This is a genomic window from Desulfovibrio aminophilus DSM 12254 (assembly GCF_000422565.1).
Classification (GTDB): domain Bacteria; phylum Desulfobacterota; class Desulfovibrionia; order Desulfovibrionales; family Desulfovibrionaceae; genus Aminidesulfovibrio; species Aminidesulfovibrio aminophilus.
The window spans coordinates 111,805-166,770 of sequence record NZ_AUMA01000011.1; the positions used below are offsets into that span (position 1 = coordinate 111,805).

Annotated in this window: 55 protein-coding genes, 1 pseudogene and 1 riboswitch (2 of these 57 cut by a window edge); of the genes and pseudogenes, 28 read left to right on the forward strand and 28 right to left on the reverse strand. The window is 67.1% G+C overall.

The window, feature by feature from the left end; translation table 11 throughout:
• Window positions 1-529, forward strand: the final stretch of a protein-coding gene (locus tag H587_RS0109500; protein WP_027176076.1) for an anaerobic nitric oxide reductase flavorubredoxin. Its footprint begins 692 nt before the window's first position; 529 of the gene's 1,221 nt are visible here — the last part of the coding sequence; the start codon falls outside the window, past its left edge; its stop codon occupies window positions 527-529.
• A gap of 273 nt (window positions 530-802) precedes the next feature.
• Here the strand turns inward: H587_RS0109500 and H587_RS0109505 are convergent, their stop codons facing one another.
• The 9 genes and pseudogenes from H587_RS0109505 to H587_RS18020 all read right to left on the reverse strand — a co-directional run bounded on the left by H587_RS0109505 (window position 803) and on the right by H587_RS18020 (window position 9,022).
• The gene (locus H587_RS0109505; protein WP_027176077.1) at window positions 803-1,066 is read right to left on the reverse strand and encodes a Txe/YoeB family addiction module toxin; all 264 of its coding nucleotides are present in this window, start codon (window positions 1,064-1,066) and stop codon (window positions 803-805) included.
• Entirely contained in the window at window positions 1,066-1,323 is a 258-nt protein-coding gene (locus tag H587_RS0109510) for a type II toxin-antitoxin system Phd/YefM family antitoxin (protein WP_027176078.1), read from the reverse strand. Before H587_RS0109510 ends, H587_RS0109505 begins: the two co-directional genes overlap by 1 nt.
• Before the next feature lie 38 nt (window positions 1,324-1,361).
• On the reverse strand, window positions 1,362-1,616 hold the full coding sequence (locus tag H587_RS0109515; RefSeq protein ID WP_027176079.1) for a hypothetical protein: 255 nt from the start codon (window positions 1,614-1,616) through the stop codon (window positions 1,362-1,364).
• Window positions 1,613-3,502, reverse strand: a complete 1,890-nt coding sequence (locus H587_RS18010; protein WP_051202615.1) for a terminase gpA endonuclease subunit — start codon at window positions 3,500-3,502, stop codon at window positions 1,613-1,615. The genes H587_RS0109515 and H587_RS18010 overlap by 4 nt, the downstream gene beginning before the upstream one ends.
• Entirely contained in the window at window positions 3,499-4,245 is a 747-nt protein-coding gene (locus H587_RS0109525) for a F0F1 ATP synthase subunit epsilon (RefSeq protein WP_027176080.1), read from the reverse strand. Before H587_RS0109525 ends, H587_RS18010 begins: the two co-directional genes overlap by 4 nt.
• The gene (locus H587_RS0109530) at window positions 4,238-5,602 is read right to left on the reverse strand and encodes a DNA modification methylase (RefSeq protein WP_027176081.1); all 1,365 of its coding nucleotides are present in this window, start codon (window positions 5,600-5,602) and stop codon (window positions 4,238-4,240) included. The genes H587_RS0109525 and H587_RS0109530 overlap by 8 nt, the downstream gene beginning before the upstream one ends.
• A gap of 124 nt (window positions 5,603-5,726) precedes the next feature.
• Window positions 5,727-6,461, reverse strand: a complete 735-nt coding sequence (locus H587_RS20570; protein ID WP_156904505.1) for a toprim domain-containing protein — start codon at window positions 6,459-6,461, stop codon at window positions 5,727-5,729.
• Window positions 6,462-6,978: 517 nt separating this feature from the next.
• Window positions 6,979-7,143 (reverse strand): annotated as a pseudogene (locus H587_RS21385) (primase-helicase zinc-binding domain-containing protein); the annotation flags it as partial.
• A 247-nt stretch (window positions 7,144-7,390) separates the two neighbouring features.
• Entirely contained in the window at window positions 7,391-9,022 is a 1,632-nt protein-coding gene (locus tag H587_RS18020; RefSeq protein ID WP_034609024.1) for a DNA primase family protein, read from the reverse strand.
• Between the two features lie 594 nt (window positions 9,023-9,616).
• Here H587_RS18020 and H587_RS20240 point away from each other — a divergent pair.
• Window positions 9,617-10,396, forward strand: coding sequence for a nucleotidyltransferase domain-containing protein (locus H587_RS20240; RefSeq protein WP_211219498.1), 780 nt, complete (start codon window positions 9,617-9,619; stop codon window positions 10,394-10,396).
• Window positions 10,397-10,555: 159 nt separating this feature from the next.
• Here the strand turns inward: H587_RS20240 and H587_RS0109550 are convergent, their stop codons facing one another.
• Genes H587_RS0109550 through H587_RS0109560 form a run of 3 tightly spaced genes read right to left on the reverse strand, consistent with a single transcriptional unit; the run spans window position 10,556 to window position 12,204 of the window.
• The gene (locus tag H587_RS0109550) at window positions 10,556-10,978 is read right to left on the reverse strand and encodes a hypothetical protein (RefSeq protein WP_027176083.1); all 423 of its coding nucleotides are present in this window, start codon (window positions 10,976-10,978) and stop codon (window positions 10,556-10,558) included.
• Window positions 10,975-11,736, reverse strand: coding sequence for a hypothetical protein (locus H587_RS19670; protein ID WP_051202618.1), 762 nt, complete (start codon window positions 11,734-11,736; stop codon window positions 10,975-10,977). The genes H587_RS0109550 and H587_RS19670 overlap by 4 nt, the downstream gene beginning before the upstream one ends.
• Window positions 11,737-11,745: 9 nt before the next feature.
• Window positions 11,746-12,204 (reverse strand): hypothetical protein, encoded by a 459-nt coding sequence (locus tag H587_RS0109560; protein ID WP_027176084.1) that lies wholly within the window; start codon window positions 12,202-12,204, stop codon window positions 11,746-11,748.
• Between the two features lie 219 nt (window positions 12,205-12,423).
• Here H587_RS0109560 and H587_RS0109565 point away from each other — a divergent pair, with 219 nt between their 5' ends.
• The 8 genes from H587_RS0109565 to H587_RS19675 all read left to right on the forward strand — a co-directional run bounded on the left by H587_RS0109565 (window position 12,424) and on the right by H587_RS19675 (window position 20,280).
• Window positions 12,424-13,089: a tetratricopeptide repeat protein gene (locus H587_RS0109565; RefSeq protein WP_027176085.1), complete on the forward strand. Its 666-nt coding sequence runs from the start codon at window positions 12,424-12,426 to the stop codon at window positions 13,087-13,089.
• Window positions 13,090-13,091: 2 nt separating this feature from the next.
• Window positions 13,092-14,303, forward strand: a complete 1,212-nt coding sequence (locus tag H587_RS18030) for a M20 metallopeptidase family protein (protein ID WP_051202619.1) — start codon at window positions 13,092-13,094, stop codon at window positions 14,301-14,303.
• Window positions 14,304-14,597: 294 nt separating this feature from the next.
• Window positions 14,598-14,915 carry a c-type cytochrome gene (locus H587_RS0109575; RefSeq protein WP_027176086.1) on the forward strand — a complete coding sequence of 106 codons (318 nt, stop codon included), beginning with the start codon at window positions 14,598-14,600 and terminating at the stop codon, window positions 14,913-14,915.
• 64 nt (window positions 14,916-14,979) lie between these two features.
• Window positions 14,980-17,169, forward strand: coding sequence for a molybdopterin-containing oxidoreductase family protein (locus tag H587_RS0109580; RefSeq protein WP_027176087.1), 2,190 nt, complete (start codon window positions 14,980-14,982; stop codon window positions 17,167-17,169).
• Window positions 17,169-17,915, forward strand: coding sequence for a 4Fe-4S dicluster domain-containing protein (locus H587_RS0109585; protein WP_027176088.1), 747 nt, complete (start codon window positions 17,169-17,171; stop codon window positions 17,913-17,915). Before H587_RS0109580 ends, H587_RS0109585 begins: the two co-directional genes overlap by 1 nt.
• Before the next feature lie 4 nt (window positions 17,916-17,919).
• Window positions 17,920-18,669, forward strand: a complete 750-nt coding sequence (locus tag H587_RS0109590) for a formate dehydrogenase subunit gamma (RefSeq protein WP_027176089.1) — start codon at window positions 17,920-17,922, stop codon at window positions 18,667-18,669.
• A gap of 11 nt (window positions 18,670-18,680) precedes the next feature.
• Complete coding sequence (locus H587_RS0109595) at window positions 18,681-19,775, forward strand: rhodanese-like domain-containing protein (protein WP_027176090.1); 1,095 nt, start codon at window positions 18,681-18,683, stop codon at window positions 19,773-19,775.
• A gap of 49 nt (window positions 19,776-19,824) precedes the next feature.
• The gene (locus tag H587_RS19675; RefSeq protein WP_051202620.1) at window positions 19,825-20,280 is read left to right on the forward strand and encodes a rhodanese-like domain-containing protein; all 456 of its coding nucleotides are present in this window, start codon (window positions 19,825-19,827) and stop codon (window positions 20,278-20,280) included.
• Here the strand turns inward: H587_RS19675 and H587_RS19680 are convergent.
• On the reverse strand, window positions 20,277-20,852 hold the full coding sequence (locus H587_RS19680; protein ID WP_027176091.1) for a TorD/DmsD family molecular chaperone: 576 nt from the start codon (window positions 20,850-20,852) through the stop codon (window positions 20,277-20,279). The two genes, H587_RS19675 and H587_RS19680, sit on opposite strands and share 4 nt — an antisense overlap.
• A 33-nt stretch (window positions 20,853-20,885) precedes the next feature.
• Here H587_RS19680 and H587_RS18045 point away from each other — a divergent pair, with 33 nt between their 5' ends.
• The 4 genes from H587_RS18045 (at window position 20,886) to H587_RS0109625 (ending at window position 25,321) form a co-directional block, all read left to right on the forward strand.
• Complete coding sequence (locus H587_RS18045; RefSeq protein ID WP_051202621.1) at window positions 20,886-21,158, forward strand: metal-sensitive transcriptional regulator; 273 nt, start codon at window positions 20,886-20,888, stop codon at window positions 21,156-21,158.
• A gap of 162 nt (window positions 21,159-21,320) precedes the next feature.
• The gene (locus H587_RS18050) at window positions 21,321-22,571 is read left to right on the forward strand and encodes an ABC transporter substrate-binding protein (protein WP_051202622.1); all 1,251 of its coding nucleotides are present in this window, start codon (window positions 21,321-21,323) and stop codon (window positions 22,569-22,571) included.
• A complete protein-coding gene (locus H587_RS0109620) occupies window positions 22,568-24,562 on the forward strand; it encodes an ATP-binding protein (protein ID WP_027176093.1) in 1,995 nt (664 codons plus the stop codon). Before H587_RS18050 ends, H587_RS0109620 begins: the two co-directional genes overlap by 4 nt.
• 18 nt (window positions 24,563-24,580) lie before the next feature.
• Window positions 24,581-25,321 (forward strand): response regulator, encoded by a 741-nt coding sequence (locus H587_RS0109625; protein WP_027176094.1) that lies wholly within the window; start codon window positions 24,581-24,583, stop codon window positions 25,319-25,321.
• Here H587_RS0109625 and H587_RS18055 read toward each other — a convergent pair.
• The 11 genes from H587_RS18055 to H587_RS19685 all read right to left on the reverse strand — a co-directional run bounded on the left by H587_RS18055 (window position 25,225) and on the right by H587_RS19685 (window position 39,162).
• The gene (locus H587_RS18055) at window positions 25,225-26,208 is read right to left on the reverse strand and encodes a transposase (protein WP_245560857.1); all 984 of its coding nucleotides are present in this window, start codon (window positions 26,206-26,208) and stop codon (window positions 25,225-25,227) included. The two genes, H587_RS0109625 and H587_RS18055, sit on opposite strands and share 97 nt — an antisense overlap.
• A 9-nt stretch (window positions 26,209-26,217) precedes the next feature.
• Entirely contained in the window at window positions 26,218-27,105 is an 888-nt protein-coding gene (locus H587_RS0109635; RefSeq protein ID WP_027176095.1) for a formate dehydrogenase accessory protein FdhE, read from the reverse strand.
• Window positions 27,106-27,219: 114 nt separating this feature from the next.
• A complete protein-coding gene (fdhD, locus tag H587_RS0109640) occupies window positions 27,220-28,005 on the reverse strand; it encodes a formate dehydrogenase accessory sulfurtransferase FdhD (RefSeq protein WP_027176096.1) in 786 nt (261 codons plus the stop codon).
• A gap of 66 nt (window positions 28,006-28,071) precedes the next feature.
• Entirely contained in the window at window positions 28,072-30,717 is a 2,646-nt protein-coding gene (locus H587_RS20245) for an ATP-binding protein (RefSeq protein WP_169432765.1), read from the reverse strand.
• 285 nt (window positions 30,718-31,002) lie between these two features.
• Entirely contained in the window at window positions 31,003-31,728 is a 726-nt protein-coding gene (locus H587_RS0109650; RefSeq protein ID WP_034609030.1) for a hypothetical protein, read from the reverse strand.
• A 2-nt stretch (window positions 31,729-31,730) separates the two neighbouring features.
• On the reverse strand, window positions 31,731-32,987 hold the full coding sequence (locus H587_RS0109655) for a sulfite exporter TauE/SafE family protein (protein WP_027176097.1): 1,257 nt from the start codon (window positions 32,985-32,987) through the stop codon (window positions 31,731-31,733).
• Between the two features lie 179 nt (window positions 32,988-33,166).
• Complete coding sequence (locus tag H587_RS0109660; protein WP_027176098.1) at window positions 33,167-33,622, reverse strand: response regulator; 456 nt, start codon at window positions 33,620-33,622, stop codon at window positions 33,167-33,169.
• Between the two features lie 176 nt (window positions 33,623-33,798).
• Window positions 33,799-35,223, reverse strand: a complete 1,425-nt coding sequence (locus tag H587_RS0109665; RefSeq protein WP_027176099.1) for a sigma-54-dependent transcriptional regulator — start codon at window positions 35,221-35,223, stop codon at window positions 33,799-33,801.
• The gene (locus tag H587_RS0109670; protein ID WP_245560858.1) at window positions 35,208-36,713 is read right to left on the reverse strand and encodes an ATP-binding protein; all 1,506 of its coding nucleotides are present in this window, start codon (window positions 36,711-36,713) and stop codon (window positions 35,208-35,210) included. The genes H587_RS0109665 and H587_RS0109670 overlap by 16 nt, the downstream gene beginning before the upstream one ends.
• A gap of 56 nt (window positions 36,714-36,769) precedes the next feature.
• Window positions 36,770-38,308 carry a glycosyltransferase family 2 protein gene (locus tag H587_RS0109675; RefSeq protein WP_034609032.1) on the reverse strand — a complete coding sequence of 513 codons (1,539 nt, stop codon included), beginning with the start codon at window positions 38,306-38,308 and terminating at the stop codon, window positions 36,770-36,772.
• Between the two features lie 5 nt (window positions 38,309-38,313).
• Window positions 38,314-39,162 carry an ankyrin repeat domain-containing protein gene (locus H587_RS19685; protein WP_051202623.1) on the reverse strand — a complete coding sequence of 283 codons (849 nt, stop codon included), beginning with the start codon at window positions 39,160-39,162 and terminating at the stop codon, window positions 38,314-38,316.
• A gap of 20 nt (window positions 39,163-39,182) precedes the next feature.
• Here H587_RS19685 and H587_RS0109685 point away from each other — a divergent pair, with 20 nt between their 5' ends.
• Window positions 39,183-39,743 carry a YIP1 family protein gene (locus H587_RS0109685; RefSeq protein ID WP_027176102.1) on the forward strand — a complete coding sequence of 187 codons (561 nt, stop codon included), beginning with the start codon at window positions 39,183-39,185 and terminating at the stop codon, window positions 39,741-39,743.
• A 15-nt stretch (window positions 39,744-39,758) separates the two neighbouring features.
• Here the strand turns inward: H587_RS0109685 and H587_RS0109690 are convergent, their stop codons facing one another.
• From H587_RS0109690 to H587_RS0109705, 4 genes are all read right to left on the reverse strand, one after another.
• On the reverse strand, window positions 39,759-41,132 hold the full coding sequence (locus H587_RS0109690) for a sigma-54-dependent transcriptional regulator (RefSeq protein WP_027176103.1): 1,374 nt from the start codon (window positions 41,130-41,132) through the stop codon (window positions 39,759-39,761).
• Window positions 41,133-41,151: 19 nt separating this feature from the next.
• Entirely contained in the window at window positions 41,152-41,715 is a 564-nt protein-coding gene (locus tag H587_RS0109695; protein WP_027176104.1) for a hypothetical protein, read from the reverse strand.
• Between the two features lie 9 nt (window positions 41,716-41,724).
• Window positions 41,725-43,158, reverse strand: a complete 1,434-nt coding sequence (locus tag H587_RS0109700; protein ID WP_027176105.1) for a sensor histidine kinase — start codon at window positions 43,156-43,158, stop codon at window positions 41,725-41,727.
• 97 nt (window positions 43,159-43,255) lie between these two features.
• Window positions 43,256-43,753 (reverse strand): hypothetical protein, encoded by a 498-nt coding sequence (locus tag H587_RS0109705; protein WP_027176106.1) that lies wholly within the window; start codon window positions 43,751-43,753, stop codon window positions 43,256-43,258.
• Between the two features lie 379 nt (window positions 43,754-44,132).
• On the opposite strand from H587_RS0109705, the gene H587_RS0109715 reads away from it, so the two are divergent.
• The 13 genes from H587_RS0109715 to H587_RS0109775 form a co-directional block, all read left to right on the forward strand.
• Window positions 44,133-44,402: an FmdB family zinc ribbon protein gene (locus H587_RS0109715; protein WP_027176107.1), complete on the forward strand. Its 270-nt coding sequence runs from the start codon at window positions 44,133-44,135 to the stop codon at window positions 44,400-44,402.
• 68 nt (window positions 44,403-44,470) lie between these two features.
• Window positions 44,471-45,766, forward strand: a complete 1,296-nt coding sequence (gene purB, locus H587_RS0109720; protein ID WP_027176108.1) for an adenylosuccinate lyase — start codon at window positions 44,471-44,473, stop codon at window positions 45,764-45,766.
• A gap of 18 nt (window positions 45,767-45,784) precedes the next feature.
• The gene (gene pyrE, locus H587_RS0109725; RefSeq protein WP_027176109.1) at window positions 45,785-46,345 is read left to right on the forward strand and encodes an orotate phosphoribosyltransferase; all 561 of its coding nucleotides are present in this window, start codon (window positions 45,785-45,787) and stop codon (window positions 46,343-46,345) included.
• Window positions 46,346-46,383: 38 nt separating this feature from the next.
• The gene (locus H587_RS0109730; protein ID WP_027176110.1) at window positions 46,384-47,655 is read left to right on the forward strand and encodes a L,D-transpeptidase family protein; all 1,272 of its coding nucleotides are present in this window, start codon (window positions 46,384-46,386) and stop codon (window positions 47,653-47,655) included.
• On the forward strand, window positions 47,652-48,362 hold the full coding sequence (locus tag H587_RS0109735; protein ID WP_027176111.1) for a hypothetical protein: 711 nt from the start codon (window positions 47,652-47,654) through the stop codon (window positions 48,360-48,362). The genes H587_RS0109730 and H587_RS0109735 overlap by 4 nt, the downstream gene beginning before the upstream one ends.
• Window positions 48,363-48,408: 46 nt before the next feature.
• Window positions 48,409-50,094 carry a M99 family carboxypeptidase catalytic domain-containing protein gene (locus H587_RS18070; protein WP_245560859.1) on the forward strand — a complete coding sequence of 562 codons (1,686 nt, stop codon included), beginning with the start codon at window positions 48,409-48,411 and terminating at the stop codon, window positions 50,092-50,094.
• Window positions 50,095-50,179: 85 nt separating this feature from the next.
• Window positions 50,180-50,282, forward strand: a riboswitch (TPP riboswitch).
• A gap of 61 nt (window positions 50,283-50,343) precedes the next feature.
• Complete coding sequence (gene cytX, locus H587_RS18075) at window positions 50,344-51,573, forward strand: putative hydroxymethylpyrimidine transporter CytX (protein WP_084630567.1); 1,230 nt, start codon at window positions 50,344-50,346, stop codon at window positions 51,571-51,573.
• Window positions 51,570-52,373 (forward strand): hydroxyethylthiazole kinase, encoded by an 804-nt coding sequence (gene thiM / locus H587_RS0109750; protein ID WP_027176112.1) that lies wholly within the window; start codon window positions 51,570-51,572, stop codon window positions 52,371-52,373. The genes cytX and thiM overlap by 4 nt, the downstream gene beginning before the upstream one ends.
• Complete coding sequence (gene thiE / locus H587_RS0109755) at window positions 52,370-53,017, forward strand: thiamine phosphate synthase (RefSeq protein ID WP_027176113.1); 648 nt, start codon at window positions 52,370-52,372, stop codon at window positions 53,015-53,017. Before thiM ends, thiE begins: the two co-directional genes overlap by 4 nt.
• A gap of 10 nt (window positions 53,018-53,027) precedes the next feature.
• On the forward strand, window positions 53,028-53,825 hold the full coding sequence (locus H587_RS0109760; protein ID WP_034609038.1) for a sulfide-dependent adenosine diphosphate thiazole synthase: 798 nt from the start codon (window positions 53,028-53,030) through the stop codon (window positions 53,823-53,825).
• A gap of 78 nt (window positions 53,826-53,903) precedes the next feature.
• Window positions 53,904-54,215 carry an HdeA/HdeB family chaperone gene (locus H587_RS0109765; protein WP_027176115.1) on the forward strand — a complete coding sequence of 104 codons (312 nt, stop codon included), beginning with the start codon at window positions 53,904-53,906 and terminating at the stop codon, window positions 54,213-54,215.
• Complete coding sequence (locus tag H587_RS18080; protein ID WP_051202624.1) at window positions 54,202-54,750, forward strand: alpha/beta hydrolase fold domain-containing protein; 549 nt, start codon at window positions 54,202-54,204, stop codon at window positions 54,748-54,750. The genes H587_RS0109765 and H587_RS18080 overlap by 14 nt, the downstream gene beginning before the upstream one ends.
• Window positions 54,747-54,966, forward strand: the 5' portion of a protein-coding gene (locus tag H587_RS0109775; RefSeq protein WP_027176116.1) for a GNAT family N-acetyltransferase. 278 nt of this gene lie beyond the right edge of the window; 220 of the gene's 498 nt are visible here — the first part of the coding sequence; its start codon is at window positions 54,747-54,749; its stop codon lies beyond the right edge, outside the window. The genes H587_RS18080 and H587_RS0109775 overlap by 4 nt, the downstream gene beginning before the upstream one ends.

Below are 54,966 nucleotides of genomic sequence, written 5' to 3' on the forward strand. Positions count from 1 at the left end.
CGACCCCATGAGCATCGTGTCCAGGTACCTGGAGTGGGCGGCGGACTACCAGGAGAACCAGGTGACCATTGCCTACGACACCATGTGGAACAACACCCGGCGCATGGCCGAGGCCATCGCCGAGGGCCTGGGCGAGGCTGCGCCCGCCACCACGGTGAAGCTCTTCAACGCCGCCCGCACGGACAAGAACGACATCATCACCGAGGTCTTCCGTTCCAGGGCCGTGCTTCTGGGTTCTCCGACCATCAATCGGGGCTATCTGTCCTCCCTGGGCGGCCTGCTGGAAATGATGCGCGGCCTGGGCTTCAAGAAAAAGAAGGCTGCGGCCTTCGGCTCCTACGGCTGGAGCGGCGAGAGCGTGAAGATGCTGAACGAGCACCTGCGGGGATGCGGATTCGAGGTGCCCGACGAGGGGCTGCGCGAACTGTGGGCGCCGGACGGGGAGGGACTGCACCGCTGCCGTGAGTTCGGGAGGCGGTTTGCCTTGGTCCTTGCCCCCGACACGACGCGGGAACCTCTCAAAAAGTAGTGCATGCCGGTCACAGTCTGCAAGAGGCTCAATTTCAACAATCGAACGGGGAGGGAACAGGGGTTTCCTCCCCGTTTCTTTTCTGTCTCCGCTGCCGCTTCCATCCTTCCCGCCTGGCTTCCACGATCACGCCCAAGCCTGTCCAACTGTCAGGCAGGGCGGGACGGTTGCGGCAGTGTGGGCATTCCCAGGCGGGGGGTGATCAGGGGCGGCCTGGGCCGAGGTGTTTCCCGGGCCAGTTGAAGGGACCGTGTCCGCGGCGGCCGGCAGCGATCAGTAATGGTAGCGGCACTGCACGATGACCAGGGCGTCGGCCTCGCCATCAAAGGCGTAGACGAGCCGGTGTTCCTGGTTGATGCGGCGGGACCAGTAGCCGGAGAGGTCGAAGCGCAGCGGTTCGGGCTTGCCCAGGCCCTCGAAGGGCGTGCGCAGGGCGTCCCGGATCAGGGCGTTCAGACGCTTGAGCACGGCCTTGTCGGTCTTCTGCCAGTAGAGGTAGTCCTCCCAGGCCTGCTCGGTCCAGGTGAGCCGGGGCATCACTCGTCCCGCAGGTCGTGTTCGAAGCTCTTGCCGCTCTCGGCCGCGCGGATGCTCTCGCGCAGCCGGGCCGCGTTGGCCGGGCTCTTGAGCAGGTAGGCCGTCTCGGCGATGCTGTTGTAGTCCGCCAGGGACATCATGACCACGGCCGGGGACTTGCGGCGGGTGATGATCACCGGTTCGTGGGAGTCGCAGACCGCCTCCATGGTGGCCGCGAGGTTCTTCCGGGCGTCGGTGTAGGTGATGGCTTCGGGCATGTTCGCGCCTCCTGTTCTGTACAGTAAATAGTACAGGATCAGGAGGAGGTCAAGTGAAGCGTCTCATGCTCCACCTCGATCGACTTCACGCTCCGTCCCAGCTTTCCCAGCAGGCAGGCCGGGTTGGGGCATTTGTGGTAGCGCACGCGCGCGTTCCCGCTCCAGGGCATGGTCTTGTACACCGGCAGATGCTCGGTCCCGCACACCGGGCACACGGCCCCGAGCCGGGGCGAGTAGTCCACGCCGTTCTGCGCCCGGGCCAGGGCGGCCACCACGGCTTCCTCCGCGCTCATCGCTCCTCTCCGGTGTAAGGGTTGATCCCGCCTGTCCGCTCGGGCTGGGGCCGGGCCTGCCGGGTCTCCAGCTCCCTGTCCCGCCGGATCACGTACTGCAGGCTCGGGGACCAGGAGCCGTCGGCGCAGGCGTGGGCCAGCACCGTGGCGTCCAGGTAGTGGTTGTCCTTGTGCAGCCGCTCCCAGCGCATTTTGCCGTCGCGGCCGCGCACCAGGCGTTCGGCGGTCATCTGGCGGATGAACTCCTCGTGTTCGTCCGGCTCCCAGACCCCGTCCCGCTCGGTGAGCTCGTAGAGCCGGGCGGGCTGGCGCGCGTCCTGGCTCAGGCGGCCGAAGACCAGGGCCTTGAGGTAGGAGACGTCCAGGAGGTAGAGCGTCAGGCCGCCCGGGATGGGCCGCTTGGACTTGGGCATCTTGTCGACCACGGTGAAGCGCACCGGCGTCTGGCTCGGCCTGGACAGGCCCTTGGTTCCGAAAAGACGGGGCCCGCCGCTCGCGCGCAGGAAGGCGTAGGCCTCCTCCGTGCGGGTGAGCAGACCCGGGTCCGTGCGGCCGCCGCCGGTGTCCAGGGCCGCGCGCCAGATGGAGAGCTCCCCCCCGCCCTCGCGGGGATAGGCGGTCTCGTGGACCAGGGCCAGGACGTCCTCGAAGTCCCGCAGCCTGCCGTAGTCGATGAGCCAGGAGCGCAGGCCCTCGGCCCAGGCCCAGACCGTGAAGAAGAAGCTCCGCTTCTGCATGTCGATGCCGCAGGTGAGCGCCACGGCCTCGCGCGGCGCGATGCGGGCCTTCAGGTCCGGCTCGCGCAGCTCCAGCAGGGCGTTTTTCTCGGGTGCGATCTCGGCGGCCAGATAGGGTTCGGCCCAGTAGCCGTTGGCGTAGGCCTGCTTCATGTCCGGAGAGTCGGTGGCCTCGGCCCGCAGCTTGGCGGCCAGGATCTGCGACAGGCTCACGTTGCGGGAGAGGATGGCCGGGAGGTGGAAGGCGATCTTGCGCGGCCGCTCCACGGGCTCCTCGGCGGCCCAGCGTCCGGCGGACACGGCCACGTCGCGGGCATGGTCGGTCCAGAGATAGCCGCAGAGGCCGCACTTGTAGCGCGCCAGCCGCTTGCGCTCGATCTCGGCCGGGTCCTTGGACTCCCGGCAGACGAGCCCGGACTCGTTCAGGACCTGGAAGCGCATGCACGAGGGACAGCGGGCCTCGAAGCGCCGCAGCTCGTCCACGTACTCGTAGCCGCCGTCCTCGCGCCGGGCCATGGCGAAGCAGATCGAGCTGCCCTCGTCGCCCACGGGCTTGCTGACCCGCAGGACCTTGCTCTTGTGCGAATAGGAACGGGTGCGTTCGAGGAAGTCCAGGACCGGCACGCCCTGGCCCGCCACCTGCCGGTAGAGGTCCTCCTCGTCCAGGAAGAGATCCTGCACCGAGATCGAGGCCCGCTGGGCTGGGCTCTGGGCGCTGGAGAGATAGAGGGCCGAGCCGTCGCGGAAACGCACCTGGCCGCCGGAGATCTTGCCCAGGAGTTCGCGCACCGGGCGGCAGGCCCGGAACATGGGCTTGAGCTTGGCGTCCGTGACCTTGCGCAGGGTCTCGTCGTCGGGCATGCCGAGCATGCGCGGCCCGGGGCGCATGTCCACGGCGTAGGACAGGCAGGCGTACATGGCCAGGGTCTTGCCGGTCTGGGGCGCGCCGCGAACGAGCACCTCCTCCACCCCGGGTTCGCCCCAGGTGTCCATGATGCCCGGCAGATAGGGGTTCACGTCCAGGCGGAAGCGGCCGCCGCGAAAGGGGCCGTCCGGGATCACGAGGTGCGCGGCGGCCCAGCGCGAAACCGGGATGCGCGGCCTGCGCCGGAACACGTGGCGCTCGCCCGGGGTGAAGCTGAAGATCACGGCCGCGTCTCCTCCTCCGCCGGGGCGGGCTCTTCCTGGTCCGGCGCCGTGAACTCGCGGTCCTGGCTCCAGGCGTCCATCCAGTCGGCGGTCCGCTCGTTCCACCACTGGACCAGCTCGGGCAGGCGGCCCTCATCGCCGGCCACCAGGGCGATGATCTCGCCGCCCAGGCGGTGGATGAAGCCCTCCACCTCGGACTTGAAGAACATGGCCCGGGCCGCCAGCTCCTGTTCGTGCTCCGCGCGGGGCATGAGCAGGCCTTGTTCGCGTTGGAGCTTGAGGCGCTGGCGCTCGGCCTGCACGACCTTGAGGTCCGCGTCGGCGGCCAGCTTCTGGGCCGCGGCCTGGTTCCCGGCGCGGTCCCCGGCACGGGCCAGGGGGGTGAGGTGCGTGGCCGCGTAGGCCAGCAAAACCCCGGCCTCGAACACGCCCTCGGTGTTGGGCGTGACCCGGCCCGCGCGCGCGTCCTTGTTGAACTTGGACTTGCCGATCTTGAAGCCCTGGGCCGTGAGGAAATCCACGGCGTCGAGCTGGGTCTTGAACACGCGGCCGGAATTCGTGGGGGCCTGCAGGCGCGCGGTCTCGGTCTCCACCGCCGCCCGCGCCCGGTTGAAGGCGCTGATGTTCTCCTGCGAGGGGTCTTCCTTCATGCGGCGCTTGGCCTCCTCCTTGGCCCTGAGCAGAAAGGCCAGGTCGTTTTCCGCGCTCTTCTCGGCCAGGGCCAGGAGATTCTGCTCAGGCATGGGCCACCTCCCCGAGGCGCTCGGCCCCGATCTCGTCGAAGGCCGCCCCGCCCTCAAGCGCGGCGGTTCCTCCCGAGTATTCCTGCCAGCGCCGCACGATGACGTCGGCGAAGCGCGGATCCAGTTCCATGGTGTCGCACCTGCGGCCTAGCCGCTCGCAGGCCATGAGCGTGGTCCCCGAACCGCCGCAGGGGTCCAGCACGAGCCCGCCGCGCGGGCTGCTGTTGGCCACCTGGCGTTCCACCAGGGCCACGGGTTTCATGGTCGGGTGCAGCTCGGACCGGGCGGGCTTGGGCACGCTCAGCACGGTTCCGGGGATCTCCTCGACCACCACGTCCCGGCCCCGGATGAGCAGCACGGCGTCGCCGGTGGCCACCTGCCAGACTCCGTCCCCGGCCGGGAGCACGGTGTCCCCCGCGAAGCGCTCCAGAAGCGTGGTCTGCTTGCGGTCCCCGTACCAGCGGTGCCGGGCCGTGGGTTTCCAGCCGTAGAGAATGGGCTCGTGCTGCCAATGGTAGTCGCCCCGGCCAAGAACCATCTGGTGCTTGCGCCAGATGAGGCAGGCGGACAGACGGAACCCGGCCCGCTCGAAGGCCCGCCGGAAGGCCAGCCCGCCCCCGGCCTCTGAATGCGCGACGTAGACGGCCCCGCCGTCCGCGAGGGCCTCCCAGGCGCGAGAGAAGAGCGCGTCGAGAAAGGCCTCGAAGGCCGGCTCGCCCATGCTGTCGTTCCTGATCTTCCCGGCCTTGCCCGTGTAGTCCACGTTGTAGGGCGGATCGGTCCAGACCATGTCCGCGCGCTCGCCGTCCAGCAGGCGGGCCAGGTCCACGGTTCGGGTGGAGTCGCCGCAGAGCAGCCGGTGCCGTCCGAGGATCCAGAGGTCGCCAGGGCGGCTCACCGGATCCACTGGAACCTCGGGAGCGGCGTCCGGGTCAGCGCCGTCTTCCGGGGCCAGGCCCAGGAGGAAGGCGTCCAGCTCGCGGTCCTCGAAGCCGGTGAGCCGCAGATCGGCCCCCAGGTCGCGCAGCCCGGCCAGCTCCACCCGCAGGCCGTCCTCGTCCCATTCGGCCCAGGTGGCGGAGCGGTTGACCAGGATCCGGAAGGTGCGCACCTGGGTCGGCGTGAGATCGTCGGCAGGAATCACCGGCACCTGGGACAGGCCCAGGGCCAGGGCGGCCTTGAGCCGCAGGTGGCCGTCCACGATCTCGCCGTCGCCCCGGATCAGGAGCGGCACGCGGAAGCCGAAGGTCCGCAGGGTCTCGGCCATGCGCGGCACGGCCGCATCGTTGCGGCGCAGTTCTCGATCCACGGGGCGCAGTCGTTCCACGGGCCAGTACTCGATCTTGAGGTTTTCCATCCGCCAGCTTCCTGTTATTCCTCGGCTCTCTCATGCGAGGGTTGGGATTCGTCCTGGTCGGATGCGCATTCATCCGGTCGCCCTCGGGAGCGGCAACTCCCGGGGGCAGCCCTCACCCCTGCCGCTAGAAATTCCACCAGTGCAGCACCGCGTCCGGGTGGCTCGCGATGTATTCCCGGATTTCGGTGCAGATGTAGGTCAGCTCCCAGGCGCGCCGGTACGGCTCGGCGTTGGCCCGCTGCCATTCCTCCGGGGCCCGCAGCCGGGTCTGGCGGCCGCGCTTGTCGATGCGCAGGGAACCGGCGCGCAGCAGGCCCCGCAGTTCGTCCACCAGGCTCCGCAGCGCCAGGATTTCCGGCGCGATCTCGACCCTGGGCTCCGGCTCCCGGGCCGCCTGGGGCGGCTCCTTCGAAATCCTCGGCCCAGATTCGGAGGTTCCCAGGGTCAGGGCCGGAGGCAGACCCGCCCGGACCCACTGGCGCAGGTCGCAGCCGAGCTTGACCGCGTCGCCGGGGTCCTTGCCCTCGGGCACGGGCCAGCGCCGGGCCTGGGGGTACGTCTCCCGCCACCAGGACCAGCCCCGAGCCCCGGCCTCGTCGAAGTCCAGGGCCACCAGGATGCGCAGGGCCCGGGACAGGACCGCGTGCGCCGCGGCGTCCGGCCGCCCGGCATTGGTCAGCACGGCGCAGGCCGTGACCAGGTCGCCGGCGGCAAAGGCCACGGCCAGGGCGTCCAGTTCGGCCTCCACCACGACCACGGCCCGGGGATCGTCTCCGGCCAGGAGCGCGGGCATGGCCGAGCCCTCCACGACCATGTACTTGTCGCCCCAGGCGGCCGCGTCCTCGTCGGAGCGCCGCACCCGCAGGCGCAGGGGCGCGCCCTGGGCGTCGAAGGCCGGAATGAGGATCCCGCGCGGCAGGAACAGGGTGCGCTTGAGCGTGACGGTCCCGTCCTGGGCGGTCTTTTTCCGGGGTTCCAGGGCCCCAGGCCGAGCGGGCTCGGATCAGGCCCATGCGTCCCGGCTCGCCCTCCAGGAAGCCCAGGGAGAAGCGCGCGGCGGCCTCCGGCGGCAGGCCCCGGGCCGTGAGCCAGGCCTGGGCCTCGGGATGGGCCGGTAGCGCGGCCGCGGCCTTTTCCACCAGGGCGGCGGCACGCCGCCGCCAGAGGTCCGCCGGGCCCTCCGTGGCGCGGGGCTCGAAGGCCGGACGCCGGGGGGCTCGGGGCGGCGTCGGCAAGCCGCCGGAGCGCCGGGCGGGCGGTTCCAGCCGCAGGGCCTTGCAGGCCTCGGCGAAGCCCAGACCCTCCACGTCCTGCAGGTACTGGAGCGCGTCCCCTCCCTGGCCGCAGCGGCGGCAGTACCAGGTGCCGGGGATCCCGGCCTTGGCGCAGGCCGGGCCGCCCTCCTGGACAGGCCAGACCAGGAAGCGGTCCCGGCCGCCGCACAAGGGGCAGGGACCGGCGTATTCGCCGCCGTGGGTGGCCGCCCTGTAGCGGGGCTCCAGTCCACGGGAACGGAGACGCTCGATCAGCCCGAATGACATGCCGAACCTCCCAAAAGCTCCCTTTTCATTTTTTCTTATTTATTTGTTTTTATTATTAAAATATTAATATTGGGATAATGGACAATCGCATGTCGTTATGACGTACAGGGTAAAATGCTCTCAACGCGTCCGCGAAAAGAACTACCGCGAAAGGTCCCACCGTCCCATTTTGACGCGAAACGCAACTTTTCCAGGATGTTGAACCATCCGCAGGGCGGCAAAACATGGGAACTTCCGGGACCTTCGCCTAGTCAAAGAGCTTCCTCCGCTTCTTGCCCTCGGGCTTGGACTCCTTTTCCTTCTCCGCGTCCTCGGCCATCTCGGCCTCCACCGACTCCAGAAGGCGGACGCCCAGATAGACCATGGAACCGGACTTCTTCCTGGGGACGCCCTTCCTGGTCATCACGTCCCCGAAGCGCCTGGGGCTGTAGGAGTAGGAGGAGTCCACGTTCTTGTGCAGCCACCAGTTGAAGGCCTGCAGCAGCGCGCTGGCCCCGATCCGCAGCTCCGACTCCTCGCCCTCGGGAACCCGCTCCACCTCGCAGCACTCGCGCAGGAACCGGCCCACGTCGTCGAAGGCGTCGCGCCGCTCCCGGGTGCAGGCCAGCACGGATTCCGGCGGGTTGAGGCCCTCGCGCTGGTAGGCCAGACAGCCGCGCACGAGCCAGGCCAGGATGCCCGGCAGCTCGGCCAGGAGCTTGTATTCCATCTGCGGGTCGCGTTTCCGCTCGTCCGGGGTCGTGGGCTCGTCCACGAAGCGGATCTTCCAGGGCACGGCCAGAAGCCGGGACCAGAAGGCGTCGTCGTCGGCCTTGGCGCGCGGAATCTCGTTGGTCATCAAAAAGAGAAGATGCGTCTGCTTCCAGGTCGTGTAGAGCTTGTCCTGGAGCCCACGGGCCTGCAGATAGCCGCCGCCGGTCAGGGTCTTGATCTTCGACATGGCGAAGCGTTGGCCGTCCTCGGACTCGTTGGCGAAGGCGATGCGCTTGCCGCGCAGGGAGAGCACGTCCGGAGTCGGAGCCGAGCTGTTGCGCGGCACCCTGGAATCCAGGAGCAACTCCGTGGGAATGATGTTGGCCAGGTCCCCGCCCAGCACGGCCATGAGGGTCTTGAGCAGGGTGTCCTTCCCATTGCGGCCGCGCGTCCCATAGAACACAAACCAGACGTGATCGTCCCGCGCTCCCAGAACCGCATAGCCGAAGACCCGCTGCAGGAAGGCCACCATGTCCCGATCCCCGTCGTGGCAGGAGAGGAGGAATTGCTCCCACTGCGGACAGGGCACGTCGATTCCCTGCCAGTCGATGGGGCTGGCGTTGAGGATGTAGTCCTCGGGCCTGCCGGGCCGGGAATCACCGGTGCGCAGGTCAACCACGCAGTTGTTCGTGGCCAGCAGATAGGGCTGCTGGTCCAGTTCCTCACCGGTGATCGCGAGGGGGTTGCGATTGGTGTGCGCGCAGTTGAGGAGGTTCTCGCGGCCGGAGGTGTCGCGCAGAAGCGCCACCCGTCCCAGAAGGGCCTTGCGCAACCCTTCGTTGGCCTTCTTCTCGGCGTCGGTCAGCTCCTCGGCCTGCTTGGCGAGCTTGGCCACCAGGCGGAGATACTCCTCGCAGACCGTCTCGATCTCGGCCAGGACCGTTTTCTGTTGCAGGTCTTCAGCCCAATGGTGTCCTGCCCACTTCAGATACCTCCCCCAGATGTCGACGTAGATGAAGCTGCCCCGATTGAGCGTGTTGAAGAGCAGAGCGTCGCCCACGCGGTTGGCGCGGAAACACTGGAGGATGAACTCGTCGGACAGCGGCTCCGGAGCCTTCGCGGGCTCCTTTTCCGCCTCTTCCTTCACCCGGGCCTCGACTTTCTTTTTGATCTCGTCAGACGACATGGGTCACTCCCTGGGCTTCCGTTTTTCCACTGAATAATTTCCGCAAAAATCCGCGACCCCTCGCGGTGTTGTCGACCCCTGCGCCAAAGGCCCCGGGAAGGACCCGTCGCCAGGCGTCGGGCCGTGGGACCTTCTGGATAGATTCCGAGAGGAAGGGGGGACGGGGAACGCGGAGGCGCCACCCCTGGGGCACCGCGCCTCTGCGCGGCGCATCGGATGCGGGCGCTGGTGCGCCCGCTCGTTGAAGACAGGATGCAGTCCAGGGTCTGGGAGGCGGCCCTCTGGCGTTGGACCGATGTTGGACCTTCTGGTCCAAATGCCCCCGGAAAAGGGAGAGGGCAGAAGGGAAAAAGTCAATGAGACGGCGGGGTCAGAGCTGTCCCAGTGTTCTGTCACGTCGGAGGTCGCGAGTTCGAGTCTCGTCGGCTCCGCCAGCCAGAAATGAGCCCTTGCAATTCACTGCAAGGGCTCTTTTCTTTGGTTTCCGGTTCTGGTCATTTCCCAATATATCGCATAATAATTAGAAAAAATGAGATTCATGCCGCCAAATGATTTATCTCGATTGGTGATGCCGGCGGTTGCGCGGGCGGTGAGATGGTGCTCGAAATAAAAGAAGAAATACGACGGCGCTTGGCCGAAATCGAAGCGGAAGAAGATGTTAGGATTCTTTATGCTTGCGAATCCGGGAGTCGCGCCTGGGGATTCGCCTCGCGCGACAGCGACTGGGATGTTCGTTTCATCTATGCGCACAGGAACGATTGGTATTTGAGTATTGATGTGGAGAAAAAGCGCGATGTGATTGAACTGCCTATTTCCGATGACCTGGATGTCAACGGATGGGATGTCCGCAAAGCGCTTTGGCTCTACAGAAAGTCAAACCCTCCGTTGCTCGAGTGGATCGATTCTCCGATCGTCTACCAGAAACGCACGAATTTCATCGATCGATTGCGAATGCTTCTGGCAGATTATTATACGCCTAAAACATGCCATTATCATTATATAAGCATGGCAAAAAAGAACTATCGCGAATACCTGCGCGGTGAAAATGTGAGGCTTAAGAAATATCTTTACGTATTGCGGCCATTACTCGCTGTGAGATGGATGGAGCAAGAAAGATGTCCAGCTCCTGTCGAGTTTTCAAAGCTGTTGAAGTGTATTGAACTGTATGATGCAAAGAAAGAAATTGAAAAGCTTGTCGAACGGAAAATCAATGGCGATGAGCTGGATCATGGAAAGAGGATTGATATTATAAATCAATTTATTGAAAGTGAATTAGTCCGAATGGATTCTCTTGTTCCAAATGGACCGTTACACGCGGATGTCGGTCCGCTTAATAGATTGTTCCGCGAGACGCTTGTGGAAGTCTGGAGTTGACCGCGTTTTTAACACAATTGCAAACAGCGTCGTTTTAAAGAATAACAATCAGAATTTTTTATTATTTTGTGTTGATATGCCAACGTGTGCGGCCGTTGCCGTGCAAAAGAAGAGGCCCGGCTTACGCCGGGCCTCTTTTGCTTTCGGCCGTATGCCGGGCTAGTCATCCAGGTTGGCGGTCAGGAACATGGCCTTTTCCAGGGACTGGAAGAACTGCTGGTAGGGCAGGGGGGCTTCCACTGCCTGGAGGCCGAGCTGGGCGTTGGCCCGCACCCGGGTCTGGGTCGTGCCCTTGGGCTGCACCGTGACGGTCATGCGCATCTGGTAGCCGCTGAGCTTGGTGGCGCTCACCGTGCCCAGGGTGCCGTCGGCCTTGTCGATGACGAAGCCGAGATCCTGCAGGGTGGCGATGACCGTGCGCAGAGTCTTCTCCTTGTCCGTGGTGTCGAAGGCCCGGGACTGGATGCTGCGCAACTGGACTTGCGACTCGGAGGTGGCCAGGGCCTGCTTGTTCGGGTTCACGCAGGCGGACGCGAGCAGGGCGGCGGCGAGAACGAGGAAGAGGGCGCGCGTGGATTTCATATCTCTTGAGCCTCCAGGAAGACGGACTTGGAGAGTTTTTCGAAGAACTCCTGATACATCAGCGGATCGGTCAGGGCCTCCAGGCGTGTGGCCTGTCCGTGGGTGTTGACGACCACGCGCTGGAAGGTCACGCGCACGCTGGTGGCCCCGAAGTCCACGCTGTTCATGCGCAAGGTCAGATCCTTGCGCAGTTCCGCCAGATTGTCGGCCGTCAGCTCCGCGCTCATGACCTTGGCGGTCTTCGGGTCGAAGAGCGGCGACAGCTCCTCGTAATAGCTCCGGTCCAGCTTCGCTTGCAGCTTGGCGCAGGCGAGGTCGATGTTCCCCTTGGTCAGAACGTGCGGCTTCCCGCCGGACGCGGCGTCCTCGGCCTTGCGGGCCACCGGTCGGGTCACCAGGGAGACGCGGATGGTCTGGGCCGAGTCCACGGGCATGGCTCCGCCGCCCAGGGCGGCGACGACGATGGCCGCGGCCACCTGACCCGCGTTGGTGGCGTCGCGCTGCTTGGAGCAGACCAGCACCCCCAATTCGTGGTTCGACTCGTCGATGGTGAAGCCGAGATCCTGCAGCACGGCGGCGGAGGCCGACAGCATGGCGGGTTCGTCGCTCGTGTCGAAGCGGCGGGTCTGCAACTGGCGCATCTGCATGCTTTCCGGAGCCAGGGTCAGGGCCTCGGTTGCGACCTTGGTGTGGTTGGCGCAGCCGCAAAGGGCCAGGACGGCGAAGGCCGCGAGGCACGGGAAGGGTCTGATTTTCATGACGCCCTCCTAGAAGCTGGACTGGCGATAGGCGAAGTCCCGGACCTTGCCCGCCGTGTCGAACTTGACGATGATGGTCAGGGTGCGCTGGGTCGTGGACGCGGCTCCGGCCGAGCGGTTGCCGCTCGCGCCGCCAAGGCCGCCGCCGATGCCGTCGCCGATGCCCGCGCCGCCGAGGATCAAAGCCGAAACTCCGCCTGAACTGGTGGAGTAGGCCGTCTCGGTGGAGACCTTGTCGTAGGCCCAGACCTCCCGGCGTTGCTCGTCGGTGGTCACGACGTTGGGCGATCCGAGCACCTCGATGACCTGGGCGTTGCTCATGCCCACGCGGATTTCGCGTTGCACCTTGCCGACCGTGAGTCGGTCGCCGGAGTCGTCCCGGAGTTCGGCCCTGTGTTGCGAGACGGACATGCACCCGGAGACGGCGAGAACGAGAAAGAACAGGAGTGTCGCGAGCAGGCGGTTCATTTTTCCTCCCCGAATGGTGGTTTGTTGCGATGGCTTATATAGAATATTCGCCTAATGCAAGCAGTCTATATTTTATTTTTTATGCACGCGTGTCTGTTGTCGAGGCTTGTTTCTCGGCCTTTCCCGAGCCCCTCGGTGGGGCTTGACTTGCGGGGCGTTGCGCGAAAGACTGCGACCGTGACGGTTTCCGTCGTCGGCACCAATCGGAGGCGTCGTCTCATGAAGCGTTGGCTTGCGTGCACCTTGTGCCTGATCGTCTGCGCGACCTTCGCGGCCGAGGCCCTGGCCGCGCCGGTGTCCACCGTGGGCCGGAGGAATTTCGAAAGGGCCCGCCGGGCCGAGCAGCGCGGCGCGTTCGACGAGGCCCGTGCGGCCTACGCCTCGGCCGCGGACGCGCTCGGGGAGTATGTCGCGGCCATCGACGGCCATGACGGCGTCCCCTTTTCCTCGGACCTGATCATGCTCGGCATGTCGCTTTACAAGGCGGGCCGATATGAGCAGGCCGCCCGGGTCTGCGACCGCGTCGCCGAAAAGGATCCCGACGTCTTCGAGGCCTTCGTCTACGGCGGCTTGGCTTGGCTGCGGCTGGGCCGGACCGGCAAGGCGCTGGACATGTGGAAGCGCTTTCCCCTGACCCGGCGGCAGATGTTCCTCACCGACGCCATGCATGCCCAGTCTCGGGCGCTGGAACAGGGCGCCGGCGACGTGGCGACCGCCATCCGCGAGGTGGAGGATGCGCTGCTTCGCCAGGACGCCTGGAACCTCTCCCACGCCAAGGGCGTGAATCTTCCCTGGCCGGACATGTGCAGCGGCGCGTTCTGGTGGCGCTCCTCTGATTCCCCCTGCGACGCTTCGCCGGACCCCGCGGGCGCGGCCGCGTGGTAGTCATGCCGGAACGGAAGGCCCTGCTTCGTGACGCGGCCGCTCTCGGGCTCATGCTTTCGGCCTGGCGGCGCGATCTGCACCGGCGGCCGGAATTGGGCTTGAGCTGCCCGCGCGCGGCGGCCCTGGTGGCGGGCGAACTGCGCGGCCTGGGCCTGGAGGTGCGCGAGGGGCTGGCCCACAGCGGAGTGCTCGGCATCCTGCGTGGCGGCTCCGGCCCCACGGCGGCTCTGCGCGTGGACATGGACGCCCTGCCGCTGGAGGAACAGACCGGCCTGGACTTCGCCTCGGAGATCCCTGACCGGATGCACGCCTGCGGCCATGACGGGCACACGGCCCTGGGCCTGGGCGCGGCCCGGCTTTTGGCCGCCCGGCGCGACGCGCTTCCGGGCACACTGTTGTTCCTCTTCCAACCCGGCGAGGAGTATCCGGGCGGAGCCCGGCTCATGATCGCCGACGGCGCGTTGGACGACCCGAACCCGGACGTGATCCTCGGCTGCCACCTCTTTCCGGCGCTGGAGCGTGGCCGGGTGGGAGTCTGCTCGGGCCCGGCCACGGCGGGCAACGAGGAGTTCACCCTGATCGTCACGGGCCGGGGCGGACACGCGGCCCGGCCGCATGAATGCGCCAATCCGATCCAGGCCGCGTCCCGTCTCGTACTTGATCTTCAGGGCATCGCGGCCGGACGGGTGGACGCGCGGGAGCCCTTGGTGCTCACTGTGGCCGAATTCCAGGCCGGTTCGGGCCACAACGTCATTCCCGAGGGCGCGGTGCTCCGGGGGACGCTCCGCTTTCTGAGCGAAACGGCCCGGGAGGCTGCCATGCGCGAGGTTCGCCGCCTCATCCGGGGCGTGGAGGCCGCCTGGGGCGTGCACGTGGCCCTGGAGAGCCGGGTGGACGGGCCGCCCATGCGCCTGCCCGAGGATCTGGCCGGACTGGTGCGCGGCTGGTGCGCCGATCTCCTGAGCCCGGAACGGGTGGAGCTGCTGACCCGGCCCTCCATGGGCGCGGAGGACTTCGCCTACTTCGCGGAGGCCCGCCCGGCGGCCTATCTGCGCCTGGGCTGCCGCGACGCGGCCCGATCCGCCGGACTGCACACGCCGTTCTTCGATTTCGACGAAGCCCTTTTGCCCGACGCCTGCGCCACGCTGGCTTGGTGCCTGTGGCGTTTCCTGACTGACTGGCCACGTATTTCCACTTTCTCCCCCGTCCGCTGATACGGTTTTATACACCTGCATAGGCCGTGGCCTATGCAGGTGTATAAAAATCTGCACACATCCATGCTCTCCGGCCGTGGTCCTCCGTGCGGTTGCAATTCTCCGACCACATAATATCCTTATTTTATTTATTTTATAGTTCTACGATCTCGGACTGTTCCAATGCCCACCTGATTGGCACGTTTTTTCCTATATGCGAGCGAAACCCATACCCCGTTGGGGTATATTGCAAGGTAGGGCCGGAGTCGGCCCTGAACGGCACAACCCATTGGCGCACAACGAAGGAGAACGATGATGACCCGCAAGCTGGCGACCCTGATCGTGATCGCGGCCCTCACCCTGGCCGCGGTGAGCATGGCCTTCGCCGAAGGCAACGCCCGGAAGGGCAAGTATCTTTACCGCAAGAACTGTCGGAGCTGCCACGGCGTGAACGCCTCGGACCTGAGCCCCAGCTCCAAGACCCAGGCCGAGTGGAAGAAGGTCATGGGCTCCTGGCAGTCCCTGCCCTGCGTGAAGCAGTGGCCCGCCGTCACCGACGAGGACCGGACCGACATCTTCACCTACCTCCACGATTACGCCAAGGATTCCCCGACTCCGGCCAAGTGCAGCTAGGTGGCCAGGCCCGCCCCGGATGTCCAGGGCGGGCCGCGTTTCCCCATCAGCAAAGGGAGAGATCATGACGGCGGACAGGGGCAAGCAACTGAGCAGGCGCGACTTCCTGCGCGCGGCGGCGGCCACGGCGGCCACGGCCTTCGGCGCTCCGGCCCTGCTGCGGCCGGCCCGGGCGGCGGGCTCCGGGCCCAAGGCGGCCTGGGAGTCCAGGTTCTCGGCCTGCGACATGTGCTTCAACCGCTGTGGGCTCATCGCCCGGGTGGAGAACGGGACGGTGGTCAAGCTCGACCCCAACCCCAAGTTCACCAAGTCGCGGGGCATGCTCTGCGCCCGTGGCAACGCGGGCATCGCCCAACTCTACGACCCCGACCGGCTGAAGTACCCGCTGTTGCGGGTCGGGGCGCGCGGCGAGGGCCGGTTCAAGCGCATTTCTTGGGACGAGGCCCTGGATCTGGCCGCGTCCAAGCTCAAGGAGCTGGGTGAAAAGTACACCCGCTGCGGCACGCTCTTCACGGCCGGGGCGGACCTGCAATCCCAGTTCGTGAACCGCTTCGCCGAGGCGTACGGCTCCTTCAACGTCACCTCGCACGAGTCGCTCTGTCTGCTGAGCGGCACCCGCGCCTTCCTGGACACCTTCGGCGAGGTGCCGTTCCCGGATGTGCTCAATTCCCGCTACATCGTCATGGCCGGGGCCAATCGCCTGGAGGCGTTGGTCACGCCGGACAGCATGGACCTGGTCACGGCCATGCGGCGGGGCTGCAAGCTCGTGTACCTGGACCCGCGCTTCACCAAGACCGCGGCCCTGGCCACCGAGTGGCACGCCATCCGTCCGGGCTCGGACATGGCCTTCATGCTGGCCCTGGCCCACGTGATCATCCGGGAGAAGCTCTACGACGAGGCCTGGATTTCCGAGAAGGTGTACGGCCTGGAACAGTTGGCCGAGCATGTCCGGCCGCACACCCCGGAATGGGCCGAGGCCGAGACCGGCATCCCGGCGGCCGACATCGCCCGCATCGCCCGCGAACTGGCCGCCGCCGCGCCCGAGGCCATGGTCTACCCGGGGCGGCGCACCTCGGACTACACGGACTCCACCCAGATCCGCCGCAGCTTCGCCATCGTCAACGCCCTGCTGGGCAACTGGGACCGGCCGGGCGGCCTGCTGGGAGCCCGCGCGGTGGGATTGCGGCCCGTGCCCCTGGAAGCCCCCTGGTACGACGACAATCCGTCCGAGCGCGTGGACGGCGGCATGGCCCCGATGCTCTTCGAGCACGACGGCTCCTTCGTCCTGACCCGCGAGGCCGTGCTCTCGGGCAAGCCCTATCCCATCAAGGGCTGGTTCGTGTTCAAGACCAACCCCATGGCCACGGCCCCGGATCGCGAACGCACCCGGGCCATGATCGAGAAGCTGGATTTCATGGTCGTGGTGGACATCACCATGAGCGACACGGCCTATATGGCCGACCTCGTGCTGCCCGCGCCGAGCTACTTGGAGCGGCTCGACCCGGCCTCCGGACTGCAGGGCTCCAGCGCCTGCGCCTGCGTGGTCTGGCGCGATCCCGTGGTTCCGGCCCTCTACGAGTCCCGTCCGGTCTTCGACATCGTCAAGGGCCTGGCCGCGCGCCTGGACCTGGCCGAGCATTTCGACTTCACCATCGAGGAATACCGCAAGCGACAGCTCGGCGGACTGCCCGGCGCGGAACAGGCCCTGGTCAAGGACGGGGTCTACTACAACCCGAGCAAGGTCTACGGGCTCTATGACCGCCAGGCTCACAAGACGCTTTCGACCAAGATCGAGATATTCAACCAGCGCTACGCCCAGCTCGGCCTGGACCCGCTGCCGGTCTACACGCCGCCCAGGAATCCGCCCGCCGGGCGTTTCCGCCTGGTGGTCGGCCGCGACGCCACCGTGACCCAGAGCAGCACCCAGAACAACGCCCTGCTGCACGAGTTCACCCCCGAGAACACTCTCTGGCTGCACCCCGACGCGGCGCGGGGCCTCGGCGTCAAGAACGGCGACATGGTCCTGGTCGAGAGCGCGGTGGGCAAGGGAGAACTGCGGGCCGAGGTCACGGCCGGAATCCGGCCCGACACGGTCTACATGCTCTCCGGCTTCGGCGTGCTCTCGGACGGCCTGTCCCTGATCAAGGGCCGGGGCGCGAGCATCAACGCCCTGCTGGAGAGCGGCCACGACCGGATCACCGGCAACGCGGCCATGCATGAAACCTTCGTCACGGTCAGCAGGAGGGCCGCCTGATGCCCAGCCGTTTCGCCATGGTCGTGGACTCCTCGCGCTGCATCGACTGCAAGGGCTGCATGGCCTCCTGCAAGGTGGCCAACCGCGTGCCCGACGGGCACTGGCGCAACTGGATCAAGCGCACGGTCCCGGACTTCTCCCAAGGGCCGCGCACCCGTATGCACTTTCAGCCCGGCGGCTGCATGCACTGCGACAATCCCACCTGCGTGGCCGCCTGTCCCACCGGGGCCACCTTCAAGGACAAGGCCACCGGCGAGGTGATCATCGACCGGAGCCTGTGCATTGGCTGCGGCAACTGCATCCCGGCCTGTCCCTATGGCGCGCGCTATCGCCATCCCGAACTCAAGGTGGCCGACAAGTGCGACTTCTGCCGTGAGCGCCGGGAGCACGGCCTGGAGCCCGCCTGCGTGGACACCTGCCCGACCAAGGCCCGGGTCTTCGGCGACCTCGACGATCCGGATTCCGAGGTCTCGCGTCTGCTGCGGGAGAACCAGGGGAAGGTCGTGCGCCTGACCAGCGCGGGCACGGACACCAAGCCGAACATGTACTACCTGGGCGGCACGGCTCCCCGTGACTGGCCCGTGGAGCCCCGCGAACCGTCGTCCATGACCGCCCTGGCCTCCCTGGCCGGGCCGCTGGTCAAGGGCGCCGTGGCCCTCACCGGCCTGGGCGTATTGGCCATGCTCGGACGGCAGATCCTGATTTCGCGCGGCGCGGAATCCTCCGAAACGAAGCACAAGGAGTAGCGGCATGGAAACCTACAAGCGCCACGACCGCTCGGACATCGCCATCCACTGGTTCAATGCCGCCTGCTGGCTGCTGCTGTTCGTCACCGGCGTCGGCCTCCTGGACAACCCGCGCCTCAATCCCCTGGGAGCCTGGTACCCTGCCCTGTTGCGGGGGCTCTTCGGCGGCGGGGGCAATCTGCTGGCCGTCCACGTGGCCCTGGGATTCATTTGGATCGCCGGGTTCGCGGCCTATCTGCTGGTCAACCGCGCCGGGGCGCGAGCGTTCCTGGCCGAGACCTTTCGGGTGTCGCCGGAGCGTGACCTGCCCTGGATGTTCAAGAAGATGGTCCTCATGACCCTGGGCGAGAAGGGGCTCGCGCCGTTCAAGGTTTCGCCCGAACTGCCGCCCCAGGGCTTCTACAACATGGGCCAGAAGGCCTTCGGCCAGGCTTCGGTGCTGGGCGGCGTGGTCCTGGCCGTCACCGGGGTGGTCATGTTCCTCTCGGACAAGCTCTTTTCGGCCCAGCTCACCTGGCTGGTGTCCTGGTCCGTGACCGTCCACTATCTGGCCGCCGGGCTGGTTTTCGCCGGGCTGCTGGTCCACGTCTACATGGCCGCGATCTCGCCGGAGGAGCGGCCGGGCTTCCGCTCCATGTTCACGGGCGTGGTGCCCGTCACATACGCCAAGCACCACCACCGGCTCTGGTACGAGACGGTCTCGACCGAAACCGCTGGTGCGAACGTCGACACGCGCGAAGAACGTCAACACTGAGAGGTAGGGAAATGAACAGGTTCAAGCGTTTCAGCTGCCTGGCCACGATCCTGGCCCTGATCCTGGTCGCGGGCTGCGCCGCCAAGCGGCCGCCCCAGGCCGACTGGGTCTACCCCAAGCAGGTGACCATCGAGGAGATCAAGCCCCTGATCACCGTGCCCAATCCCGAAGGCGTGGTCATCATCGACTCCCGGCCCTACGAGACCAAGCACGTGCAGGGCTACATCCCGACCACCAGGAGCATTCCGGCCAGCAAGTTCGACGCCATGACGGACCAGCTGCCCAAGGACAAGAAGGCCCGCTTGATCTTCTATTGCGAGGGCTGGGAGTGCAAGCTGTCGCACCAGTCAGCGTTCAAGGCCGAGAAGCTCGGCTATCAGAACGTGCAGGTCTTCGGAGGCGGTTATCCCGAGTGGGTGGCCAAGGGTGAGATTCCGGCCATCGGCGTGGAGCGCCTCAAGGAGATGATGACCAAGGGCGAACCCTTCCTGCTCGTCGACTCGCGTCCGGCCGTGAAGTACGCCGAGGGCTCCATCCCCGGCGCGGTGAGCATCCCGGACTCGGCCTTCGACAAGTTCTCCGGCATGTTGCCCCGGGACAAGAGCGTGCCCCTGATTTTCTTCTGCGGCGGCTTCGACTGCCCGCTGTCGCACAAGTCCGCGGCCAAGGCCAAGGCCCTGGGCTACAAGAAGATCATGATCGCCGAGGCGGGCTATCCGGCCTGGGTCAAGCTCTATGGCGCGGGAGCCGCCGCTCCGGCCAAGGCCAAGGCCGACGACGGAGCCATGGACGCGGCCGCCTTCCAGAAGATCATCAAGGAGAACCCCAAGAGCATCATGCTCATCGACGTGCGCGACGAGGCCGAATTCAAGGCCGGGCACCTGCCCACGGCCGTGAACATCCCGGTGGACCAATTGGAGAAGAAGGCCGCCACGCTGCCCAAGGACAAGCCCATCGTCTTCATCTGCGCCACGGGCGCCCGCAGCGGCGAGGCCTACTACATGATGAAGGACGTTCGTCCGGACCTCAAGGACGTGCATTATCTGGAGGCCACGACCAAGTTCCGCAAGGACGGCACCTGCGACATCACGCCCAACAAGAAGTAAGCCCGACGGGCCGGGGAGCGCGTCTTCCCGGCCCCGTCATGGAAATCGTATGACCTTCCGCGTCCTTCTCCTCGTCATGTTCCTCCTCGCCGGGGCCGGAAACGCCTGGTGCGCCGAAGCGGTCCCGGCCTGGCTGGAGGAGGCCCGGGCCCAGGCCGCGCGCGAGGGGTACACCCTCATCGACCGCGCGGGAGTTCAGGCCTTGCTGGGCGGAACGTCGCGGCGGGTGATTCTGGATGTGCGGCCCGGCTACGAGTTCGAGGAGGGACACATTCCCGGCGCGGTGAACCTGGAATTCGACCTCGGCGACGAGCGCGGTCTGGCCCCGGCCAAGCGGGGCGACCTGGTGGGACGGCTCGGCCCGGATCGGAGCGTGACCGTGGTGGTCTATTGCCGCAGCCTTCAGTGCGTGCGCAGCGCCATCGCCGCGCGTTGGGCCGCGCGTCTGGGCTATGCCGACGTGCGGCGCTACGTGGGCGGCTGGCGGGACTACTCGACGCCCTAGTCGGCCAGGGCGTCGAGCGCGACCAGAAGCAGGTCTGCGGCCCTGGCGAAGACCGGCGGCGGATCGGCGGCGGCCAGAGCCTCCCGGAAGCGTCCCAGCCAGGGGCGCATGACCTCGGCGGCGAAGCGCCCTGCTTCGGCTTCTCGGCCTTGGGCCAGGAGTCGCCGGAGATAGTCGAGTTCCACGCAGAGGTGGTCCGGGGGTTCGCCGGAGGCGGGCTCCAGGCCCTCGGCCTGTAGGAGGCGGCGCATCTCCTGGGCCGGGGGGCCCAGCACGCGGCGCGGGCCGCCGTCGTGGCAGGAATGATGGAGCGGGGCGGGGACGCCGTCCTTGGCGCTGATGAAAAGGGCCACGTGGACGGCGGCAAGCCTGTCGGCCTCGGCCGGGGTCAGGGGCACGGGAAACGCCTCGACCAGGGCCTGGAGCGGGGAGCCCAGACGCGGATCGTCGGACGCCGCCCGGGCCAGTTCCCGGAAGCCCCGGTCCAGATCCGGCCAGCGATCCGGGGCCGGGCCCCAGAACAGGGATTGCAGGCCTCCCAGCAGAGCGTCCAGGAAGACCGGGTCCGTCATGCGCGGCCCCCGTCGGTCGAAGCGGAGGAGGAAATGAGCGGCGGCGTGAACGATTGCGAAAGCCTGCGCCAGGACGTGCTGGCCCGCATGCGGCGCATCGAGGGCCAGGTCCGGGGCGTGGCGGGCATGGTCGAGCAGGGCAAACCGTGCGCCGAGATTCTCGTCCAGATGCGCGCCGTGCGCTCGGCCTTGCGCGCGGCCAACGGCGTGATCCTGCGGCGCGCCCTGCTGGACTGCTCCGGCGCCCTGGAGGACCGGGATCCCGAAAAGCTCATGCTGCTTCTCTCCGATTTCGTGGACTACTGAACCGCCTTTGGTCCGTTTCACTTCTCTTACCCGCATACCCCCTTCGGCTCAAGGCTGATCGACCCCGAAAAAAGCCTTTCCGGCTTGAGGTTTCCCGGCATCCGTCGTACATGGAAACGGATTCGAAACCGCGCGACGCGGGGGGCGTCGAAGGGAGGAACGATGGCGGTGACGGCGCGTCTGGCCCTCTGTCTGGCCGTGGTCCTGCTGCTCGGGGCCTGCGGCCCCGCGCGCGAGGCCGCCCCGCGTCAGAACCGGACCCCCGGGGTCACGGACACCGAGATCGTGCTCGGCTCCTCCCTGGCCCTCAAGGGTCACGCCGGATTCCTCGGCACCCAGACCCTGCGCGGGGCCCTGGCCTACCTGAACGAGGTGAACGAGCAGGGAGGGGTTTTCGGCCGCGGGATTCGGGTCATCGCCTACGACGACTCCTACGACCCGCCCCGCTGCTTGGCCAACACCCAGAAGCTCATCATCGACGACGACGTCTTCGCCCTGTTCTGCTATGTGGGAACCCCGACCACGGTGAAGATCATCCCCTTGGTGACCGAGGCGCGCATCCCCCTGGTGGGCATGTTCACCGGCGCCAACGCCCTGCGCGAGCCCTTCAACCGCTATCTGATCAACGTGCGCGCCTCCTACTACCAGGAAACCAAGAACGCCGTGAGCCATCTGGTCAAGGGACTGGGCCTGAAGCGCATCGCGGTCTTCTACCAGTACGACGCCTTCGGCTTCGACGGGCTCACCGGCACGGAGCTGGCCCTCAAGGAGTTCGGCCTGGAGCCCGTGGCGCGCGGCTCCTACGTGCGGGGCTCCCTGGACGTGGAGGAGGGGCTTTCCCGGATCATCAACTCCGGGGCCGAGGCCGTGGTCATGATCGGCACCTACGAGCCCTGCGCCAAGTTCATCCATCTGGCGGCCGCGCGCGGCTTCAAGACCATCTTCTACAGCGTCTCCTTCGTGGGGGCCGAGGAGCTGGCCAGCCGTCTGGCGGGCCTCGATGACGAGATCGTGATCATGTCCCAGGTGGTGCCTCCGCCCGAGGGCGTGGCGGGCACCCGGCCCGAGGACATGTCCGAGTACGTGCGCCTGCTGCGCAAGCATTTCCCCGGCGACCGGCCGAATTTCGTCGGGCTGGAGGGCTACGCCAACGCCCGCGTCCTGGTGGAGGGACTCAAGCGCGCCGGGCCCAGGCTCACCCGCGAGGGCTTTCTGGACGCCGTCGAGTCCATCCGCGACTACAGCCTGGGACCGGGCATGTCGGTGTCCTTCGGGCCCGGCGGGCATCAGGGCATGGAGCGGGTCTATTTCACCCGGCTGGAGAAGGGCTCCTTCGTGCTGCTCCACGACTGGAGCGCCCTGGGCAAGGCCTTTCAGGCCGCCCGCTCCGGGGCTGCGGAGAGCGCGCCATGAAGACCCGCTTCGCGCGCATGAGCCTGAAGAACAAGATCCGCTTCTCGATCCTGGCCGGGATCGTGGCGGTGAGCGTGGCCGTGGCCCTGCTCACGCGCTGGATTCTCGTCTCCTCGCTCACCGGCGAACTGATCCTGCGCGGCAGCGCCATCGCCCATTCCGTGGCCGAGCGCGGCGGGGCCTTCGTCCTGGACAAGGACACCCCCAAGCTTCTGAGCCTGATCTTCGACGAGGCCAAGCTCATGGAGCGCGACCGGCTGGTGGCCTACATTTTCGTCGTCGGCCAGCATGGTGACGTTCTGGCCCACACCTTCACCCGATCCTTTCCCGGGGAGCTTGAAAAGGTACGCGGGCTGACCCCGGAGGACGGCCGGATGGTGAGCGACGTCTTCCTGGACGACCGCGAGGTTTCGGACATCGCGGTGCCCATCAAGGAGGGCCTTTATCGCATCGGCACTGTGCACGTGGGCCTGTCCCAGGACCACATCGACCGGCTGGTGGCCAAGCTGCGGATCACTTTCCTGGGGTTCATCTCGCTGATCATCCTTCTCCTCTTCTTCATTTCTTCCCGCCTGTCGCGCAACATCACCAAGCCCCTGACCCGACTCACGCGCATCTCCGACGAATTGTCCCGGGGCAACTTCGACATCACCCTGGATCTGGCGGGCCAGGAGGAGGGCTGGAATCCTTCGTCCTGCCCGGCCTATGCGAACACGGACCTGCCCTGCTGGAACCTGGACGAGACCGGAACCGCCGAGCGGCCCCAGGATCCGGAGAGCTTACACACCTGCCGCCAGTGCTCCTTCTACCGCAAGCGCGAGGGCGACGAGGTGGTCCAACTGGCCGACTCCTTCCGCAACATGGTCTGGAGCATCAAGCTCTACCGGCGGCGGCTCTCGGAGTCCGAGGACAAATACCGCTCCCTGTTCGACGCGGGACCGGACCCGGTCTTCGTGGTGGATCTGGCCGAAGGGACGATCATCGACGCCAACCCCCGGGCCCTGGACCTGTACGGCTATCCCAAGCAGGAACTGATCGGGAAGTCCTTCCTGGATCTGGGCCCGGAGAGCAACCGCGAGTTCCTGGCCCAGTTCCGCGCCTCCGGGGCGCCCTCCGGCGGCTGCGTCTACCGGCCCAAGATGATCCACTACCGCAAGGGCTCCCAGCCCTTCTACGTCAACGTCCACGCCTGTCCCACGGCCTACCGGGGGCGCAACGCGGTGATCCTGGCCGTCACCGACGTGACCGAGATGATGGAGAAGGACGCCCAGCTCATCCAGGCCAGCAAGATGAAGTCCCTGGGCGAGATGAGCGCGGGCATCGCCCATGAGCTGAACCAGCCCTTGAACGCCATCAAGATGGGCAGTGAATTCTTCCTGCTCATGGCCGAACGCGACCTGGAAGTCTCCCGGGAACAGTTCGCGGAGGTGGCCCGGGAGATCAGCCTCCAGGTGGACCGCGCCGCCGAAATCATCCAGACCCTGCGCTCGTTCGGCCGCAAGGCCGAGCTGGTGCGCGAACGCTTGGACCCCAACGTCCCGGTTCGGGCGGTGCTGGGACTGGTGGGCCGTCAGTTCGAGCTGGACAGCGTGCGCTTCGAACTGGACCTGGACGACGACCTGCCGCCGATCATGGCCCAGAGCAACCGGCTTCAGCAGGTCTTTTTCAACCTCGTGACCAACGCCCGGGACGCCATGAACGAGCGCGCCGCGGCTGAGGGGCCGTCCTTCCGCAAGGTTCTCCGGCTCTCCTCGCGCCTGGAGGGAAACCGCGTGGTCATCGAGGTGGAGGACAACGGCCCGGGCATCCCCGAGGACTTCCGGGAAAAGATCTTCGAGCCCTTCTTCACCACCAAGGAAGCTGGGCAGGGCATGGGACTGGGTTTGGCCATCAGCTACGGCATCGTGCGCGACTATGGGGGGGACATCCGCATTCAGGTCCGCCCGGGAGAGGGAACGGTCTTCAGCGTCAGCTTCCCGGCGCGGCCCTGAAACAAGGACGGAAGAGGCATGGACAAGGACAAGACGGTTCTGCTCATCGACGACGAGAAACCCACGCTGCACATGTTCCGGCTCATGCTCGGAGTCTACGGCTACGGCGTGCTCACCGCCGAGGACGGCGAGGAGGGCGTGGAGATCTTCGCGGCCAACCGTCCGGCCCTGGTCATGACGGACATCAAGATGCCCGGCCTGGACGGCATCGAGGTGCTCAAGCGCATCAAGGCCCTGGACCACCGCACCGAGGTCATCGTCATCACCGGCCACGGCGACATGGACTTGGCCATCGAGGCCCTCAACCTGGACGCCACGGACTTCATCAACAAGCCGGTGCACCGGCACGCCCTGGAGCAGGCTCTGAAGCGTGCCGAGGCGCGCATCGCCCTGACCCGCAGCCGCGAACGGGAAATCATCGTGCAGGATACGGAAGAGGCCGCCGTCATTCGTTTCCAGGGTAACGTGACCTCGCACTGCGAGCCGTTTCTCCAGGAGGCCTACGCCAAGGCCACGGCCTTGGGAAGGCCGCTTCTGGTGCTGCACTTCGAGGACTCGGCTTCGATCAACGGGGCGGGCATCTCCTGTCTGACCCAGGTGGTGGGCATGGCCCGGGCCGCCGGAATACGGCTGGCCGTGTGCGGGGTGTCGGGGAATTTCCGTCAGGTGTTCGAAGCCGTGGGCATCGCCGGGCCCTCGGATTTCCACGAGGACGTGGAGGAGGCCTTGGCCGCCGCGCGTCCGGTCCCTCCGGCCTGAGACCCGGCGGCGGGCAGGTCCGGCATGAGCGCGCAGAGGGCCTCAAGGAAGAGACGGCAGAGATCCTGGTCGCGCCGGTTGTAGCGGAATTCCAACTCCTTGAGATAGAGCGGGAAGCGCTGGGGCGAGAGCCCCTTGTAGCGCTTGATGCGCTCCTGGGCGAAGGTCCAGAAGGCGTGTTGCTCGGCGTCCACGTAGGGAATCCGGTCGTAGTTGCTGATGTAGCGCAGGGGCAGGGCTTCGTCGGCGCAGAAGACCAGGGCGTGGTAACGGCGGTAGCGGTCCGTGTAGATGATGTTGTTCATGCGGATGAGCTTGAGCTGGAAATTGGCGTGGAAGTGGAACACGGTTTCGGCCTCGATTTCCGGAACGAGGTCCACGAAGACCAGACCCCCCTCCTCGATGAGCCCGAAGACCGGCACGCGCCCCGGCGGCAGGTCGCCCGGCTGGCCCGTGAGCTTGCGGCCCTGGATGCACTCGCCCAGGCCGGTGGCCGGGCCCAGCAGGAGCCGGGCGTCCAGGGCCTGGACCAGCAGGGCGTAGCGCAGGGCGGTCAGGGCCTTGTAGGTGGCGTTGTAGGAGGCTCCGATCTCTTTTGCGATGCCGTGGGCCGTGGCCTCGTTCGCGAACAGATCGGCCAGTCGCAGCCATTGGCGGCAGGATAGCCCTCCGTTGTTGATCCAACGTCCGGTGAACTCCTGAAAGGTGTAGCGGCAGCCGCCGCAGCGCAGGCGGCCCTCGGCCAGATGATAGACGCGGCGGTCGTTGCAGCGCGGGCAGAAAGGCACCCCGTCGGGGTGGCAGAGCCCGCGCAGCAGGGCCTCCGCCGCCTCTTCCGAGGCCGAGGCCCGCGCCACGTCGGGGGACGAGGGGAGCCGCGCCGCCATGTCCCGTCCCTAGAAGCCCCAGGCCGAGAGCGTGGGACGCCGGAAGCCCTGTTTCTGGGCCAGATAGTCCAGGGGCAGGGACTCCAGATCGTCGAGCACCGGCACGGACGGACGGTCCATTTCCCGGAAATCGGCCGTCTTCATGTACGAGCGGCAGGAATCGCAGACCTCCACCCGATAACCGGGGATTTCCTGGACCGTGAAGGAGCGTGAGCCCTGCGGGTCGGCGTGGTCGCAGAAGGGGCAGGCCAGACGCCGGACGCGGTAGGAGGTGCGGCAGAAGGAGCAGGTGACTTGGCGTCGGCCTTCCTTGCCTTCGAGATTCGAGATGAGGGGCAGGCTGCCGCAGACCGGGCAATGGCCGTGCTGCCGGGGCGTCTCCAGGTCGAGGCCCTCGGCCAGCCGGGCGGCCGCGGCCGCGAGGCCCGGAGTGAGCGCCGCCTGGACCAGGAAGTTCAGCACACGAGGGGCGTTGGGCGTGCGCTGCCCGAAGGCGGCGAACCATGCGTCGTCGCCGCTCAGGAAGGCGTCCAGGGCCTGTTCCAGGTCCAGTTCCCCGGATTCCCGGGCCGTGCGGACGACCCCGGCGGCCTCTTCCAGGTCGCCGCCCAGTTCCGTGAGCAGATTCAGGAATTCCTCGAACAGGACGCGGGCCAGATCGCGGTCGACCGGGAAGGATTCCCGGGCCAGGAGAGGCCGTCCCTGGAGGTTTTCCTCGGGCGAGGTCAGGACGGCCGGGTCCGGGACTTCGAAGCGGGCCGCGGCTTGGGCTTCGCCCTGACGGCGGGCCACCCCGCCCACCAGGCGTACCAGCTCGGGGGGAAGGTATTCGTTCTCCCGCAGTTGGCCGAGCTTTTTTTCCAACCCTGCCACGATGTCTTTCGGGTCGGTCGTCATTGTTCCCCCTTGGTAGGACATGGTCTTTCAGCTTAAGCGCAATCCGGTTCGGAAACAAATCTCCGCCTATTGCGCATGTTTTGGCACCAAACGGAATGGGAACAAAGGAGGGCGCTAGAGTCCGGCGATCCGTCCGGCGGCGTTGTAGACCCAGAGCCCGTCGTCCTGAATGTTGCCCACCAGGGTGATGCCGATCTCCCGGGCCAGCTCCACGGAGAAACGGGTGGCCACGGCCGTGGAGGCCAGCACCGGGACGCCGATGCGCGCGGCCTTGAGCAGGATCTCGGAGGCCACGCGGCCGGTGGAGACGATCATCTTGTCCTGGGTGGGAATGCCCTCCAGGAAACATTGACCCACGATCATGTCGATGGCGTTGTGCCGTCCGATGTCCTCTCGAAAGATGAGCATCTCGTCCGGGGTGCAGAGGGACGAATTGTGGCAGCCGCGCGTGCGGGAGTAGAGGGTGGAACGCGCGTGCAGCTCGGCGGCCAGACGCAGGAGTTGTTCCGGGCTCACGCGCAGGGGGGCGTCGATGCGCCGTCGGGACACGGTGGCCACGTTGCGGTCGAAGTTGGTGCCCTTGCCGCAGCCGGAGGTGATGGAACGTTGGATGGTTCGGCCCTCCAGGGGGTCGTGGCGTGTCTCCACCTCGGCCAGGATGCGGTCCCCCCGGTCCTCGATGCGCACGCCTTTGAGCTGGCTCGGGTCGGTGATCAGAGCGTCGGATTTGCAGAAGCCCACGGCCAGGTATTCCGGGTGTTTCGCCGTGCAGAGCAGGGTGACCACCTCGCGGCCGTTGAGCAGGATGGTCAGAGGCGCCTCGCGGATGGCCTCGATGCGTTCGCGTCGAAAGCCGTGCGGTCCGAAGGCGTCGATCTCGTATTCGTAAGCGTCGGGCATGGCGGACTCCCCTGGTGTCCCGCGAAGATAGCGGAAATGCCGCCGCGGATGCAACGCCTTCCGGGGTCAGCGGGAGAGAACCCGGTCGATGGCCTGGGCCAGGGCCTCCACGGTGAACGGTTTGGCCACGAAGTCGTCCATGCCGATCCGCAGGAAGCGGTCGCGGTCGCTTTCCATGGCGTAGGCGGTGAGCGCGATGATGGGGATGCGCGGGTCGCGGCAGCGGGCGCGGCCGTCGCGGATGGACTTGGTGGCCGTAATGCCGTCCATGACCGGCATCTGCACGTCCATGAGGATGAGATCGAAGTTCTCGCGTTCCAGGGCCTGGATGGCTTCGGTGCCGTTGGTCACGGCCGTGACCGAATGGTCCATGCGACCGAGAACCTGGCTGGCGAACATGCGGTTGACCAGTTCGTCCTCCACCAGGAGGATGCGCAGGTTCTTCCTGGGCTTGCGGGCCGCGGCCGACTGGGCGGGAGCCGGCGTCCCGACGCCGGGCAGGCTGAAGGGCACGCTGACGGTGAAGGTGCTGCCCTGGCCTTCCGCGCTTTCCAGACGGATTTCGCCGCCCATGCGCTCGACCACCTGACGGGCGATGGACAAACCCAGGCCGGAGCCGCCATAGCGTTTGTTCAGGTAGTGCTCGGCCAGTTCGAAGTTCTCGAAGATGTGCGTCTGGGCCTGGGGCGGAATGCCGATGCCGGTGTCCCGCACGGCGAAGGTCAGGCGGCTCCGGCCCTCGCCCTCCGGGGGGCCGGAGTCGGGAAGCACGGAAACGCTCACGGAGCCCGAGGGGGTGAAGCGCAGGGCGTTGGAGAGCAGGTTGTTGAGCACCTGGCGCAACCGGAATGGATCGCCCAGCAGGCGTTCCGGCAGTCCGGCCCCCCGGTCCACGTGCAGCGTCAGCCCCTTGAGCCGGGCCTGCACCTCGTAGGTCCGCAGCAGGGGATCGAGCACCTCGTCCAGATGGAACTCCCGCTCCAGGATCTCTGCGGAACCGGCTTCGATGCTGGCCATCTCCAGAAGGTTGTTCACGGTCTTGTGCAGGCTGTCGGCGCATTGCCGGGCCATTTCGAGGTTGCGCCGCTGCTCCGGGTCCAGGGTGGAGGCGAGGAGTATCTGGAGCATGCCCAGGATGCCGTTGAGCGGTGTGCGCAATTCGTGGCTCATGTTGGCCAGGAACTGGGTCTTGGCCTCGTTGGCGGCCTCGGCCTGGCGTTTGGCCTTGAGCAGTTCGCGTTCGGCGTGCCGTCGCTGGGTGATGTCGCGGGAAAAGCTGGCCAGATGCGTCACCGCACCCTTTTCATCGGTCACGGGGTAGATCCGCAGGCGGTAGACTCGGTCGCCCACCTCCTCGTCGAAGACGCGCGGCTGGCCGGTGCGGGCGGCCTCCTTCAGCTTGATGCGCCGCAGTTCCGCGGTTTCCACGGGCAGGGAGTCGAAGATGAGCGTGCCGGTGAGTTCCTCGGCGCTGGCGTTGCGCCGCTTGGACGCGATCTGGTTGGCGGCGAGAATGGTCCCGTCGGGGGAGAGGAGCATGACCGAGTCGGTGGTGGCGTCGAACAGAGCCTGGATGCGGCGTTCCTTGTCGCGCAGCTCGGCCATGTGGGCCTGGCGCTCGTCCTCGCGTCGGGCCAGGGATTCGGCCATGGAGTCGAAGGCCTGGCCGAGGATTCCCAACTCCCCTCCGCCTTCGCCCATGTTGTTCCGGACGGTGAAATCGCCTTGGCGGATGCGTTGGGCGGCCTGGGTCAAGGCCCGCACCCGGCTGAGGATGAAGCGATTGCCGTAGAGCCATGTCAGCACGAGCACGAGGGCTCCCGCCGCGCCGATGCCCAGGAGGTTGCGCCAGAGGCGGCCGTCCACCTGCGCGAACACGGCCCGGCTGGGGATGCCGATGCGCACGAAGACGTCATCCGCGCCCTTGCCGAGGCGCAGGCGTTTGACCGAGTATAGGCGCTCCACGCCGTCTCGGTCGAGACCCGTGGCGTTGGCCTCGTCGCCGCGCTTGATCAGTTCGAGGAACAGGGCCAGCTGTTCCGGCGGCAGCAGGCGCGAGGTCAGGGTCTCGTCCCCCTGGGAATGGAAGAGCAGGGAACCGTCGGACTTGGCGATGGAGAAGGTGGAGCCCGGCGGGAGGTTGGCCTGCTCGAAGCTCCGGCCGTAGATGGAGAGGTCCACGACGACGGCCAGCAGGGCCGCCAGACGGTTGTGCTCGTCGCGCACGGGTTGGCAGAAGAAAAGGATCGAGCGTCCCTCCAGCACCCCGGCCCAGGAAAGCTCCGTGCCCGGATTGCGGTCCACCAGGAGAGGCGTGTAGGCGTGACGGATGTCCAGCGCCCGGCGGGATCCGGAGCTGAAGACCTCGCCGCCCGGCGTCATGGCCAGGATGTCGGCATATTCTGGATTGTCGCGCAAAAGATCGGCGAAGAGAGGATCGCAGGCCGCGGCGTCGAGGCGCCGAATGGCCGGATCCCTGGAGAGGGCGGCCAGGATGCGGTGGGCGTAGTCGGCGGCCTGTTCCGGGCCCCCGGCCAGAAGGCGCATGACCCGCAACGCGTCTTCCTGGGCCCGCAGGGCCGCGTCCTCCCGCTCCTGGACCGCGTTGTAAAGCGCCAGTCCCAGGACCGGGCAGAGGGTCAGCAGCACGAGCACGACCAGCAGGCCGCGCAGGCTGAATCGACCGAACGCCTGCCCTAGTCCTCGGGGCATGACCGAGGGCCTTGGGCGTTGCGGGATGCGCTCGAGGGGCCCGGAGGAGTCTCCTCCTCCCGGAGCCCGCGGAGGGCGCGGCGCATGGCGTTTCTGCTCTTCATGGCGCAGTCCTCTGGGAGTTCCCCGGCCGCAGGGTGTTCCGGCGTCCGCTGTGTGCTGTGTAAGATATTGTTCCTGAAAAAAGAAGGCCCTCCATCCCGCAAATGCCGCCATCCGGGCCAAAAAAAGACGGGCCCCCGGAGCGTCCGGAAGCCCGTCCATGGAGGCGCGTTGCAGGTACGCCTACACTTCTTCCTTGGCCTTGGCCTTTTTCATGGACAGGCCCACGCCGTCGAAGAGTTCGAAGATCGCGAAGCCGTACCACAGCGTGTAGACGACATAGAAGACCAGCAGGCCGGTGAGCACGCCGGCCTTGTCCAGAACCCGCTGGGCCGGAATGCCGTAGAAGTTGAAGGCCGGTTCGATGGCCTTCCTCATGACCAGGTCCACGCCTTGGGCTTCCTTGATCAGCTTCTGCTTCTGCAGGGGCTTGATCATGGCGTTGAGCATCTCCCACCAGGCCGTCATGGCTTCCTTTTCGTTCATGCCGCGACGGCTTTGCACGGCGGCGCCGTCGTTCTTGTACATGGAGTCGGCGTCCTCGATGGCGGCGGCCAACAGGGCCGGCAGGTCGCCCTTCACGGTCAGCTCGCCGGGGGCCTTCTCAGTCAGCGTGAGCCCGGCCTTGGCGCCCAGGGCGATCATGGCTCCGGCCAGTTCGGCCTTCTTGGGCTTGATGGTCACGTCGACGGCCGCGCCCTGGATGGGGGCGATCTTTTCCCGAACTTCGGGGATGAAGTAGGAGGAGCCCTTGGAGAGCTTGTTGAACAGGTCGTCGGCGTAGGACAGGCCGTTTTCCGCGACGCCCCGGTCGGTCTTGAAGATGGGGGTCAGGATCAGGACGAAGACGACCGCGAAGGAGCCCAGCAGCAGGACGCCCTTCGTGAAGCTTTTCTTGTTGTGCAACATGATTAGGCCTCCCCTCTGAGCTTGCCGATGTTGGCGAAGAACTTGCCGAACACCCAGATGCCGAAGAAGGCCACCACCACCCAGAAGATGATGTTGCCCACGAATTCGACGTTGGCCACGAAGGACTTGGAGAGGTCGACCATCTCCAGTTCCGTGAGCTTCTTGGGCAGCGTGGCGGCGCGGTTGATGAAGCCCGCGATGATCGAGACGGCGTAGAAGCCGCGGATGTGGACGCCCTTGACGACCTTGGTGGTCAGGGCGCCGATCTGGATGCCCAGGAGCGAGCCCAGGAGCATGCCCATGGCCAGGGTGTAGAAGACGAAGCCGTAGATCGCGTACTGGGCGATGGCCGCCAGACCCGCGGTGAAGATGATCTGGAGGATGTCGGTGCCCACCGTGGTCATGGAGGACACGCCGAAGATGTAGACGAACATGGGGAAGGTGACGAAGCCGCCGCCCACGCCCATGATGGCCGCCAGGATGCCGACCACGGCGCCGCCGGCCGCGACGATCCAGCCGGAGATCCGGCGTCCGCCGGGAACCAGATCCTCGTCGAAGGTGATCATCGGCGGGATCTGCATGTTCTGGAGCTTCACGGCCAGGGCCGTGGTGCCGCCGCCGCCGCCGTGGGCGTCGCCGCCACCGCCGGGCTTGCGGCTGGCCTTGAGGAAGTCGAACAGGGCGTAAAAGCCGAGGAAGCCGAGCAGGATGGCGTAGATGGAGCTGATGAACAGCTCGGAGAGCAGCGGGTCTTTGTTGTACAAGCCCTTGTTGATCGCGCCGCCCACGAAGGTGCCCGCGCCCGAACCCACCAGGAAGGCGATGGCCAGCTTGGTGGAGACGTTGCCGAGCTTCTTGTGCACCGTGGTGCCCATGATGGCCTTGGCGAAGATGTGGAAGAGGTCCGTGCCAACGGCCAGGATGCCCTTGATGCCCGCGGCCATGAGCGCCGGGGTGATGATGAAGCCGCCGCCCGCGCCGATGCAGCCGGTGATCAGACCGGCCGCGAGACCGACGGCGATGGAGACGAGAAAGATCTTCGTGGAGTAGAAGGCCGGAGCGTAGGCCGTCTTGCCGCCCAGGAAGTCGCCCCCGCCGGCCATGGCCAGGCCGAAGAAGAGGCAGGGCAGCGCCAGCAGAAGCAGCAGCAGGAGCTTCTTGCGGCTTTTCAGGATGGACATGGACACCTCGAGATCCCACTTGGCGTGGGCCACCGAGGCGGCTTTCATGAATTCATAGAGTTGTCTTCCGAATCCCATGGAATTCCTCCTCCTTGCCGAATCCGTCCAGAGTTCCGTTTTCCTCGAATGGCCTTGGCGTCTCCGCTTCCGCGCCTCGGCCCGAGCCGTTACCGATTCGGGAGCGCCCCCGCTCCCGGGATGGACCATCGTTATGAAAGGCAAGACGTGTGCCAGAATGCACAAGCATGTCGATTATTCTATTCTTCCTGGAATGATTGATCTTTTTCGTCGTCCTCGTTCGCGCCGTCCCGTCCTTCGCCGGCGGCCTCTGTCAGCATTCTTTCCACCCCGGCCTCGAAGCCGTCGGCACGGAGCAGGGTGAGCACGGCGGACAGCAGGCGCGAGGGGTCGCCGGTCTTTTCCACCAGCGCATGGGCGCAGACGATGCCCGCTTCCGGGCCGTCCCCGGGGTAGGTTTGGACCACCACCGGGCAGGCGGGGCAGAGGTCCGTGGCCCAGCCCGGTCCCCCGGCCAGGGCTTCGGCATCGCAGATCAGGAGGGCCGGTTGTCCGCCACGGGCCAGGAGTTCCCGGGCCTGATGACGGTCGCGGGCCTGGAGCGCCCGCACGCCGAGAACCTCCAGTTCGCGGGCCAGAAAGGCTCGGACCCTGGGGTTGCGGTCCACGATGAGCACACAGGGAGCGGCGGTCATGAACGGCGCACCTCGCTGCCTGGGCCCAGGCAATGGGTGTGCCACCAAGATGTCTGCGGCAAGATGCTGAAATTTCGAATATAAATTTGGAGTCCGCGCGGGTCGTGGGCTGCCGTCGGTGTCAGGATTCTTTACACTTCGTCAAGAACGAAAAACCGAACCGGTTCGGGAGGCGATCAGGAAACCTGGGCCCCGATGCGCAGGCCGTACTTCTCGATGCGGGCCAGCAGGGTGGGGCGGGACAGGCCCAGGAGCCTGGCCGCGCGGGTGCGGTTGCCGCCCGTGATCTCCAGGGCCTCGCGGATGACCAACCGGCCTACGTGGTCCATGAGCTGGTCGAAGGCGTTTTCGCCCGCCTTCTCGGTGAGCGTGCGGCGCACGAAGGAGGCCAGGGTTTCGCCGCCCTCGGACTCGGCGGACGCGGTCCCGGCGCACGATCCGCCCACTGCCGTGAACACGTCCTCCCGGGTGAGCGGGGCACCCCGGCTGAAGATGAGGGCCTTGTGCAGGGTGTTGCCCAATTCGCGCACGTTGCCGGGCCAGGGGTGGGAAGCCAGGGCTTCCACGGCCTCGGGGGTCAGGCCCGGGTTGGGCATGTCCATGTCCCGGCTGAAGCGGGCCAGGAAATAGTCCGCCAGGAGCGGAATGTCCTCGCGCCGTTCGCGCAGGGGCGGCAGGTTCAGGGTCACGACTTTGAGCCGGTAGTAGAGATCTTCGCGGAAGCGGCCCTCGGATACGGCGGCTTCCAGGTCGCGGTTGGTGGCCGCGATGATGCGAACGTCCACGGGGATGGGCTCGCGGCCGCCCAGGCGTTCGATCTTCTTCTCCTGGAGCAGGCGCAGGATCTTGGCCTGGATGACCAGGGGCATGTCCCCGATCTCGTCCAGGAACACGGTGCCGCGGTTGGCCTGCTCGATCTTTCCCACGCGCCGGGCGCTGGCCCCGGTGAAGGCTCCCTTTTCGTAGCCGAACAATTCGCTTTCCAGGAGGGTTTCCGGGATGGCCACGCAGTTGATGACCAAAAACGGCCGATCCGCGCGCAGGCTGTGCTGGTACACGGCGCGGGCCACCAACTCCTTGCCCGTGCCGGACTCGCCCCGGATGAGCACCAGGGCGTCGGTGGGCGCGGCCCTGCCGATGGCCTTGTAGACCTCGTTCATGGCCTTGCCCGTGCCCACCAGGGCCTCGCCCCGCTCGGCCTCGACCGAGGGGCCCAGGCCCACGCGGCCGCGCATGAGCGCCCCGGCCTCCAGGGCCCGGCGGATGAGATCCAGGATGTCCGGGATGTCGAAGGGCTTGAGCACGTAGTCGAAGGCCCCCATCTTGGTGGCCTCGATGGCCGTTTCGGTGGTGCCGAAGGCGGTCATGATGATGGCCTGGAGCTTGGGATCGACCTTGCGCATGGCCTGGAAGGCGGTCAGTCCGTCCATGCCCGGCATGCGCACGTCCATGACCACGAGGTCCGGGGAACGCTCCTCCACCATGCGAAGCCCGGCCTCGCCCGAGGCCGCCGCGCGCACCGTGTGCCCCTCGCCGGCGAGCAGCTTCTCGAAGCTCTGGCGCAGGTGCAGGTCGTCGTCGACGATCAGGATCTCAGCCATGACGTGTCCTCCTTGCAGGGCAGGGCCAGGACGAAGGTGGCGCCCTTGCCTTCCACGGAGTGCAGGTGGAGCCAGCCGCCGTGCTCCTCCAGGATGCGTTTGGCGATGGGCAGGCCCAGGCCCGTGCCTTCTTCCTTGGTGCTGAAGAAGGGCTGAAAGACCTCCTCGCGCAGTTCGGGAGCGATGCCGGGGCCGGAGTCGGTGATGCGGATGACTACGGCCCGCCCCAAGGGCGGAACGATGCCCTTCTCCTCGTTGATGACGATGTGGCCTCCGTGGCCCATGGCGTCGCAGGCGTTGAGCAGGAGGTTCACCAGGGCCTCCTTGAGCTGTTCGGGGTCAACATCCACTTCGGGCAGGGGATCTTCGCGGTTGACGTCCACGTCCACGCCGAAGGACTCCAGGCGGTGGCGGAGCAGTTGCAGGGTCATGTCCACCACGGCCGAGGGGCTGATCCGCTGGATCTTGAGCTTGGGCCGCCGCGAGAACTCCAAGAAGTTGCGGATGATGGTGTCCAGGTGCTTGATCTCGTCGGCGATGACCTCGAAGTCCTCTTTCTGGCGCGGGTCCAGTTGCAGGCCGCGTTCCAGGGAGAAGAGGCGCATCTTCACCGAGGTCAGGGGATTGCGGATGCTGTGGGCCACGCCCGCGGCCAGCTTGCCCACCAGGGCCAGCTTCTCGGTCTGGCGCAGGGTCTCCCGGCTCTCGGCCAGGAGCGTTTTGGCCTTGTTCACGTCCTCCAGCAGGGTTCCCACCCGGTCGGAGAGCGCGCCCACCTCGTTGAACAGGGCCCCGGGCGAGGGTTGGGGCGTGTCGGCGGCCAGGCGGCGGATGGGCGCGAGGATCTGGCGGAAAAGCACCCAGCAGAGGCCGAAGCCCAGGATCACGGTGAGCACGATGGCGGCCAGGGACAGGCCAGTGACCACCCTGGCGCGTTCGCGGTAGGTCGAACTGGCCTGGGTGATGCTCTCGTTGTGGATCTGCTTGTAGCGTTCGGCCAGGGCCGTGATCTGGAGAAACTGTTCACGGATGAGCCAATGTTTGGCCTCACCGTCGGTTTTGCGGCCTTCGCGGTAGAGCTGGATGACCTCGTCGCGGGCCCCGGCGTAGCGGAAGTATTCCGACTCGATGCGGTTGAGGATGCGGCGGCCCTCGTCCAGGTTCTCGGTCTCCCGGGCGCGGCCGAGCCAGTTTTCGAAGGCCCGGCGTTGCACGTCCAGCTTCTTGATCCATTCCTCGTCGCTGGTGAGCATGTAATAGGTCACGTAGCCCTTCTGCATGACGAAGGCGTTCTCCAGGGCCTGGGCGGCCAGGAGCGGGGCGACCTCGTTTTGTTCCAGCTCGGTGAAGATGGCCTGGGTGCGTTCGGCGTAGAGGAAGGTGTAGACCGCGCCGGCCGTGGTGGCCAGCATGAGGCCCACGAGCAGCGCCGCGATGCGCGCCCGCAGGCTGAACCAGCCCGGACGGGCCTTGGAATGCTGATCGGACACGCGAATCCTCCCGGGTCTGGCGATTGGGCTAGCGCAAATCCGGCGCGTGGGCAAGCTCAGGGCAGAAAGGGCGAAAGGGTGCGCCAGAATTCCCGGGCCGGGGCGGGCAGGAAGGGCGAGACCGCCGCCAGGGCCGCGCGGAAGGCCTCCGAGTCGGCCCGTTCCACGTCCCGGCGCATGTCGGCCAGTTCCCCGCCGTCGAACTTGTGTTCCATCTTGAAGTGGTTGGCTTGGGCCTGGGCCAGGGAGAGCGGGGTGCGGCGGGAGGGGTCGCCCGTGTCCTGGAGATGGACCACGGCGGCGCGGCCGTCGAAGACGACCATGCCTCCGGCCTTCCATATCTGGAGGTCGTGCTCGATGTCGTCCACCTGGGATGGCGAGAAGCGCGGGTCGAAGCCGGGAACGCCCAGGCGCTCCAGGCGTTCGCGGTGTAGAAGGTGGCAGCAGCCCATGACCGAGAGGCAGGGACGGAGATGGTCGTACTGGCCCAGGTCGAGAACCGTGGGCGCGTTGGGCGTGAAGCGGATGCGGCCCTCGCCGGTCTCGGAGAAGAAGCGCCAGGCGTACTGGATCACCAGCGGTGAGCGCGGGTGGAGCACCTTGACCCCGGCGGCGCAGGCCCGGGGCTCGGCCTCCAGGGCGCTCAGGAGCCCGGCCAGCCAGCGACGGGGCAGAAGCACGTCGTCGTCCAGGAAGGCCACGCAGTCGGCTTCGCGCGAGGCGGGCAGGCCCAGGAGCCAGTTGCGCGCGGGCGGAGCGCCGACGTTCACCGGCAGGTGCAGCACCTCCAGGCGGAGATTCGGGGCCGTGCGCCGGGCCAGGGCCTCCAGCTCCTTCGGTGAGATGGAGGTCGAACCGTTGTTCAGCAGCGTGACCCGGGCCGGGCCCAGTTCCGTGGCGGCCAGACTCGCCAGGGTTCGGGCCAGGGCCTCGGGCTTGTTCCAGGAGTAGAGGCAGACATGGACGCGGTGGGTTTCGACGAGGTTCGGGTCGGGCGGCGGCGCGGCCAGCTGCATGATGGCCGAGGGCTGGAAGGGCTCCAGTTCCAGGGAGGCCAGGAGATGGGCGCGGGCCTCCTCCGGATGGTCCTCGTCCAAGGCCAGGCGGGCGCGCAGGTTGCGGGCCAGGAAGTTTTCCGGGGCATGCTCCAGGGCCCGGGCCGCCTGCTCCGGTTTCCCGGCCGCGCGCAGGCCCCAGGCCAGCAGCGGGGCGGCGGCCGCTCCTCCGGGGGAGGTGAGCAGGGCTTCGGTTTCGGCCAGGAAGGCGGAACGTCCGCCGGTCTGCCAGGCGTTCAGGGCCTGGGCGAGACTTCGCGCCGGGCCGGGATCGGCCGGGGCGCGCAGGCCGTCCAGCCAGCGGACGAAGCCCGGGGGCGGCGGCGCGGCCGGAAATATGCGTCTGGCCTGTGCCGCCAGGGCCGGGTCGAAGGGCAGGAAGACGACCGCCTGGCGCAGCAGGGCTCCGGCGGCGAACAGACGCTGGGGCTGGTCCGGTCGGGCGTCGGCCAGGAGTGCGGCGGCGGCCTCCAGGGCCTGCCCCGGGTCCAGGAATCCGGCCAGGCGCAGGCGGTGGAAGACGTCCCGAAACAGGCGCATGCGGGTCAGCGCGCCCCGTGCGCTTCCAGGAAGCCGCGCACCTGGGGATCCTTGGCCCAACCCAGGGGGGTGGCTCCGTTGGGGCCGGAGGCGTTCACGTCCGCGCCGCGCTGGACCAGGGCCTGGACCAGGGAGATGTTGCCGGACTTGGCCGCCCAGTGCAGGGGCGTGAAGGGGGTCAGGGGACAGCCCTTGGGGTCCGCGCCCTGCTCCAGGAGATAGAGGGCGATGTCCACCTTGCCCTTGCGCACGGCCCAGGAGATGGCCGTGGCCCCGAACTGGTCCATGGCGTGCAGGTCGCAGCCGCGGGCGAGGAGTTCACGCACCAGCTCCAGGTTCCCCTTGCTGCCGCAGGCGCCGTGCAGGGGGGTCTTGCCGTAGTAGGTGCGGGCCTGGGCGTCCGCGCCGCGCTCCAGGAGGAGCATGGCCGTGCCCAAGTTGCCGAACTCGGCGGCCGAGGCCAGGGGGGTCATGTCGAGCTTGTCGCGGCCTTCGATGGAGGCCCCGGAGTCCAGGAGCCAAGCCACGATCTCGGGAGTGCCGCACTGGGCCGCCCAGGTCAGGGGCGTGGCCCCGGAGGCGTCGTCGACGGCGTCCAGCAGGCCGCGCGGCGGGGTCATGGCCTTGACCCGGGACAGGTCGCCCTCGCCGATGGCCATGAACAGGCCGGTGAAGCGGGCGGCCTGGGCCCCGGCGGGCAGGCAGAGCAGGATCGCCAGAAGAAGGCAGAGAGTCCGTTTGCGCATGGATGGAGAATACACCAGCAGGGCCCGGGCTGCCAAGAGCGACGCGCGCGGCTGGAATTCGCCGTTGAATCCGGGCAGATGGAATGGTAGAGAAGTGAGGAGGTCCATTTTTTCAAAGGGAGCGGCGCATGAGCACGGCCTTCGATTTCCAGCGGCTCTGGAGCGATTCGGAACGCATCCTGCGGGAACCGAAAAGCTTTTTCTCCTCCATGCCCGTGAGCGGGGGTTTCGCGGACCCGGTCGTCCGGGCCGCGGTGTACGGTCTGGCCGCCGGGTTGGTGAATCTCATCTGGGGCATCTTCGGCCTGGGACACGGCCGGATGATGACCTCCTTCGGCGGGCTGGGGATCGGCGGGCTGGTGGGCATGCCGCTCATGGCCCTGGCCGGGGTCTTCGTGGGTGGGGCCGTGCTCTGGCTGGCGGCCCGCCTGTGCGGCGCTCAGCCCGGATACGAGGCCGCCGCGCGGGCCTCGGCCGCCTGTCAGGTGCTCCTGCCCGTGCGCGCGGCCTTCAATCTCTTCCACGCCGCCAGCCCGAGCCTGGGTCTGGCCCTGGGCGTGGCCTTGAACCTGTTCGGAGCCTGGCTGGCCTACAACGCCCTGGCCTCCGCACTGGGAGCGGAGGAACGCAAGGCCCGCGTGGCGGGCGTGGTCCTGGCCGTGCTCTCCCTGGCCGGAATGGCCTCCTGAACAGTTTGGTCCAGGCTATTCCTCGCGGTCCGGGATGCCGTACTTCTTGATCTTGTAGTGGATGGCGCGGCGGCTGATGCCCAACAGGTCGGCCGCCGCCTTCTTGACCCAGCCGGTCTTCTTGAGCGCCCGCAGGATGGCCTGGTGCTCGCTTTCCTCCAGGGACAGCGACTGTTCCTCGCGCGGCAGGGCGCCGGGGGAGAGGGGTTCGTCCAGGTTTTCCAGGGCCAGGTCGCCTGGCCGGAAGACGTCGTCGCGGGCGAAGACCACGCCCGCCTCGATGGCGTTCTTCAGTTCCCGCACGTTTCCCGGCCAGTGGTAGCCGGTCATGCGCTTGACCGTTTCGGCGGCCAGGGTCATGGCCGGGCGGTTCTGCGACCTGCACGCCTCGTCGAGAAAGCGTTCGGCCAGCACCGGGATGTCCTCGGTGCGTTCGCGCAGGGGCGGCACCGAGAGGGTGGCCACCTTGAGCCGGAAATAGAGATCCTCGCGGAAAGACCCCTTGCGCACCATGGCGGGCAGGTCGGCGTTGGTGGCCGCCACCACCCGGCAGGAAACCGGGATCTCCTTGGTGTCCCCGATGCGCCGGATGGTCCGTTCCTGGAGAAAACGCAGGAGCCGGGTCTGCATCTCTGGAGAGATGTTGCCGATCTCGTCCAGGAGCAGGGTGCCGCCGTCGGCCTCCTCGATGAGGCCCTTCTTGTCCTTGAGCGCGTGGGTGAAGCTGCCCTTGACGTGGCCGAAGAGTTCGCTTTCCAGCAGCGTGGCCGGGGTCGAGCCGCAGTCCACGATGACGAAGGGGCCCTTGGCCCGGGGCGAGAGCTGATGGAGAATCCGGGCCACCAGTTCCTTGCCCGTGCCGGACTCGCCGGTGACGAGCACGTTCACGTCGCCGTGGGCCACGCGTTCCAGGCGGTCCAGGAATTCGCGCATGACCGGGCTCTTGCCGCCCCAAAGCATGGCCAACGGCCCGTTCTTGGACTGGGGAGCCTTCGTGCGGGCCGGGGCGCGTCCGGCCAGGATGGAGTCGATCTTGGCCACCAACTGGCGGCCGTCGAAGGGCTTGGTCAGGTAGTCGGCCGCGCCGGTGCGGATGGAGGCCACGGCGTCCGGGATGCTGCCGTAGGCCGTGAGCAGGATGACCCGGACCTCGGACCAGTTGGTCAGCACTTCCTTGAGCAGCCCGGCCCCGCCCATGCCCGGCATCTTCACGTCCGAGACGATGCAGTCCACCGGCTCCTCGGCCAGGAAGGCCAGGGCGTCCTCGGCGCTGTCGGCGAGACGCGTCCGGTAGCCCGCGGCCACGAGGCGCGCTTCGAGAACCTGAAGGATGTTCGGGTCGTCGTCGACCGCGAGGATCGTGTACTGCTTGCGTTCGTTCTGTTCCATGCTCGGGTCGGGAAGAGGGCTAGTTGATGTCCTGCTTGCGGATGGTGATTTCCTTGTGCAACTGCTCCAGGGCGTCCAGCTGGCTCTTCAACTCGTCGAGATCCTGGGATTTCTCCTTGAGCCGGGCGCGCAGCCGGGCCATCTCCTTCTCCATGGAGCGCACGGTCTCCCGCGAGTCCTCGCCGTCCGGGGTCAGGCGGGGCAAAAGCGGAGCGAGCAGCCGTGGATCCTCGATGTCCGGGTTGTCTGGGGCCAGGCTTGCCCAGCGGTTCCAGACTTCCATGGCCTCGGCCATGTCCTCCTCGGTGTCGGCCATGGCCAGCTTGGAGCAGGCCAGACCGTAGAGGGCCTTGCGCGAGAGCACGGGATCGGAGCTGACCAGGGAGAGGGCCAGGAAGAGGTCGGCGGCCCGGTCGTAATCTCCGGCCCGGTAGGCGTCCGATGCCGAGGTCAGGGCGTTCAGCGATTCCTGGGCCTGGGCCTGGGCGTGGGGTTCGCTCTTGGGCGCCAGATGCACGGAACAGCCGCCCAGAAGCACGGTCAGGGCCAGCAACGGAAGAGCGAACTGGAAATGACGTCGCATGCCGTGCCTCTACTCCAACTCACCGGCCTTGGGAAGGGAGAAGCAGAAACAGCTGCCCTTGCCCTCCTCGCTGGTGAGCCACATCTCGCCGCCGTGTGCGTCCACGATGCGCTTGGCGATGGACAGGCCCAGGCCCACTCCGTCCACGCTGGCCCGCACCGCGGGTTCCCGGTAGTACTTGCGGAAGACATAGGCCTGCTCGGCTTCGGGGATGCCCCGTCCTTCGTCGCGCACACAGAAGACTACCCGGTCGGCCTCTGCCTCGGCCGAAACCATGATGCGCGAGCCGGTGGGCGAGAACTTCACCGCGTTGCCCAGGAGGTTCAGGAGCACCTGCTGAACGTGTTCGAAGTCGGCCAGGGCCCGGCAGGGGGCGGGCGGCAGGCGCAGGGAGATATGGATGCTCTTGGCCGTGGCCGCGGGCTGGATGCGTTCGATGACCGAACGCACGAAGGTTTCGGCGTCCAGAGGCTCGGGTCGCAGCTTGAGATCGTTGGCCTCCATGCTGGACACGGTCATGAGCCGGGTGAGCAGGCTGGTCAGGCGCTGGATCTCCTTCTTGGATATCTCCAGGAAGTGCAGCTGGCGTTCGTTCAGATCCCCGAACACCCCGTCGGACACCAGCTCCACGGATTCCCGGATGCTCGTCAGCGGGGTGCGGATCTCGTGGGAGAGCATGGAGATGAAGTCCGAACGCATCTGCTCCTCCTGCTTGAGCCGGGTGGTCATGCTGTTGAAGGCCCGCGCCAGTTCGCCCAGTTCGTCGGAGGAGAGCACGCGCACGGGCTTCATCTCTCCGCCCTGGGCCAGATCGCGGATGCCGCGTCGGACCTCCGACAACGAGCGGTTGAGCCAGTAGGCGATGAAGATCGAGCCCGCCAGCCCGGCGGCGATCGAGGCCATGAGCCCGAAGAATCCCATGCGCGCGGCGTCGCGTCCGGCCTGGTTCAGTTCCCGCAACTGCGTCTCGGTTTCCAATTGGTTGGCTTGGCGGGTCTCGGAAAGCAGGGTGATCCAGGCATTGACGGTCTTGTCCGGCAGGACCAGGGTCTCGGGCCCGGCGTCGGTGGAGAGAATGATCGAGAACTCCTCGGTCAGGGGCTTCCATTGCTCACGATATTCGGGGTGGCGTTCCAAAACCCGGTCCAGGGTTTCCTTGAATCCGGCCAGGTCGTTGATCACGTATTGGATGTAGTCGTCTTTTTTGAGGATTTCATAGCGCTTGCGGTTCTCCTCCAGGGAGAGGAGGGTGCGGATCATGCGTTGAGTGGCGCTGTCGATCTCATGATGCACCGTGGCCACCGAGCCCGAGGCGTCCACGATGTCGCGGATGCGCAGGAGCAGGAAAGTCGTGGTGGCGTAGAAGATGACGATGAGCGTCAGACACCAGAGCAGGAGCTTGGTGGTGATGGAGAGCCGTTTTGGCCAGTGGATCAAGCGCATGTGGACCCCGTGTCGCGGTGACCGCGACCGGGGAGCGAGGATACAGGAGTTGCGCGCCGGGGTCCAGCGCCGACGGCGGCGGCCGGACCCCGGAACGTCAATGAACGGTGGAGCTGGTCTGCTCCTGGCCAGCGGTGCCCGCCTGGAGCTTGAAGATGTACTCGCGGACCTCGTCCATCTTCTTCCAGTTTTCGTACATTTCCTTCCATTCGGAGAAGCTGCGGCGTTCGGCGTCCAGGTATGCCTCGTGGCCCTTGAGCCAGAGGGAGAAGACGTACTGCTCGATTTTGAACGGTTTGCTGTCGAAGACCGTGGCGACCACTCCGTCGGCGTACTTGCTGCCGTCCAGGCTGGAGGCCATGTACGTGCAGATGTTGTCCTGGCACTTCTTGTAGGTGAGTTCCTCGTTGTTCACCGGCTCGGCCAGGGTGAACAGGGCCGGGTGTTCGCGCCGGACCTCGTCCAGCACGTCCTCTGGAATCTCCAGGAACAATTTTCCGTCGCGCTCGGTGGTGAAATAGTGACGCATCCATTGGTCGAACATGATGACCTCGATGACGTCGGCGACGGCGCGGTCGTAGCGAAGATCCTGCATGGCGGCTCCTTGATTGGGAATTGCTGGGGGATAATGGACACGGAAAGTCGCGGAGTCAAGGGGCCCGTGGGGTTGATTGCAATTCGGCACGGCTTCGGGTAAGGGGCTGGACAGCCGGGCCGTTCTGCGCTATCTGCACTCCCTTCCGATGAAACCAACGGCCGCGGCCGGAATCTTGCAAGGAGACACGCATGTCCAAGCACAAGAAGATTGAGCGCATGAAGGAGCTGACCCGCCGCCGGAAGCGTCGCGAGGAGCGGCTCAAGGAGCGCATCAAGGTCGCCAAGGCGGCCGCCGCCAAGGAAAAGTAGTTTCCGAGGCGGGGCTTCCGCCCTCTGGCGGGCGGAAGGGACTATCCGCATCTCAAGGAGGGGACACCATGCCCATCTATGAATACGCTTGCCAGGAATGCAAGCAGACCTTCGAGGACTGGCAGAAAGGGTTCGAGGAGCGCGAGTTGCCTTGCCCCGTGTGCGGCGGCAAGTCCACCCGGCTCATCTCCAACTCGTCTTTCATTCTCAAGGGCGGCGGCTGGTACGTCACCGACTATTCCGGCCGCAAGGCGTCCGCGTCCGGGGAGGACTCCCCGAAGAAGGCGGACACCTCCGGCCCGGCACAGCCGGCCGAACCGGCCGCGAAGGCCGACTAGGCCAGAAGAAAAGGCAGCCCTCGGCTGCCTTTTTTCATCTATGAGGGCCGCCCGGCCCGGGGAACGAGATGATCGAACGCTATTCGCGGCCCGAGATGGCCGCCCTGTGGACCCTGGAGAACAAATTCGCGGTCTGGCTCGAAGTGGAGCTGGCCGTGTGCCGCGCCTGGAACCGTCTGGGACAGATCCCGGATGCCGACTTGGCCGAGATCACGACCAAGGCGGGCTTCGACGTTGAGCGCATCCTGGAGATCGAGAAGAAGACCCGCCACGACGTCATCGCCTTCCTCACCGCGGTGGAGGAGAAGGTGGGTCCATCGGCCCGCTACATCCACCTGGGCTGCACCTCCTCGGACATCGTGGACACGGCGGGCGGCGTGCTTCTGACCCGCGCCGGACGGATCATTCTGGACGGCGTGGACCGCTTGTTGGTCGTGCTCAAGGACATGGCCCGCAAGCACCAGGGGCGGCTGTGCATGGGCCGGACCCACGGTGTGCATGCCGAGCCCGTGAGCTTCGGGCTCAAGATGGCGGGCTTCTACGCCGAGTTCACGCGCCACCGTGAGCGCTTCGCCCAGGCCCTGGAAGGCATCCGGGTGGGCAAGATTTCCGGCGCCGTGGGCACCTACGCCCACCTGGACCCCCGCCTGGAGGAAATCGCCTGCGAGCTGCTCGGCCTGGCTCCGGACCCCATCTCCACCCAGATCGTCCAGCGCGACCGCCACGCCCACTACTTCACCGCCCTGGCGCTCATGGCCGGGGGAGTGGAGCGGCTCTGCACGGAACTGCGCCACCTCCAGCGCACCGAGGTCCTGGAGGCGGAGGAAGGCTTCGCCAAGGGCCAGAAAGGTTCCTCGGCCATGCCCCACAAGAAGAACCCCATCTCGGCCGAGAACCTCTGCGGCCTGTCCCGTCTGGTGCGCTCCAACTCCCTGGCGGCCATGGAGAACATGGCGCTCTGGCACGAGCGCGACATCAGCCACTCCTCGGTGGAGCGCGTGATCATGCCGGACTCCACCATCCTCATGGACTACATCCTGCACCGTCTGGCCGGTCTGGTGGAGAATCTGCGCGTGATCCCGGAGAACATGGACCGCAACCTCATGGGCTCCTGCGGCCTGTTCTATTCCCAGCGGGTGCTCATGGCCCTGCTGGAGGCCGGCTTGCCCCGGCAGAAGGCCTACGAGATGGTCCAGAAGGTGGCCATGCGCTGCTGGGAGGAACGCCTGAGCTTCCCCGACGAGGTGCGCAAGGACGGCGAGATTCTAACGCATCTTTCGGCGCAGGCGCTTGACGCGGCCTTTGACCCCTCGTACTACCTCCGGTATGAGGAAATGATTCTGAGCCGCGTACTCGGCGGCTGAAGGGGACGGACAATCCGCATGACCGACATGAAGAAGCGCCTCGCCTCCCTGCTCCTGGAATTGTCCTATGTCGAGGGCGAGGTCACCCTCACCTCGGGCAAGAAAAGCGATTACTATTTCGACTGCAAGCAGACCGCCCTGCATCCGGAGGGCGGTTTCCTCATCGGCAGCCTGTTTCTGGAAATGCTCGCCCCGCTGCGGGTGGCCGGAGTGGGCGGCATGACCCTGGGGGCCGATCCGCTGGTCTCCGCCGTATCCGTTCTCTCGCAGGTGAACCGTTGCCCCATGCCCGGCTTCATCATCAGGAAACAGCCCAAAGGGCACGGCACCAATCAGTATCTCGAAGGCCTCAAGAACTTCCACGCCGGCGACCGGGTGGCCCTGCTGGAAGACGTGGTGACCACGGGCGGGACGCTGCTCACCTCGGTGGAGCGCGTGCGCGCCGCCGGGTTCGAGGTGGCCGCCGTGCTCTGCGTCCTGGACCGCGAAGAGGGCGGCCGGGAACGCTTGGCCGAGGCTGGACTGGAGCTGTGCTCCATCTTCACCCGCAAGGAACTGCTGGCCGCCGCCCGGGGCTGATCCCGGCGGCTCAACCGATGTCACGGATGATGTCAGCCTTGAAGACCGCACGACTGTATCTGCTGGCCCTGATTCTGCTGTTGCCCGCCTCCCTCGCGCGCGCGGAGGGCTGGAAGGTCCGGCTTGACTCCTACTCCCTGAGCCCCCAACGCTTCCTGGCCATCACCAAGGATGGGCAGACGTTGTTCATGCTCGAACACCAGAGCCCGCTCAAGATGGCCAAGCAGTTCCCCTGCACCACGGGGCAGTCCGTCGGCGACAAGCGGGTGGAAGGCGACCTGAAGACGCCCGAGGGCGTGTATTTCGTGGGCGGGAAGTTGCCCGGCGGAAGCCTGGACTACGAACTCTACGGCGGCGTGGCCTATTCCCTGAACTTCCCCAATCCGGTGGACCGCATCAAGGGCAAGACCGGCTCGGGCATCTGGATCCACGGCAGGGGCAAGTCCCTGGCTCCCCGCGACACGCGGGGCTGCGTGGCCATGAACACCGACGACCTTCTGTCCCTTGACGGAGAATTGAAGCGCGGTACGCCCGTGATCATCGCCGAGGACGTGACCTGGAGCGAGGAGCCGGGAGAGGCCGAGGGCACCGCCAAGTCCCTGGCCGAGGCCCTGCGCGGCTGGGCCCGTGACTGGGAGGGGCGGGGCGAGGCCTACTTCCGCAACTACGCCCCGGAAAAGTACGCTCTCAGCGAGGGCAAGCCGTTCTCGTCCTTCGTGACCTACAAGAAGCGCATCTTCGCGAGCAAGCCTTGGATTCAGGTCATGGTCGAGAACGTGCACGCCGTGCCTGGACCGGACTACTGGGTGACGACCTTCGATCAGTACTACCGCACCACCGGAATGGCCGACACCGTGGGCAAGCGCTTCTACTGGCAGCGCGACGCCTCCGGGGCCTGGCGCATCGTGGGGGAGGAGTACACCGCGCCCAGCGAGGATCTGGGGCCCAAGTACCTGCAGGCCAAGTCCGAGGAAGCGCGCAGGCTTCTGGACGGCTGGCTGGCTGCCTGGCGCAAGGCCGACCTGAAGGGTTACCTTTCCTACTACGACGTCCGCGCCGAACAGGGCAAGACTCGTGGCCGCGAGGCCATCGGGGACTTCAAGAAGTCCATCTGGCAGTCCAAGCCCCCGGCCGAGGTCAAGGTCGATTCCGTGGAGTTCTCCCTCCACGCCCAGGGCCTGGCCGCCCGCTTCGTGCAGACCTACCGCGACGCCTCCGGGTACTCCGACAGGGGCGTGAAGACCCTGGTCCTGGCGCCCGAGGACGGCGGCTGGAAGATCGTCAGCGAAGACTGGAGAGCGCTGCAGTGAGCCACCTGAAGTACAGCGTCCTCTTCATGCGCGACGACTCCGACGTGCGGCGCTTTCGGATCAGCCCGTTCTGGCTCAAGGCCTTCCTCTATTTTCAAGGCTTCCTGCTGCTGCTTTCCATCATCGGCATCTCCATCGGGGCCACGTTCTGGAGCTCCAACGCCTCCCTGCGCGCCGAGCGCAAGGCGCTCGAACTGCGGCTCAGCGAGGCCGAAGTCCAGTTGGAGCGTCTCACCAACATCGAGAAGATGAAGGCCGAGGCGAGCGCCAAGGGCGCGGCCCCCGCCGAGAAGTCCGGGGCGGCCCCGGCCGAGCCCCTGGCCCCCAAGACTCCGCCCGTGAATCTGCGTGACCTCTTCGGCAAGGTCAACACGGCCCAGGTGACGGTGGAGAACTTCCAGACCAGGATCAGCGGCAATGAGGCCACGGTGAGCTTCGAGCTGACCAACGTGCAGTCCGTGAACACCCTCTCGGGGCTGGCCGAACTGTCCCTCATCCGCAACGACGGACAGATGCTGGGCGTGGAGGCCAACCGGGCCGACCTCTCGTTCCAGATCCAGCGCTTCAAGCACATCCGCACCGCCTTCTCCCTGCCCAAGGGAGTGGACCGCCGCGACGTCTTCGGCCTGCGCCTGGAGATCAAGGGTTCCGATGGCAAGACGATCTTCAGCGACACGTTCCCGCTGCGCGATCCCGTGGCTTCTTAGCCTCTGCATCGCGCTGCTGCTTCCCTCCCGGGCGTCGGCCGCGTCCGTGTCGAGTTACACCTTTTTCCAGGGAACCCAGTATCCCCTGACCGTGGTCCGCATCCGGGGCGAGGCCCCGGGCCCGACGATCATGGTCCAGGGAGGCATCCAGGGCGACGAGATCTGCGGCGCGGTGACGGCTCAGCTGCTCACCGGCAGTCGCGTCCTCAAGGGCAACCTCATCGTGGTGCCCCGGGCCAACCTGCCGTCCATCCACCTGCAGCAGCGGCAGGTGAACGTGGACATGAACCGCCGCTTCGACCGGGACTACAACCGTTTCTATGAGGACCGCGTGGCCCGGGTCATCCGCCACCTGTTGGCCGAGTGCGACGGGTTCATCCACCTGCACGAGGGCAGCGGCTTCTACAGTCCCCGGCATGTGAACGCCCTGCGCAACCCCAACCGCTACGGCCAGTCCATCATCGTGGACGCCGAGTCCCACGCCGGGGTGGACCTGGGCGGACTGGTGCGGGGGGTGCTGGCGGAGTTGAACCCCACGGTGAATCCCGCCGAGTACCGGTTGGAGATATTCGACACGCGCACCTTCGACCCGGACACGCGCTATCCGGAGATGCGCAAGTCATTGACCTATTACGCCCTTTCCGTCCTGCACATCCCGGCCGTGGCCGTGGAGGTGAGCAAGAACATCCGCGACATCGGCTGGAAGGTCCGCACCCAGATGGCCGCCGCCCGGCTTCTTCTGGCGCATCTGGGCGTGGAGACGGCCCCGACGGACTTCGACGAGGCCGATGTGCTGGCCGCGGCCCAGGTGGCCACGGGGGTGCGTGTCAACGGCAGCCCGTTGGTTTCCGGCGCGCATATTCGTCTGGCCCGGGGCGCGACCATCACCGCCGAGTCCGGCGTCGGCACCGGCCGGAGCTATTCCCCGGCCCTGGCCGTGTTCGCCTCGGATCGTCCGGGGGTGAATCTGCTGAACACGCCGCGTCTGGCCCTGGAATCCTTCACCGGTCTGGAAGTCCGGGCCGACGGCAAGCCCGTGGCCCAGGTCCGCGTGGACTGGGAGGCGGGGCGTCCGGCGGTTTCCGAAAGCGACGGGCCGGTGTTCGTCTGCTGGCTCAACGGCCGCCTCGTGTACGTCAAGAACGGGGAGACGTTGCGCGCCGTGGCCGGGGATCAGCTCGTCATCGAGGGCATCCGGGGCGGCAACCGGCGCGAGGTGCTCAACCTCAAGGGCTACACCTCCAGCCCGTGGGAGAACGACGGCCAGGATCTCGGCGTGGAGATCATCCTGGACCCCGACAACTTCATGGACAAGTACCGCCAACGCTCGGACGCTCCGGGCGTGGTCCGCTATCCCGTGGTCCGCGAGACCCCCGGGGCCGCCAGGGCGTCCTTCAACCTGGACATCGAGCCCCGTCGGGTGGAGGCCTTGCTCCTGCGCGACCACTTCGGCCGCGAGGTGGAGGTGCCGTTCAGCGCGGGAAGCGAATACCGGCTGCCTGAGGGAGAGTATGAACTGCTCAGCGCCCGGACCAACGGCGAACCCGGCAAGCTCATGGCCACGGCGGGCGGAGCGCCCGTGAGCGAAGGGCAGAAACTTTTGGTGGGCGGCGCGCCCGTGGACATCACCCTGCGCCAGGCCACCACCTTCCAGGAAATGGGCACGCTCACGCTCGCCCCGGGGCGCTGGGCCGAACTGGCCCCCATCGGAACGACCTCGGTCGTGCCCTGAGACAGGCCTTTACGGCGGACCCGAAGCGCGCTATGCAGTTTTCCGGCGGCCGGACACGGCTGCCCGTTCTTTGAGTGATTCGCATCACATCCGATTGGGGTGTTCCGTCCTGGCGGGCGGAACTGAGATCATACCCATGGAACCTGAAGCAGTTCGGACTGCCGGAGGGAATTCGGATCGTCACCGGGAGCCGCCCGTTCCCCCCTGACGCCGGGATTCCCCCCCCCTCTGCCCGGACGGGGAGACGTCGTGGACGGCTCGAAATCCCTCTCCTTTCTCGGACTCTTCGCCCTTTGGTTCGGCGCGGCCGTGTCCGTGGCCGAAATCCTCACCGGCGGCCTGCTGGCCGATCTCGGCCTGGAGCGCGGCTTGTGGGCCGTGGTCCTGGGCCACCTGGCGGGCATGCCGCCCTTCGCCCTGGCCGCCTGGGCGGGCTTCCGCGAACGGCTTCCGGCCATCGCCTGCACCCGCGTCTCCTTCGGCGCGCGCGGCTCCTGGATCGTCTCCCTGCTGAACGCCCTCCAACTGGTGGGCTGGACCGCCGTGATGATCCAGCAGGGCGGCTTGGCCGTGGACGCCCTGACGACCTCGATCTGGGGCCTGTCCGCGCCGGTCCTGGCCCCGATCCTCCTGGGCGGGCTCGTGGGCCTCTGGGTCTGTCTCCAGCCCCGTGGTCTGCACGTCCTCAATCTGGCCGCGGTGGGCCTGCTCTTCTGCCTGACCGTGGCGCTCAGCGCCGTGGTGTTCGGCTCCGCGTCGTCCTTGGCCCCGGTAGCGCCCACGGGGAGCTTCGGCCTGGGCTTCGAGCTGTCCATCATCATGCCCCTGTCTTGGCTGCCGCTGGTGGCCGACTACACGAGCCAAGCCCGCAGCCGCTCCGGGGCCCGGATCGCTCCCTGTCTGGGCTATTTCCTGGGCAGTTGCTGGATGTACGCCATCGGCCTGCTGGGGGCCCTGCGCACGGGCTCGGCCGATCCCTCGGGCATGATGCTGGCCGCCGGGCTCGGCGGCGTGGCCCTGGCCGTCATCGTCCTGGCCACCGTGACCACCACCTTCCTGGACGTCTACTCGGCTGCGGTGTCCCTGCGGAACGTCCTGCCCGGTCTGAATCGGCGGGCCGTGTCCGGGGTCGTGGCCCTGCTCGGCACGGCCCTGGCCGTGCTGGCCCCGAGCGACGCCTACATCGACTTCCTCTATCTGCTGGGCTCGGTCTTCGCCCCGGTGGCGGCCGTGTTCCTGGCGGACTACTTCCTGGTTCGCGCCGACAGCCGGGCCAGGCTCGTCGATCCCCTGGCCCTGTTCTCACTGGCCGCCGGGGTCGGCATCTACCAGTTGCTTTCCGGCCGCGACCTGCCCATCGGGCCGACCCTGGCCACCATGCTTCTCACCGCAACCCTGCACCTGGTCCTGCGGGCCGCCGAGCGCGGTCTGCGCAAGGGCCGCGAGAACGGGCAGGCCGTCACGCGAGGCGCCGCATGAGCGATCCCATCATCGTCTGGACCGACGTGGTCCGCATTCGTCGGGCCAATCCCCTGGTCCTGAACGTGACCAACAACGTGGTCACCAACATCACGGCCAACGCCCTGCTGGCCCTGGGGGCATCCCCGGCCATGACCCACGCCGCCCAGGACGCCAAGGAGCTGGCCTGGCTGGCCCAGGCCGTGGTCCTGAACATCGGCACCCCGGCCGCTGATTACGTGGAGAGCATGTTCGCCGCCGGAGCCTCGGCCCGGGAGAAGGGCATCCCCGTGGTCTTGGACCCCGTGGCCGCCGGAGCCACGGCCTACCGCCGCCGCCTCTGCCGCGACCTGCTGGAGTCCGTCCGGCCGTCCGTGATCCGGGGCAACGCTTCGGAAATCATGGCCCTGGCCGGAGAGAACGCGGCCTCCAAGGGCGCGGACAGCATGCACGGCAGCGCCGAGGCCCTGGAAGCCGCCCGGGAGCTGGCCCGGAAGCGTTCCTGCGTGGTCTGCGTGAGCGGGGCCGTGGACTACGTGACCGACGGCGCGGCGACCCTGGCCGTGGGCAACGGCGTGGAGCTGATGACCAAGGTCACGGGCCTGGGCTGCACGGCCACGGCCCTGATCGGGGCCTTCGCCGCGGTGAACGATGACCGCCTGACCGCCACGGCCCACGCCATGTCCGTCATGGGTCTGGCCGGGGAATTGGCGGCCCGGGGCGCGGCCGGACCCGGCACGCTTGAGCCCTGTTTCCTGGACGCCCTGTACTCCCTGGACGAGACGGCCGTGGTCGCGGGCGCCCGGCTGGAGGCCGCATGAGGCCCGTTGCGGACTATTCGCTCTATCTCGTCACCGACCGGCCCGCCTGCCTGGGACGCGACCTGCTGGACGTGGTGGGCCGGGCGGCCCGCGCCGGGGCCACGGTGGTCCAGGTGCGCGAGAAGTCCTGCCAGACCCGCGAATTCGTGGAGTTGGCCCGGGCCTTGAAGAACCTGCTCGACTCCCTGGGGCTGCCGTTGATCATCAACGACCGCGTGGACGTGGCCCTGGCCGTGGGCGCTGCCGGGGTGCACGTGGGCCAGAAGGACATGGCGGCCTCGGACGTGCGTGCCCTGCTGGGCCCGGACAGGATTCTCGGGCTGTCCGTGAACACTTTCGAGGAGGCCCGCGCGGCCGAGGCTCTGGACGTGGACTACCTGGGTGTGGGGCCGGTCTTTCCGACGGCCACCAAGGCCGACGCCGGACCGGTCTTCGGAGTGGACAACCTGGCCCGATTGCGCGCGGCCACGCGGCGTCCCCTGGTGGCCATCGGCGGCATCGGCGCGGCCAACGCCGAGGCCGTGGCCGCCGCCGGAGCCGACGGGCTGGCCGTCGTCTCGGCGATCTGTTCGGCCCCGGACCCCGGGGCCGCCTCGGCGCAACTCCTGGCCGCCATCCGGCGCGGCCGCAACCGCATGATCTGAAGGAGCTCCGATGACCGTGGTGAATGAGCGCTTGGTGAGCCAGGCAATCCTCGAGCGCTGGTGTGAGAAGTTCACGAACTGCCTGGATCTGGACGTGGCCGTGGTGGGCGGCGGGCCCTCGGGCATGTTGGCGGCCTGGAAGCTGGCCGGGCGCGGCTACAAGGTGGCCCTGTTCGAGCGCAAGCTCTCCCTGGGCGGCGGCATGTGGGGCGGCGGCATGACCTACAACTTCATCGTGGTTCAGGACGCGGGCCGGCGTCTGCTGGACGAACTGGACGTCCCTACCCGACCCTATGGCGAGGGCTACCACACCGCCGACGCCGTGACCGCCACCACGACCCTGGCCTCCAAGGCCTGTCTGGCCGGAACCCAGGTCTTCAACTGCCTCTCCGTGGAGGACGTGGTCCTGCGCGAGGAGGGCGGCGTCAAGCGCGTGGCCGGTCTGGTGGTCAACTCCACGCCGGTGGAGATGACGGGCCTGCACGTGGACCCCCTGGTGGTCCACTGCCGGGCGGTCATCGAGGCCACGGGCCATGCCGTGGAGGTGCTCAAGACGCTGGTCCGCAAGAACGGCGTGAGCCTGAACACGCCCTGCGGCGGCATCGCGGGGGAGCAGTCCATGTGGGCCGACAAGGCCGAGGCGGACACCCTGGAGAACACCCGCGAGATATTCCCCGGCATCTGGGTGACGGGCATGGCCGCCAACGCGAGCTTCGGCTCCTACCGCATGGGGCCGATCTTCGGCGGCATGCTCCTTTCCGGCGAAAAGGTGGCCGAAGACATCGCCGCCCGCCTCGGAGCCCATTGACAGCGGACCGCTCCGGCGGCACTTAGTGAGGCGGGAACCCGGCGGTCGGGTTCCCGCCCGTTCCGATGGAGGTTGTCCATGCGCCGCGTCCTCGGCGTCCTGTCGCTCGTCGCCGTCCTGTTCACGCCCGTCCTTTCCGCCGCCCAGTCGGACGCACCCCTGCGGCTGGACATGAAGACCTACACCTGCCGGGAGTTTCTGCGCGAGCAGCAGTTGGGCATGGTTCTGACCCTGTTCTGGTTGGACGGTTACGCCAATGCCAAGACCGGGGGCGACATGGTCCTGGATTCCGCCGCGCTGGACCGTTCCGGCTCGATCATGGTCCAGCAGTGCACCAAAACGCCCGCGGCCAAGGTTCTCGATGTCTTCCGCGCCTATGTCCGGCCCTGATCCGGCGGTCGATCCCGCATCCCTGACCCTGCATCCGTTCATTCGCGATCTGGTGGACCGGCTGCTGGCCGCGAGCCCCCTGGCCGCCTGTCTCCTCGCCGGAGAGCGGGACGGCCCCCGGCTCGCCGGGCAGGTGCGGGCCTTCCCCTCCACGGACATGGCCTCCTTCGACACCTCGGCCCACCGCCGCTACGGCCGGGGCCTATTCCTGAGCCTTGAACTGTTGGCCTTTTTCCGGGACTGCTATCTGCCCGATCCGGCCCAGGCGCTCGACCCTCTGGTCTCGCCCCTGCGGGCCCCGAACCTCTCGCATCAGCCGCTCACCCGGCTCAGCCTGGCCGAGCACGACTTGCTCCGAGACGAGGCCCTGGCCCTGGCCCGGCGTCTGCAGGGGGCGGGAGTGCCCTGCGAGACCACGGTCCAGACCGGCATGATCCACGGCTTTTTCGGCATGCACGGCATCAGCCCGGAGGAGAACGGCCTGGCCGAGGCCGCCGCGTTCCTGCGCCGGGTTCTTCGCGTGGAGACCCCATGACGGACATCCGCATCGAGCCCTTCGCCCCGGAGCACCAGGACGGGGTGGTGGACGTGATCCTGACCATCCAGTGCAAGGAGTTCGGCCTGCCCATCACCCTGGAGGACCAGCCGGACCTGCTGGACATCCCGGGCGTCTACCGGCGGGGCAAGGGCAACTTCTGGGTCGCCCTGGTCGGCGACGAGGTTGTCGGAACCCTGGCGCTGCTGGACATCG

Bases quoted from the DNA above. Each gene is read 5' to 3' on its own strand.
- H587_RS0109505 (WP_027176077.1), bottom strand. From the start codon at position 1,066: ATGCCCCGGCTCACCTGGACCGAGCAGGCCTGGGAGGACTACCTCTAC.
- H587_RS0109510 (WP_027176078.1), bottom strand. From the start codon at position 1,323: ATGCCCGAAGCCATCACCTACACCGACGCCCGGAAGAACCTCGCGGCC.
- H587_RS0109515 (WP_027176079.1), bottom strand. From the start codon at position 1,616: ATGAGCGCGGAGGAAGCCGTGGTGGCCGCCCTGGCCCGGGCGCAGAAC.
- H587_RS0109525 (WP_027176080.1), bottom strand. From the start codon at position 4,245: ATGCCTGAGCAGAATCTCCTGGCCCTGGCCGAGAAGAGCGCGGAAAAC.
- H587_RS0109530 (WP_027176081.1), bottom strand. From the start codon at position 5,602: ATGGAAAACCTCAAGATCGAGTACTGGCCCGTGGAACGACTGCGCCCC.
- H587_RS18020 (WP_034609024.1), bottom strand. From the start codon at position 9,022: ATGTCGTCTGACGAGATCAAAAAGAAAGTCGAGGCCCGGGTGAAGGAA.
- H587_RS20240 (WP_211219498.1), top strand. From the start codon at position 9,617: ATGGTGCTCGAAATAAAAGAAGAAATACGACGGCGCTTGGCCGAAATC.
- H587_RS0109550 (WP_027176083.1), bottom strand. From the start codon at position 10,978: ATGAAATCCACGCGCGCCCTCTTCCTCGTTCTCGCCGCCGCCCTGCTC.
- H587_RS19670 (WP_051202618.1), bottom strand. From the start codon at position 11,736: ATGAAAATCAGACCCTTCCCGTGCCTCGCGGCCTTCGCCGTCCTGGCC.
- H587_RS0109560 (WP_027176084.1), bottom strand. From the start codon at position 12,204: ATGAACCGCCTGCTCGCGACACTCCTGTTCTTTCTCGTTCTCGCCGTC.
- H587_RS0109565 (WP_027176085.1), top strand. From the start codon at position 12,424: ATGAAGCGTTGGCTTGCGTGCACCTTGTGCCTGATCGTCTGCGCGACC.
- H587_RS18030 (WP_051202619.1), top strand. From the start codon at position 13,092: ATGCCGGAACGGAAGGCCCTGCTTCGTGACGCGGCCGCTCTCGGGCTC.
- H587_RS0109575 (WP_027176086.1), top strand. From the start codon at position 14,598: ATGACCCGCAAGCTGGCGACCCTGATCGTGATCGCGGCCCTCACCCTG.
- H587_RS0109580 (WP_027176087.1), top strand. From the start codon at position 14,980: ATGACGGCGGACAGGGGCAAGCAACTGAGCAGGCGCGACTTCCTGCGC.
- H587_RS0109585 (WP_027176088.1), top strand. From the start codon at position 17,169: ATGCCCAGCCGTTTCGCCATGGTCGTGGACTCCTCGCGCTGCATCGAC.
- H587_RS0109590 (WP_027176089.1), top strand. From the start codon at position 17,920: ATGGAAACCTACAAGCGCCACGACCGCTCGGACATCGCCATCCACTGG.
- H587_RS0109595 (WP_027176090.1), top strand. From the start codon at position 18,681: ATGAACAGGTTCAAGCGTTTCAGCTGCCTGGCCACGATCCTGGCCCTG.
- H587_RS19675 (WP_051202620.1), top strand. From the start codon at position 19,825: ATGACCTTCCGCGTCCTTCTCCTCGTCATGTTCCTCCTCGCCGGGGCC.
- H587_RS19680 (WP_027176091.1), bottom strand. From the start codon at position 20,852: ATGACGGACCCGGTCTTCCTGGACGCTCTGCTGGGAGGCCTGCAATCC.
- H587_RS18045 (WP_051202621.1), top strand. From the start codon at position 20,886: ATGAGCGGCGGCGTGAACGATTGCGAAAGCCTGCGCCAGGACGTGCTG.
- H587_RS18050 (WP_051202622.1), top strand. From the start codon at position 21,321: ATGGCGGTGACGGCGCGTCTGGCCCTCTGTCTGGCCGTGGTCCTGCTG.
- H587_RS0109620 (WP_027176093.1), top strand. From the start codon at position 22,568: ATGAAGACCCGCTTCGCGCGCATGAGCCTGAAGAACAAGATCCGCTTC.
- H587_RS0109625 (WP_027176094.1), top strand. From the start codon at position 24,581: ATGGACAAGGACAAGACGGTTCTGCTCATCGACGACGAGAAACCCACG.
- H587_RS18055 (WP_245560857.1), bottom strand. From the start codon at position 26,208: ATGGCGGCGCGGCTCCCCTCGTCCCCCGACGTGGCGCGGGCCTCGGCC.
- H587_RS0109635 (WP_027176095.1), bottom strand. From the start codon at position 27,105: ATGACGACCGACCCGAAAGACATCGTGGCAGGGTTGGAAAAAAAGCTC.
- fdhD (WP_027176096.1), bottom strand. From the start codon at position 28,005: ATGCCCGACGCTTACGAATACGAGATCGACGCCTTCGGACCGCACGGC.
- H587_RS20245 (WP_169432765.1), bottom strand. From the start codon at position 30,717: ATGCCCCGAGGACTAGGGCAGGCGTTCGGTCGATTCAGCCTGCGCGGC.
- H587_RS0109650 (WP_034609030.1), bottom strand. From the start codon at position 31,728: ATGTTGCACAACAAGAAAAGCTTCACGAAGGGCGTCCTGCTGCTGGGC.
- H587_RS0109655 (WP_027176097.1), bottom strand. From the start codon at position 32,987: ATGGGATTCGGAAGACAACTCTATGAATTCATGAAAGCCGCCTCGGTG.
- H587_RS0109660 (WP_027176098.1), bottom strand. From the start codon at position 33,622: ATGACCGCCGCTCCCTGTGTGCTCATCGTGGACCGCAACCCCAGGGTC.
- H587_RS0109665 (WP_027176099.1), bottom strand. From the start codon at position 35,223: ATGGCTGAGATCCTGATCGTCGACGACGACCTGCACCTGCGCCAGAGC.
- H587_RS0109675 (WP_034609032.1), bottom strand. From the start codon at position 38,308: ATGCGCCTGTTTCGGGACGTCTTCCACCGCCTGCGCCTGGCCGGATTC.
- H587_RS19685 (WP_051202623.1), bottom strand. From the start codon at position 39,162: ATGGACCTCCTCACTTCTCTACCATTCCATCTGCCCGGATTCAACGGC.
- H587_RS0109685 (WP_027176102.1), top strand. From the start codon at position 39,183: ATGAGCACGGCCTTCGATTTCCAGCGGCTCTGGAGCGATTCGGAACGC.
- H587_RS0109690 (WP_027176103.1), bottom strand. From the start codon at position 41,132: ATGGAACAGAACGAACGCAAGCAGTACACGATCCTCGCGGTCGACGAC.
- H587_RS0109695 (WP_027176104.1), bottom strand. From the start codon at position 41,715: ATGCGACGTCATTTCCAGTTCGCTCTTCCGTTGCTGGCCCTGACCGTG.
- H587_RS0109700 (WP_027176105.1), bottom strand. From the start codon at position 43,158: ATGCGCTTGATCCACTGGCCAAAACGGCTCTCCATCACCACCAAGCTC.
- H587_RS0109705 (WP_027176106.1), bottom strand. From the start codon at position 43,753: ATGCAGGATCTTCGCTACGACCGCGCCGTCGCCGACGTCATCGAGGTC.
- H587_RS0109715 (WP_027176107.1), top strand. From the start codon at position 44,133: ATGCCCATCTATGAATACGCTTGCCAGGAATGCAAGCAGACCTTCGAG.
- purB (WP_027176108.1), top strand. From the start codon at position 44,471: ATGATCGAACGCTATTCGCGGCCCGAGATGGCCGCCCTGTGGACCCTG.
- pyrE (WP_027176109.1), top strand. From the start codon at position 45,785: ATGACCGACATGAAGAAGCGCCTCGCCTCCCTGCTCCTGGAATTGTCC.
- thiM (WP_027176112.1), top strand. From the start codon at position 51,570: ATGAGCGATCCCATCATCGTCTGGACCGACGTGGTCCGCATTCGTCGG.
- thiE (WP_027176113.1), top strand. From the start codon at position 52,370: ATGAGGCCCGTTGCGGACTATTCGCTCTATCTCGTCACCGACCGGCCC.
- H587_RS0109760 (WP_034609038.1), top strand. From the start codon at position 53,028: ATGACCGTGGTGAATGAGCGCTTGGTGAGCCAGGCAATCCTCGAGCGC.
- H587_RS0109765 (WP_027176115.1), top strand. From the start codon at position 53,904: ATGCGCCGCGTCCTCGGCGTCCTGTCGCTCGTCGCCGTCCTGTTCACG.
- H587_RS18080 (WP_051202624.1), top strand. From the start codon at position 54,202: ATGTCCGGCCCTGATCCGGCGGTCGATCCCGCATCCCTGACCCTGCAT.